Annotated in this window: 55 protein-coding genes and 2 tRNA genes (1 of these 57 cut by a window edge); 35 read left to right on the top strand and 22 right to left on the bottom strand. The window is 70.6% G+C overall.

Going from position 1 to position 55,417, the window contains the following annotated elements; all coding sequences use genetic code 11:
- Positions 1-74, bottom strand: partial view of a hypothetical protein gene (locus ITJ68_RS11900; protein WP_194661488.1) — the 5' portion only. It extends 580 nt beyond the left edge of the window; the window shows 74 of its 654 coding nt (coding positions 1-74); the start codon lies at positions 72-74; the stop codon falls past the left edge of the window.
- Between the two features lie 163 nt (positions 75-237).
- On the opposite strand from ITJ68_RS11900, the gene ITJ68_RS11895 reads away from it, so the two are divergent.
- Genes ITJ68_RS11895 through rlmB form a run of 4 tightly spaced genes read left to right on the top strand, consistent with a single transcriptional unit; the run spans position 238 to position 4,522 of the window.
- Complete coding sequence (locus tag ITJ68_RS11895; protein WP_017888066.1) at positions 238-720, top strand: CarD family transcriptional regulator; 483 nt, start codon at positions 238-240, stop codon at positions 718-720.
- A gap of 23 nt (positions 721-743) precedes the next feature.
- Positions 744-2,009, top strand: coding sequence for a 2-C-methyl-D-erythritol 4-phosphate cytidylyltransferase (gene ispD, locus ITJ68_RS11890; protein ID WP_194661487.1), 1,266 nt, complete (start codon positions 744-746; stop codon positions 2,007-2,009).
- Positions 2,010-2,041: 32 nt separating this feature from the next.
- Positions 2,042-3,451, top strand: a complete 1,410-nt coding sequence (gene cysS, locus ITJ68_RS11885) for a cysteine--tRNA ligase (protein WP_194661486.1) — start codon at positions 2,042-2,044, stop codon at positions 3,449-3,451.
- 60 nt (positions 3,452-3,511) lie between these two features.
- The gene (rlmB, locus tag ITJ68_RS11880) at positions 3,512-4,522 is read left to right on the top strand and encodes a 23S rRNA (guanosine(2251)-2'-O)-methyltransferase RlmB (protein WP_194661485.1); all 1,011 of its coding nucleotides are present in this window, start codon (positions 3,512-3,514) and stop codon (positions 4,520-4,522) included.
- 498 nt (positions 4,523-5,020) lie between these two features.
- Here rlmB and ITJ68_RS11875 read toward each other — a convergent pair whose 3' ends face one another.
- Entirely contained in the window at positions 5,021-6,331 is a 1,311-nt protein-coding gene (locus ITJ68_RS11875; protein WP_194661484.1) for a DUF4032 domain-containing protein, read from the bottom strand.
- Positions 6,332-6,466: 135 nt separating this feature from the next.
- The gene (locus ITJ68_RS11870; protein ID WP_194661483.1) at positions 6,467-7,567 is read right to left on the bottom strand and encodes an ABC transporter ATP-binding protein; all 1,101 of its coding nucleotides are present in this window, start codon (positions 7,565-7,567) and stop codon (positions 6,467-6,469) included.
- A gap of 263 nt (positions 7,568-7,830) precedes the next feature.
- Between ITJ68_RS11870 and ITJ68_RS11865 the strand changes: the two genes are divergently transcribed.
- Positions 7,831-8,778 carry a DsbA family protein gene (locus ITJ68_RS11865; RefSeq protein WP_194661482.1) on the top strand — a complete coding sequence of 316 codons (948 nt, stop codon included), beginning with the start codon at positions 7,831-7,833 and terminating at the stop codon, positions 8,776-8,778.
- Between the two features lie 413 nt (positions 8,779-9,191).
- Here the strand turns inward: ITJ68_RS11865 and ITJ68_RS11860 are convergent, their stop codons facing one another.
- Positions 9,192-10,085, bottom strand: coding sequence for a neutral zinc metallopeptidase (locus ITJ68_RS11860; protein ID WP_194661481.1), 894 nt, complete (start codon positions 10,083-10,085; stop codon positions 9,192-9,194).
- Positions 10,086-10,199: 114 nt separating this feature from the next.
- Here ITJ68_RS11860 and ITJ68_RS11855 point away from each other — a divergent pair, with 114 nt between their 5' ends.
- Positions 10,200-11,345, top strand: coding sequence for a glycerol dehydrogenase (locus tag ITJ68_RS11855; RefSeq protein ID WP_194661480.1), 1,146 nt, complete (start codon positions 10,200-10,202; stop codon positions 11,343-11,345).
- Positions 11,346-11,426: 81 nt separating this feature from the next.
- Entirely contained in the window at positions 11,427-12,368 is a 942-nt protein-coding gene (locus ITJ68_RS11850) for a 2-deoxy-5-keto-D-gluconate 6-phosphate aldolase domain-containing protein (protein WP_194661479.1), read from the top strand.
- Between the two features lie 7 nt (positions 12,369-12,375).
- Here the strand turns inward: ITJ68_RS11850 and ITJ68_RS11845 are convergent, their stop codons facing one another.
- Positions 12,376-13,146, bottom strand: coding sequence for an NAD(P)H-hydrate epimerase (locus ITJ68_RS11845; RefSeq protein WP_194661478.1), 771 nt, complete (start codon positions 13,144-13,146; stop codon positions 12,376-12,378).
- Between the two features lie 72 nt (positions 13,147-13,218).
- Here ITJ68_RS11845 and ITJ68_RS11840 point away from each other — a divergent pair, with 72 nt between their 5' ends.
- From ITJ68_RS11840 to ITJ68_RS11820, 5 genes are all read left to right on the top strand, one after another.
- A complete protein-coding gene (locus ITJ68_RS11840; protein WP_194661477.1) occupies positions 13,219-13,965 on the top strand; it encodes an alpha/beta fold hydrolase in 747 nt (248 codons plus the stop codon).
- 54 nt (positions 13,966-14,019) lie between these two features.
- Entirely contained in the window at positions 14,020-15,051 is a 1,032-nt protein-coding gene (locus tag ITJ68_RS11835) for an aldo/keto reductase (protein ID WP_194661476.1), read from the top strand.
- A 237-nt stretch (positions 15,052-15,288) separates the two neighbouring features.
- Positions 15,289-16,728, top strand: coding sequence for an ArnT family glycosyltransferase (locus ITJ68_RS11830; protein WP_194661475.1), 1,440 nt, complete (start codon positions 15,289-15,291; stop codon positions 16,726-16,728).
- A 633-nt stretch (positions 16,729-17,361) separates the two neighbouring features.
- Positions 17,362-17,547 carry a hypothetical protein gene (locus ITJ68_RS11825; protein ID WP_194661474.1) on the top strand — a complete coding sequence of 62 codons (186 nt, stop codon included), beginning with the start codon at positions 17,362-17,364 and terminating at the stop codon, positions 17,545-17,547.
- 151 nt (positions 17,548-17,698) lie between these two features.
- Entirely contained in the window at positions 17,699-18,049 is a 351-nt protein-coding gene (locus ITJ68_RS11820; RefSeq protein ID WP_194661473.1) for a GNAT family N-acetyltransferase, read from the top strand.
- Positions 18,050-18,131: 82 nt separating this feature from the next.
- Here ITJ68_RS11820 and ITJ68_RS11815 read toward each other — a convergent pair whose 3' ends face one another.
- Entirely contained in the window at positions 18,132-18,566 is a 435-nt protein-coding gene (locus tag ITJ68_RS11815; RefSeq protein WP_194661472.1) for a hypothetical protein, read from the bottom strand.
- 49 nt (positions 18,567-18,615) lie between these two features.
- On the opposite strand from ITJ68_RS11815, the gene ITJ68_RS11810 reads away from it, so the two are divergent.
- Together ITJ68_RS11810 and ITJ68_RS11805 are read left to right on the top strand one after the other, a co-directional pair.
- Positions 18,616-18,804, top strand: coding sequence for a hypothetical protein (locus ITJ68_RS11810; protein ID WP_194661471.1), 189 nt, complete (start codon positions 18,616-18,618; stop codon positions 18,802-18,804).
- A 119-nt stretch (positions 18,805-18,923) separates the two neighbouring features.
- Positions 18,924-19,766 carry a site-specific integrase gene (locus ITJ68_RS11805; protein ID WP_194661470.1) on the top strand — a complete coding sequence of 281 codons (843 nt, stop codon included), beginning with the start codon at positions 18,924-18,926 and terminating at the stop codon, positions 19,764-19,766.
- A gap of 86 nt (positions 19,767-19,852) precedes the next feature.
- Here ITJ68_RS11805 and ITJ68_RS11800 read toward each other — a convergent pair.
- Together ITJ68_RS11800 and msrB are read right to left on the bottom strand one after the other, a co-directional pair.
- Positions 19,853-19,925: transfer RNA gene (locus tag ITJ68_RS11800), tRNA-Thr, on the bottom strand.
- Positions 19,926-19,959: 34 nt separating this feature from the next.
- Positions 19,960-20,364 (bottom strand): peptide-methionine (R)-S-oxide reductase MsrB, encoded by a 405-nt coding sequence (gene msrB, locus ITJ68_RS11795; protein ID WP_194661469.1) that lies wholly within the window; start codon positions 20,362-20,364, stop codon positions 19,960-19,962.
- 55 nt (positions 20,365-20,419) lie between these two features.
- Between msrB and ITJ68_RS11790 the strand changes: the two genes are divergently transcribed.
- The 7 genes from ITJ68_RS11790 (at position 20,420) to ITJ68_RS11760 (ending at position 26,583) form a co-directional block, all read left to right on the top strand.
- Entirely contained in the window at positions 20,420-20,893 is a 474-nt protein-coding gene (locus ITJ68_RS11790) for a GNAT family N-acetyltransferase (RefSeq protein ID WP_194661468.1), read from the top strand.
- Positions 20,890-21,921 carry a DUF2332 family protein gene (locus ITJ68_RS11785; RefSeq protein WP_194661467.1) on the top strand — a complete coding sequence of 344 codons (1,032 nt, stop codon included), beginning with the start codon at positions 20,890-20,892 and terminating at the stop codon, positions 21,919-21,921. The genes ITJ68_RS11790 and ITJ68_RS11785 overlap by 4 nt, the downstream gene beginning before the upstream one ends.
- A 105-nt stretch (positions 21,922-22,026) precedes the next feature.
- Entirely contained in the window at positions 22,027-22,323 is a 297-nt protein-coding gene (locus ITJ68_RS11780) for a DUF3263 domain-containing protein (protein WP_268095552.1), read from the top strand.
- The gene (locus ITJ68_RS11775; protein WP_194661465.1) at positions 22,320-22,931 is read left to right on the top strand and encodes a LytR C-terminal domain-containing protein; all 612 of its coding nucleotides are present in this window, start codon (positions 22,320-22,322) and stop codon (positions 22,929-22,931) included. Before ITJ68_RS11780 ends, ITJ68_RS11775 begins: the two co-directional genes overlap by 4 nt.
- Positions 22,932-23,218: 287 nt before the next feature.
- Positions 23,219-23,422 carry a cold-shock protein gene (locus ITJ68_RS11770; RefSeq protein ID WP_056120541.1) on the top strand — a complete coding sequence of 68 codons (204 nt, stop codon included), beginning with the start codon at positions 23,219-23,221 and terminating at the stop codon, positions 23,420-23,422.
- 227 nt (positions 23,423-23,649) lie between these two features.
- Positions 23,650-25,272 (top strand): chaperonin GroEL, encoded by a 1,623-nt coding sequence (gene groL / locus ITJ68_RS11765; protein ID WP_071273375.1) that lies wholly within the window; start codon positions 23,650-23,652, stop codon positions 25,270-25,272.
- Positions 25,273-25,743: 471 nt separating this feature from the next.
- Positions 25,744-26,583 (top strand): hypothetical protein, encoded by an 840-nt coding sequence (locus ITJ68_RS11760; protein ID WP_194661464.1) that lies wholly within the window; start codon positions 25,744-25,746, stop codon positions 26,581-26,583.
- A gap of 261 nt (positions 26,584-26,844) precedes the next feature.
- Here ITJ68_RS11760 and ITJ68_RS11755 read toward each other — a convergent pair whose 3' ends face one another.
- The 5 genes from ITJ68_RS11755 to ITJ68_RS11735 form a co-directional block, all read right to left on the bottom strand.
- Positions 26,845-28,548, bottom strand: a complete 1,704-nt coding sequence (locus ITJ68_RS11755) for a sensor histidine kinase (protein ID WP_194661463.1) — start codon at positions 28,546-28,548, stop codon at positions 26,845-26,847.
- 64 nt (positions 28,549-28,612) lie between these two features.
- Complete coding sequence (locus tag ITJ68_RS11750; protein WP_056120555.1) at positions 28,613-29,308, bottom strand: response regulator transcription factor; 696 nt, start codon at positions 29,306-29,308, stop codon at positions 28,613-28,615.
- 22 nt (positions 29,309-29,330) lie between these two features.
- On the bottom strand, positions 29,331-31,046 hold the full coding sequence (locus ITJ68_RS11745; RefSeq protein ID WP_194661462.1) for a DNA repair helicase XPB: 1,716 nt from the start codon (positions 31,044-31,046) through the stop codon (positions 29,331-29,333).
- Positions 31,047-31,076: 30 nt separating this feature from the next.
- Positions 31,077-32,855 carry a helicase-associated domain-containing protein gene (locus tag ITJ68_RS11740; RefSeq protein ID WP_194661461.1) on the bottom strand — a complete coding sequence of 593 codons (1,779 nt, stop codon included), beginning with the start codon at positions 32,853-32,855 and terminating at the stop codon, positions 31,077-31,079.
- A gap of 29 nt (positions 32,856-32,884) precedes the next feature.
- Complete coding sequence (locus tag ITJ68_RS11735; protein WP_071273360.1) at positions 32,885-33,187, bottom strand: hypothetical protein; 303 nt, start codon at positions 33,185-33,187, stop codon at positions 32,885-32,887.
- A 51-nt stretch (positions 33,188-33,238) separates the two neighbouring features.
- Here ITJ68_RS11735 and ITJ68_RS11730 point away from each other — a divergent pair, with 51 nt between their 5' ends.
- Together ITJ68_RS11730 and ITJ68_RS11725 are read left to right on the top strand one after the other, a co-directional pair.
- Complete coding sequence (locus ITJ68_RS11730; RefSeq protein ID WP_194661460.1) at positions 33,239-33,616, top strand: cold-shock protein; 378 nt, start codon at positions 33,239-33,241, stop codon at positions 33,614-33,616.
- On the top strand, positions 33,613-34,203 hold the full coding sequence (locus ITJ68_RS11725; protein WP_194661459.1) for a DUF3027 domain-containing protein: 591 nt from the start codon (positions 33,613-33,615) through the stop codon (positions 34,201-34,203). Before ITJ68_RS11730 ends, ITJ68_RS11725 begins: the two co-directional genes overlap by 4 nt.
- A gap of 106 nt (positions 34,204-34,309) precedes the next feature.
- Here ITJ68_RS11725 and serC read toward each other — a convergent pair whose 3' ends face one another.
- Positions 34,310-35,428, bottom strand: coding sequence for a phosphoserine transaminase (serC, locus tag ITJ68_RS11720; protein WP_194661458.1), 1,119 nt, complete (start codon positions 35,426-35,428; stop codon positions 34,310-34,312).
- Between the two features lie 104 nt (positions 35,429-35,532).
- Here serC and ITJ68_RS11715 point away from each other — a divergent pair, with 104 nt between their 5' ends.
- The 6 genes from ITJ68_RS11715 (at position 35,533) to ITJ68_RS11690 (ending at position 41,251) form a co-directional block, all read left to right on the top strand.
- Positions 35,533-36,228 carry a metal-dependent transcriptional regulator gene (locus ITJ68_RS11715; protein WP_194630438.1) on the top strand — a complete coding sequence of 232 codons (696 nt, stop codon included), beginning with the start codon at positions 35,533-35,535 and terminating at the stop codon, positions 36,226-36,228.
- A 245-nt stretch (positions 36,229-36,473) separates the two neighbouring features.
- Complete coding sequence (locus tag ITJ68_RS19585; protein WP_194661457.1) at positions 36,474-37,481, top strand: C40 family peptidase; 1,008 nt, start codon at positions 36,474-36,476, stop codon at positions 37,479-37,481.
- 336 nt (positions 37,482-37,817) lie between these two features.
- Positions 37,818-38,312 (top strand): HNH endonuclease, encoded by a 495-nt coding sequence (locus ITJ68_RS11705; RefSeq protein WP_071273343.1) that lies wholly within the window; start codon positions 37,818-37,820, stop codon positions 38,310-38,312.
- A 224-nt stretch (positions 38,313-38,536) separates the two neighbouring features.
- Positions 38,537-39,979 (top strand): ferric reductase-like transmembrane domain-containing protein, encoded by a 1,443-nt coding sequence (locus ITJ68_RS11700; protein WP_194661456.1) that lies wholly within the window; start codon positions 38,537-38,539, stop codon positions 39,977-39,979.
- Entirely contained in the window at positions 39,976-40,479 is a 504-nt protein-coding gene (locus ITJ68_RS11695) for an FMN-binding protein (RefSeq protein ID WP_323743301.1), read from the top strand. Before ITJ68_RS11700 ends, ITJ68_RS11695 begins: the two co-directional genes overlap by 4 nt.
- A 4-nt stretch (positions 40,480-40,483) precedes the next feature.
- Positions 40,484-41,251, top strand: a complete 768-nt coding sequence (locus tag ITJ68_RS11690; protein WP_194661455.1) for an FAD:protein FMN transferase — start codon at positions 40,484-40,486, stop codon at positions 41,249-41,251.
- Here ITJ68_RS11690 and ITJ68_RS11685 read toward each other — a convergent pair.
- Both ITJ68_RS11685 and ITJ68_RS11680 read right to left on the bottom strand, forming a co-directional pair.
- Entirely contained in the window at positions 41,223-41,969 is a 747-nt protein-coding gene (locus ITJ68_RS11685; protein ID WP_194661454.1) for an ABC transporter permease, read from the bottom strand. The genes ITJ68_RS11690 and ITJ68_RS11685 overlap by 29 nt on opposite strands.
- A gap of 63 nt (positions 41,970-42,032) precedes the next feature.
- Positions 42,033-42,845, bottom strand: a complete 813-nt coding sequence (locus tag ITJ68_RS11680) for a phosphatase PAP2 family protein (protein WP_194661453.1) — start codon at positions 42,843-42,845, stop codon at positions 42,033-42,035.
- Between the two features lie 313 nt (positions 42,846-43,158).
- Between ITJ68_RS11680 and ITJ68_RS11675 the strand changes: the two genes are divergently transcribed.
- Both ITJ68_RS11675 and ITJ68_RS11670 read left to right on the top strand, forming a co-directional pair.
- Positions 43,159-44,283: an epoxide hydrolase family protein gene (locus tag ITJ68_RS11675; protein ID WP_194661452.1), complete on the top strand. Its 1,125-nt coding sequence runs from the start codon at positions 43,159-43,161 to the stop codon at positions 44,281-44,283.
- Positions 44,284-44,296: 13 nt separating this feature from the next.
- A tRNA-Arg gene (locus ITJ68_RS11670) sits at positions 44,297-44,371 on the top strand.
- Positions 44,372-44,432: 61 nt separating this feature from the next.
- Here ITJ68_RS11670 and ITJ68_RS11665 read toward each other — a convergent pair.
- The 3 genes from ITJ68_RS11665 to ITJ68_RS11655 are packed head-to-tail and all read right to left on the bottom strand — an operon-like array spanning position 44,433 to position 48,696.
- The gene (locus tag ITJ68_RS11665; protein WP_194661451.1) at positions 44,433-45,494 is read right to left on the bottom strand and encodes a class I mannose-6-phosphate isomerase; all 1,062 of its coding nucleotides are present in this window, start codon (positions 45,492-45,494) and stop codon (positions 44,433-44,435) included.
- Entirely contained in the window at positions 45,487-47,595 is a 2,109-nt protein-coding gene (locus tag ITJ68_RS11660; RefSeq protein WP_194661450.1) for a hypothetical protein, read from the bottom strand. The genes ITJ68_RS11665 and ITJ68_RS11660 overlap by 8 nt, the downstream gene beginning before the upstream one ends.
- Positions 47,596-47,649: 54 nt before the next feature.
- Positions 47,650-48,696 (bottom strand): LacI family DNA-binding transcriptional regulator, encoded by a 1,047-nt coding sequence (locus tag ITJ68_RS11655; RefSeq protein WP_194661449.1) that lies wholly within the window; start codon positions 48,694-48,696, stop codon positions 47,650-47,652.
- Positions 48,697-49,017: 321 nt separating this feature from the next.
- Between ITJ68_RS11655 and ITJ68_RS11650 the strand changes: the two genes are divergently transcribed.
- The 4 genes from ITJ68_RS11650 to ITJ68_RS11635 all read left to right on the top strand — a co-directional run bounded on the left by ITJ68_RS11650 (position 49,018) and on the right by ITJ68_RS11635 (position 53,303).
- On the top strand, positions 49,018-50,061 hold the full coding sequence (locus ITJ68_RS11650) for an NAD(P)-dependent alcohol dehydrogenase (protein WP_194661448.1): 1,044 nt from the start codon (positions 49,018-49,020) through the stop codon (positions 50,059-50,061).
- A gap of 104 nt (positions 50,062-50,165) precedes the next feature.
- A complete protein-coding gene (locus ITJ68_RS11645; protein WP_194661447.1) occupies positions 50,166-51,494 on the top strand; it encodes an ABC transporter substrate-binding protein in 1,329 nt (442 codons plus the stop codon).
- A 4-nt stretch (positions 51,495-51,498) separates the two neighbouring features.
- Positions 51,499-52,398, top strand: coding sequence for a carbohydrate ABC transporter permease (locus tag ITJ68_RS11640; RefSeq protein WP_194661446.1), 900 nt, complete (start codon positions 51,499-51,501; stop codon positions 52,396-52,398).
- Positions 52,398-53,303 (top strand): carbohydrate ABC transporter permease, encoded by a 906-nt coding sequence (locus ITJ68_RS11635; RefSeq protein ID WP_194661445.1) that lies wholly within the window; start codon positions 52,398-52,400, stop codon positions 53,301-53,303. The genes ITJ68_RS11640 and ITJ68_RS11635 overlap by 1 nt, the downstream gene beginning before the upstream one ends.
- A 38-nt stretch (positions 53,304-53,341) precedes the next feature.
- Here the strand turns inward: ITJ68_RS11635 and ITJ68_RS11630 are convergent, their stop codons facing one another.
- The 3 genes from ITJ68_RS11630 to ITJ68_RS11620 are packed head-to-tail and all read right to left on the bottom strand — an operon-like array spanning position 53,342 to position 54,848.
- Entirely contained in the window at positions 53,342-53,698 is a 357-nt protein-coding gene (locus ITJ68_RS11630) for a hypothetical protein (protein ID WP_194661444.1), read from the bottom strand.
- A gap of 14 nt (positions 53,699-53,712) precedes the next feature.
- Positions 53,713-54,294, bottom strand: coding sequence for a hypothetical protein (locus ITJ68_RS11625; protein ID WP_194661443.1), 582 nt, complete (start codon positions 54,292-54,294; stop codon positions 53,713-53,715).
- The gene (locus ITJ68_RS11620) at positions 54,291-54,848 is read right to left on the bottom strand and encodes an RNA polymerase sigma factor (RefSeq protein WP_194661442.1); all 558 of its coding nucleotides are present in this window, start codon (positions 54,846-54,848) and stop codon (positions 54,291-54,293) included. The genes ITJ68_RS11625 and ITJ68_RS11620 overlap by 4 nt, the downstream gene beginning before the upstream one ends.
- Positions 54,849-55,417: the final 569 nt, after the last annotated feature.

Genomic DNA, 55,417 nt, shown 5'->3' with positions numbered 1-55,417 from the left:
TTGGTGTCCTGCGGCGTGAAGAACGCGCAGCCGGTGGCCCCGATCGCGATGGTTGCCGCAACGGCGACGGACACGAGTACCCGAGCTCGCAAGAGATTCCTCCGAAGATCACGATGCGTCGGCCGATCGGCCCGACGCCCGTCCATCCTACCGGGGACCCGCAGTGCTCGCCGTTCGGGGCCTCTTACCCGAGAACCCCTTGTGGTAAACTGTGCGTTGCGGAACGGAGCTTGATACATGCAATTCGAGGTCGGCGAGACCGTCGTCTATCCCCATCACGGGGCGGCAACCATCTCTGAAGTCAAGACGCGAGTCATCAAGGGCGAGGAAAAGGTCTACCTGAAACTGCGTGTCACGCAGGGTGACCTCACGATCGAGGTGCCGGCAGACAATGTCGACCTGGTCGGCGTCCGCGATGTGATCGGCAAGGAAGGCCTCGACAAGGTCTTCGAAGTGCTGCGTGCACCGTTCACGGAAGAGCCCACCAACTGGTCTCGCCGCTACAAGGCGAACCTCGAGAAGCTCGCTTCCGGTGACGTCATCAAGGTGTCGGAGGTCGTTCGCGACCTGTGGCGCCGCGACCAGGACCGTGGTCTCTCGGCGGGTGAGAAGCGGATGCTCGCCAAGGCCCGTCAGATCCTGATCTCCGAGCTCGCGCTCGCTGAGAAGACGGACGAGGACAAGGCATCGACCGTCCTCGACGAGGTCCTCGCGTCCTGACGACGCGATGACCTGACGTCGCAGTGACACAGCACTCCACGACGACCGCCCGGACTGATCCAGTCCGGGCGGTCGTCGTCGTTGCGGCAGGGTCCGGCACACGACTCGGCCTCGGCACGGCGAAGGCGTTCGTGCCCGTCGCCGGACGGGTGATGCTGGCGCGGGCGCTCGACCCGCTGTTCACGCTCGCCGAGCCCGTGTTCGTGGTCGTCGTCGCGCCCGCCGCCCTGCTGGAGCGGTGCCGCGAGGTCGTCCATGACGTCGCCGGGGTCGCCTCCGGGTACACGGCGGTCGTCACCGGCGGGGTCGACCGGCACGCGTCCGTGCAGGCCGGGCTCGCCGCGCTGCCGTCGTCGGTGCAGTGGGTGCTCGTGCACGACGCCGCCCGTTGCCTGACGCCGGCGTCGCAGTTCGAGGCCGTCTTCGACGCGGTGGCGCAGCACGGGTGCGGGATCATCCCGGCGCTGCCGGTCACGGACACCGTCAAGCGCGTGTCGGGTGACGTCGTGGTCGAGACCGTCGACCGCTCGTCGCTCGTCGGGGTGCAGACCCCGCAGGGCTTCCCGGTGTCCGAGCTGCGGGCGGCCTACGCGGCGTCGAGGCAGTCCGAGACCGACGACGCCGGGGTGTTCCAGGCCGCCGGCGGCACCGTGCGGTTCGTGCCCGGGGATGCGGACGCGTTCAAGATCACGACGGCGTGGGACCTGCGGCGGGCCGAGGCGGTCGTCGCCGCTGGTGCTGGTGCTGGTCCTGGTCCTGGGCCTGGGCCTGGGCCTGGTCCTGGTCCCGGTTCTGGTCCTGGTGCTTCGTCCGACGGGTCTGCGTTCCGGGTCGGGCTCGGCATGGACGTGCACGCGTTCGACGCCGCTGCGCCGTGCCGGGTCGGCCTGCTCGACTTCCCCGGTGATCCCGGCCTGGCCGGTCACAGCGACGGTGACGCGGTCGCGCACGCGGTGTGTGACGCGCTGCTCTCCGCCGGCGGGCTCGGTGACATCGGCAGCCGGTTCGGCACGTCCGACCCCGCCTACGCCGGCGCCACCGGGGACGTCTTCGTCCGCGGCGCGGTCGAGGCACTGGCGTCCGTGGGCCTGCGCCCCGAGCGCGTCACCGTGCAGGTCATCGGCAACCGCCCGCGGATCGGTGCCCGGCGCGACGAGATGCAGGACGCGCTCGCCTCCGTCGTCGGTGCCCCCGTCGCGGTCTCCGGCACGACGACGGACGGCCTCGGGTTCACCGGTCGTGGCGAGGGGCTGGCCGCGATCGCGACGGCAGTCGTCCACCGGGCCTGAAACCCCAGCGCCCCGCCGATTAGGGTTGTGCCGTGACCGTTCGCCTCTACGACTCCCGTGCCGCAGACGTCGTCGACCTCGTCCCCCTGGTCGACGGACAGGTCAGCATGTACGTCTGCGGTCCGACGGTGCAGTCGTCGCCGCACGTCGGACACCTGCGTTCCGCCCTGGTGTACGACATCTGGCGCCGCTGGCTGACGCACCGTGGCTACCGCGTGACGCTCGTCCGCAACGTCACGGACATCGACGACAAGGTGCTCGACCTGGCCGCCGGCACCGACGAGCCCTGGTGGGCGCGGGCGTACCGCGTCGAGCTCGAGTTCAGCGCCGGGTACGCCGCGCTCGGCATCCTCCCGCCGACCTACGAACCCCGTGCCACCGCCAGCATCCCGGAGATGCAGGACATCATCGCGCGGCTCGTCGAACGGGGCCACGCCTACCCCGCGGCCGACGACTCCGGTGACGTCTACTTCGACACCGGCAGCTGGGCGTCGTACGGCGAGCTGACCCGGCAGCGCCGCGAGGACATGGTCGACGCCACCGACGCCGACCCCCGCGGCAAGCGCGACGCCCGCGACTTCGCCCTCTGGAAGGGCGCCAAGGCCGGCGAGCCCGCCACCGCGTCGTGGGACTCCCCGTGGGGTGCCGGTCGCCCCGGGTGGCACATCGAGTGCTCCGCGATGTCCCGGCGCTACCTGGGCCCGGCGTTCGACATCCACGGCGGCGGCCTCGACCTGCGCTTCCCGCACCACGAGAACGAACTGGCGCAGTCGACGGCAGCCGGCGACCCGTTCGCGTCGTACTGGCTGCACAACGGCCTGGTGTCGGTCGGCGGCCAGAAGATGTCGAAGTCGCTCGGCAACTCCGTGTTCGCAGCCGACCTGCTCGCATCCGCGCCCGCCGTCGTCGTGCGCTACGCCCTCGGCGCTGCCCACTACCGCTCGACGATCGACCACAGCGACGGCTCCCTGGCCGAGGCCGAGGCCGCGCTCGACCGCATCGCCGGGTTCCTCGACCGGGCAGCCACGCGACTCGAAGGCGTCTCGCTGCGGGACGCCCCCGGGGTGCCCGAGGCCTTCGCCGACGCGATGGACGACGACCTCGCGGTGCCCCAGGCCCTGGCCGTCCTGCACGAGACCGTCCGCGCCGGGAACGCCGCGCTCGACACGGACGATGCGGATGCGCTCGGGACCGCGTACCATCAGGTGGCTGCGATGGTGGAGGTGCTCGGCATCGACCCGCGAGCGTCTCACTGGTCCGGCGCCGGTCAGGACACCTCTGCCGCACCGCTCGCCGCCCTCGTCGAACGCCTCGTGCAGGAGCGTTCGGACGCCAGGGCCGCGCGGGACTTCGCCACAGCCGACCGCGTGCGCGACGACCTCGCCGCTGCGGGCATCACGATCGAGGACACCTCGTCCGGACCACGTTGGAGCATCGCCTAGCGACGCACCGCCGCCACGAGCGGCACCGAAGTCGCTCACGCGGCGCTGAAGGAGCAGACCATGAAGAACGTCTCGGGGAACAAGAAGGGCCGACCCGGTGCCGTGCGCTCCGGGCGCAAGGGCAACAAGCAGGTCGGCTCCGGCGGCCAGGGCGCCCAGGCGCTCGAAGGCCGCAAGCCCACGCCCAAGGCCGAGGACCGCCCGTACCACCCCGCCGGCAAGCGGAAGGCCGCGAAGGACCGCTTCGAGGCCGCCCGCGGTCGGCACGGCGCGTCCAGCACGCCCCAGGGTCGCACCGGTCGTCCGCCGCAGCGCAAGACCGACGACTCCGAGCTGGTCACCGGCCGCAACTCGGTGCTCGAGGCCCTCCGCACCAAGACCCCGTCGACGACGCTCTACGTCGCCACCCGCATCGAGGTCGACGACCGCGTCAAGGAGATCCTGACGCTGGCGAACCACCGCGGTGTGCCGATCATCGAGATGATGCGCCCCGAGCTCGACCGCATCACCGGGCACGACAGCGTGCACCAGGGCGTCGCGCTCAAGGTCCCCGCGTACGAGTACTCCGTGGCCGAGGACATCGTCGAGCGTGCGTTCTCCCGCGACCAGGTCCCGCTGCTGGTCGCCCTCGACGGCATCACCGACCCCCGCAACCTCGGCGCGATCATCCGCTCCACCGCGGCGTTCGGCGGTCACGGCGTCATCGTGCCGCAGCGTCGGTCGGTCGGCGTGACGGCCTCGGCGTGGAAGACCTCCGCCGGTGCCGCTGCCCGCACCCCCGTCGCGATGGCCCCGAACCTGACGCAGACGCTGAAGTCGCTGAAGTCGATGGGCCTCTTCGTGCTCGGGCTCGACGGTGACGGGGACGTGGAGCTCGACGCCCTGCAGCTCGCCGACCGCCCGATCGTGATCGTGGTCGGTTCCGAGGGCAAGGGCCTGTCCCGCCTGGTCACCGAGACCTGCGACGCGATCGTCTCCATCCCGATCTCGTCCGCCACGGAGTCCCTCAACGCCGGCATCGCCGCGAGCGTCACCCTGTGGGAGGTCGCCCGCCGCCGTCGCAACGGCTAGGCGCGGCGCGCCAGCCCCTTCAGATCGCACTTCGTGTCGTCACCCCGTCGGGTGAGGCGACACGGAGTGCGATCCCATGTTGGGGGTGGAGGGGTGGGGTCGAGTGGTCGCGACTCCCCGTCGGCGTTCCGCCGAGTGGTCGCGCGCCGTCGCTGCGCGACGCTCCGGACGACGACGTGTGACCGGTCGGCTGACCTGAGCGGGGTGTCGTGACCGGTCAGCAGCCAGCTTCCGGTGACGCGACCGCCTGGAGGCCCGGTGCCGGTCTGCGGGACCGGCGCCGGGCCTCCAGGCGGTCGCATCGCACTGCGCCGGGCCGACTGGTCAGGACTCTCCGCGGGCGCACCGCCGAGTGGTCACGAGACCCCGCGCGCGCAGCGCCGCGTGGTCAGGACTCCCCGTCGGCGTTCCGCCGAGTGGGCACGCGCCGTCGCTGCGCGACGCTCCGGACGACGACGTGTGGCCGGTCGACGGACCTGAGCGGGGTGTCGTGACCGGTCAGACGGTGGCGCGCCAGTCCTCGGCCTCGTCGTCCTCGTCCACGTCACCGTCGGCGTCGACGAGCGGGATCGGCACGGTGATGGAGGACGTCGGCGGGTTGATCAGCAGACGCTCGTCACGGCGGTGGCGGAGCACGTCGTTGATGTACGCGGTCGTGGCCTCGGGCAGGGAGACGGAGCGCTCCTCCTGCTGCGACATGAACCAGCGGTGCTCGAGCAGCTCGTGGAAGACCTCGGCGGGTTCGAGCCGACCGCGGAGGTCACGCGGGATCGCCCGGACGACGGGCTCGAAGACGCGGGAGACCCACTCGTGCGCGACCATCTCCTCGTCGAGCTCCCCGCGACCGTTCCGCGCGCGGTAGGCGTCGAGGTCGTTGAGCAGGCGTCGGGCCTGGTTCTCGCCGGCGTCGAGCCCGGTGAGGCGGAGCAGGCGTCGCTGGTGGTGCCCGGCGTCGACGACCTTCGGCTGGATGCGCACCTGGTCACCGCCGGCGGCCGTGTTGATCGAGAGCTCCTCGATGTCGAAGCCCAGCGCGTTGAGGCGTTCGACGCGGTCGTTGATGCGCCAGCGTTCCTTGGCGTCGAACTGCTCGGTGCCGGTGAGCTCCTTCCAGAGCGTCCGGTACTGGGCGACGATCCGGTTCGAGACGTCCACGGCGTCGGCGTTCTCGTCGAGCCGGCCGCCGGCTTCGAGGTCGAGGAGCTCGCCGGCGATGTTCACGCGCGCGACCTCGAGGTCGTTCTCGCGCTGCCCGTTCGACAGGCCGCCCGGGTAGAGCTTGCCGGTCTCCGCGTCGACGAGGTAGGCGGCGAACGAGCCGGCGTCGCGGCGGAACAACGTGTTCGACAGGGAGACGTCGCCCCAGTAGAAGCCGATGATGTGCAGCCGGACCAGCAGCAGCGCGAGGGCGTCGACGAGTCGCGTGGCGGTCTCCGGCCGGAGCGTCTGTGAGTACAGCGCCCGGTAGGGGAGCGAGAAGCGGAGGTGCCGGGTGACGAGCGCGGGGTGCAGGGGCTCGCCGTCCGCGCTGACGCGGTTCGTGATGACGGCGACCGGGTCCACGCACGGGACGTCCATCCGCTGCAGGGTGCGGAGCATCTCGTACTCGGAGCGGGCGATCTCCTCGCCGGTCTCCTTCACCGCGACGACGTACCCGCTGAGGTGCACGAAGCGGACCAGGTGCCGCGAGATGCCCTTCGGCAGCGCGACGATCGTGTCGTCGGGCCAGGCGTCGAGCGGCAGGTCCCACGGCAGGTCGAGCAGTCCGGGGTCGACGGTGGCTGCGGTGATGGACAACGAGTCGGGCACGGTGGTTCCTTCGGGTGCTCGGACGGGAGGCACGGTGCGCGTCATCGGGTCTGCGTGCGTCCCGGGGACGGAACGACGGGAGCCCGCCACCCGCCCTTGTGAGGCGGGCGCGGGCTCCCGGGGTGGTGCTGTGGATCAGGCGCTGATGACGGCCTTGTCGTCGAGGCGGTCGCCCGACTCGGAGTCGAACATGTGGACGTGGCCCTGCTTCGGGCTGATGACGATCGTGTCGCCGATCGACGGGTGGTTGCGGCCGTCGACGCGGGTGACGATGTCGGTGCGCGTGCCGTTGACGTCAGCGTGACCGTAGAGGTAGCCGTCGGCGCCGAGCTCTTCGATGACGTCGACCGTGACCGGGAGGCCTTCGCCACCGTGCGAGACGACGACGTCTTCGGGACGGACGCCCACGGTGATCTGCTTCGAGCGCGCGTTGCCGAGCGTGTCGCGGTCGACCGGGTGGTTGAGCGAACCGAAGCTGATGCCGCCTTCGAGCACGTTGGCGGGGAGCAGGTTCATCGCGGGCGAACCGATGAAGCCGGCGACGAAGACGTTGTTCGGCTTCTCGTAGAGGTCACGCGGGGTGCCGACCTGCTGCAGGATGCCGTCCTTGAGCACCGCGATGCGGTCGCCCATGGTCAGCGCCTCGGTCTGGTCGTGCGTGACGTAGACGGTCGTGACGCCGAGACGACGCTGCAGCGACGCGATCTGGGTGCGCGTCTGGACGCGGAGCTTGGCGTCGAGGTTCGACAGCGGCTCGTCCATGAGGAACACCTGCGGCTGACGGACGATCGCACGGCCCATCGCGACGCGCTGACGCTGACCACCGGAGAGCGCCTTCGGCTTGCGGCCGAGGTACTGCTCGAGGTCGAGGAGCTTGGCGGCTTCCTGCACGCGGGTGGCGCGCTCTTCCTTGCCGACGCCGGCGATCTTGAGCGCGAAGCCCATGTTCTCGGCGACGGTCATGTGCGGGTACAGCGCGTAGTTCTGGAAGACCATCGCGATGTCGCGGTCCTTCGGCGGGACGTCGGTGACGTCGCGGTCGCCGATGCGGATCGCGCCGGAGTTCACCTCCTCGAGCCCCGCGAGCATGCGGAGCGAGGTCGACTTGCCACAGCCCGACGGGCCGACGAGGACGAGGAACTCGCCGTCAGCGACGTCCAGGTCGAGGGAGTCCACCGCGGGGCGGTTGCCTCCGGGGTACAGACGGGTTGCCTTGTCATAGGTGACGGACGCCATGAGCGTTCGGTCCTTTCTCCACCGGCAGGTACGTGCCGGACGATCCGAGTGAAGCGGTACGCCCGTGAGGGCCCCGGATGGTCGTCGTCGACCATCGGGCTCATACAAGCACGAGTACAGACCCCCGCGCCACCCTTTCGGGGCTCATCGGCACACTCCCAGGGCTGATTGGGCGGTTCCCAGAGCGCCCCACTACGATCGACGGGTCTGTCCGCCTGCGGGGGTGAGCGCGAGCGGGCCCTGATCAGGAGGAACCCTTCGTCATGACGAACCGCCCCGAGGGTGATGCCCGCGCCGAGCGGAACCAGCGCCGAGCAGCCGCCCGGGAACGCGCCGCCAAGGCCCGTCTCCAGCAGAAGCGACGCCAGCGCGGAGTCCGCCTCGGGCTGCAGGTCGGCCTCGGCGTCGTCCTGCTCGCCGCGGCGACGGTCGTGACGCTCGTCCTCCTCGACTCCACCAAGCCGGCTGGCCCCGGTCCGTCGTCGATGCCCCAGGGCGGGATCACGATCGCCCAGGGCATGACGCCCGTGTCCGAGACCGGTTCGAGCGCGTCCTCGTCGCCGAGCGCGTCGACCAGCGCCTCGGCCGGTGCGGAGCCGGTCCGGATCACCATGTACGTCGACTACCTCTGCCCGTTCTGCGGCCAGTTCGAGAAGGCGAACAGCGACTACATCGAGGGCCTGGTCGAGTCAGGGGTGGCCACGGTGGACATCCACCCGATCGCCATCCTCGCCAACCGCTCGCAGGGCACGAAGTACTCGCTCCGCGCGGCCAACGCCGCCGCCTGCGTCGCGCAGTCCTCGCCGGACCAGTTCTTCGCCGTCAACCGGGCGCTCTTCGCCGCCCAGCCGGAGGAGAACACCCCCGGGCTCACCGACGCGCAGCTGAAGAAGGTCGTCGGCGGGGTCCGCGGCATCGAGGCGAAGTCGACGATCGCGAAGTGCATCGACGACCAGCGCTACGGCAAGTGGGTCGACGAGCGCACCACGGCGGTGTCGGGCGGGGACATCGCCGGGTCATCCCTGAAGGACTTCCCGGGAACGCCGCTCGTCCTCGTGAACGGGCAGCAGTACGAGTACTCGCAGCCGTTCACGAACGAGGAGTTCCGCACGTTCGTGATCACCGTGGCCGGGTCCGGCGAGCAGACGCCGACCCCCACGCCCACCCCGTCGGCGTCGGCGTCGGCTTCCGCCTCAGCCTCCGCTTCCTGACCGGTCACGACACCCCGCGTGGTGCATGCCGAGCGGCCACTGACCGTCGCTCCGCGTCGATGCGACCGACGATCGGTGACCCGTCGGCGGACGTGAGCGGGGAGTCCTGACCGCTCGGTGGACCGTGTGCCGCGGTGGACGCGACCGCCTGGAGGCCCGGTGCCGGTCCGGCGGCCGGGTGACGGGCCTCCAGGCGGTCCCGCCCGGTGAGCGGGGCTCGCCGAGCGGTCACGACACCCCGTCGGATGCGCGCCGAGCGGCCAGAGGCCGTCGCCGCGCGCCGCCCCGGCTGACGGTCTACGACCGGTCGGCGGATGTGAGCGGGGAGTTGCGACCGGTCGGCCCACGACGGTCTGCGACCGGTCCGGCGGCCGGGTGACGGGCCTCCAGGCGTTCCCGCCCGGTGAGCGGGGCTAGAGGGACGAGCCGGGGATGCTGAGCGTGTCGCAGGTCAGCGCGCCCTGCTCGTAGCCGCGCTCGAACCAGCGCTGCCGCTGCTCGCTCGACCCGTGCGTGAAGGAGTCCGGGTCGACGTGTCCGCTCGAGCGCTCCTGGATGCTGTCGTCGCCCACGGCGCTGGCGGCCGACAGGGCGTCCGCGATCTGCGCGCGGGTGAACGGCTCGAAGAAGGTCTGGCCGTTGGCGGACTCCGTCGACGCGGCGTTCCCCACCCACGCGCCGGCGTAGCAGTCGGCCTGCAGTTCGACGCGGACGCTGCCTGAGGACGCCCCGGTGCCGCTGCGGTCGGTGTCGGCGAAGGTGCCCTGGAGCTGCTGCACGTGGTGGCCCCACTCGTGGGCGACGACGTACATCTGCGCGAGCGGACCGCCCGAGGAGCCGTACTTCGACTGCAGGTCGTCGTAGAACGCGGTGTCGAGGTAGAGCGCGCGGTCCGGCGGGCAGTAGAACGGGCCCGTCGACGCCGAGGCCGTGCCGCACGCGGTGTCCGTCGAGCCGTCGAACAGGTAGAAGTCCGGGGTCGTGTAGGAGACGCCGAGCTGCCGGCTCTCCGCCGTCCAGTAGGCGTCGAGGGACTCGGCGGCGCCCTCCATGCGGCAGTCGACGTCGGCGTTCGCGTCGCGGCCGGTGCGGCACTCGGTCACCGGTTCGGCCGTCGCTCCGCCGCCCTGGATCTGGGTGAGTCCGCCGTCGCCACCGACGACGCCGCTGAGGTCGAAGCCGGTGAACTGCGCGATGAGGAACACCAGGACCGCGACCCCGACCCCGCCACCGGCCACAGCGGTCGTCGTCCGTCCGCGGCGCTTGACCTTGCCGCCCTGCAGTCGGGAGTCGTCGTTGAACGTCATGCTGACGAATGTACGGATCACCGGGCGTTGTGGTGCGCGGCGTACCGTCGGCCGTGTCGGGACCAGCCGACACCTGTCGCACAACGACGGGCGCCCACGACGGAAGGAACAGCCATGGCCACCCCCATCACCACCGTGATGAGCCCCGCCCGCTACGTGCAGGGACGCGGTGCGATCACCCGCGTCGGGGAGTTCGTCGCCCCGGTCGGCTCCCGTCCGCTCATCGTCGCCGACGACGTCGTGTGGGGCATCGTCGAGTCCGCCGTCACCGAGAGCTTCGAGGCCGCCGGGCTCCCCGTCGAGCGTGTCGGCTTCGGCCGGTTCGCGACGCCGGCAGCCGTGGACGCGCTGGTCGAGCGCATCCGTGCCACCGGGTCCGACGTCGTGGTGGGCCTCGGCGGCGGGTCGGCGATCGACGCCGCCAAGGCCTCCGGGCACCTGGCCGACGTCCGGTGGGCGAGCGTGCCGACCGCGGCCTCGACCGACGCCCCGACCTCGGCGCTCGCGGTGATCTACTCCGAGGAGGGCGAGTTCATCGAGTACCGCTTCTTCCCGCACAACCCGGACCTCGTGCTCATCGACACGCAGCTCGTCGCGAATGCCCCGGTCCAGTTCCTCGTCGCCGGCATCGGTGACGCCCTGGCCACCTGGGTCGAGGCCCGGGCCGCCAAGCGCGCGAACGCCGACACGATGGCGGGCGGACGTCAGACCGAGACGGGCGTCGCCCTGGCGCAGCTGTCCTGGGACCTGCTGCACGACAACGCCCTGCAGGCGATCGAGGCCGTGAAGGCGAAGGTCGTCACCCCCGCGCTGGAGAAGGTCGTCGAGGCGAACACCCTGCTGTCCGGCCTCGGGTTCGAGTCCGGTGGGCTGGCGGCCGCGCACGCGATCCACAACGGCCTGACCGCGGCCCCGCAGGCGCACGGCCTGGCGCACGGGCAGAAGGTCAACATCGGCACGCTCGCGCAGCTCGTGATGGAAGGGGCGCCCGCAGCGGAGATCGAGGACTTCGTCGTCTTCACGACCCGGGTCGGTCTGCCGAACACGCTCACCGAGATCGGGCTCACGGTCGAGGACACCGACGTGCTCCGCGCGGTCGCCGACGCCGCCACGGTGGAGAGCGAGACCATCCACAACATGCCGTTCCCCGTGACCCCGGACCTGGTCGTCGACGCGCTGATCGCGATCGAGGGCCTCAGCCGGAGCATCCGCGCCGCGCACGGGCTGCCCGAGCCCGAGCGGTACGTCGCGAAGCACTGACGGAACGAGTCAGTACTGACGGAACGAGTCAGCACGGACGGACCGAGGCGGCGCTGACGGAACGGGGAGTAGGACGGGACCATGCCGAAGCTCGATGAACGTCACCCCCTGTTCCTGCTCGCGATGGACCAGCGCTCGTCGCTGCTCGAGCACACCTACGACGAGTCCGGCGGTGAACCGGCCGACGAGGCCGAGTCCGCACGGGTGCGCGCCGGCAAGCAGCTCGTCTACCGCGGGGTCCTGACGGCGCTCGCCGCCGGTGCGTCCCGCGAGCGGACGGGCGTGCTCGTCGACGAGCTCTACGGTGCCGACGTCGCCCGTCTGGTCAAGGAGGCCGGCCTGCAGCTCGCGATGCCGATCGAGCGGTCGGGGCGCGAGTGGTTCGAGCTCGAGTACGGCGACGACTGGATGGCGCACGTCGACTCCTTCGACCCGGACTGGGTGAAGGTGCTCGTCCGCGACAACCCCGCGTACGACGCCGAGCCCCGGGCGCAGCAGGCGTCGGACCTCGCCGAGGTCGCCACGGCCCTGCGCGACGCCGGCCGCCCGTTCCTCGTCGAACTGCTCGTCCCCGGCACCGACGAGCAGAAGGCATCGGTCGAGGACTACGACCTCGACCTCCGCCCGGACCTCGTCGTGCAGGTGCTCGAGTACCTGCAGGACCACGGGGTCGAGGCCGACGTCTGGAAGCTCGAGGGCCTCGACCGCTCCGAGGACGCCGAGCGCGTCGTCGCGACCGCCCGCCGTGACGGCCGCGACTCGGTGCAGTGCATCGTCCTCGGCCGCGACGCCCCCGAGGAGCAGCTCGACCACTGGCTGCGCACCGCGGCACCGGTCGACGGCTTCGTCGGGTTCGCGATCGGCCGGAGCAACTGGGAGGAGCCGCTCGAGGACGTGGTGCACGAGGGCCTCGACACCGAGGCGGCAGAAGGCCTCATCGCGGCGAACTACCGCCACTTCGTCGACACCTGGCTCGAGGCCCGCGGTGACGTCGAGGACGGTGTGGACGCCGGCGGCATCTGACCCGCGGTCAGGTCCGGATGAGCGGCTCCATCGCCGCGAGGTCGGCCGCGATCCCGACGTCGACGAGCTCGATCCGTCCGGCGAGGGTCGCGGCCGGACCGCGCAGCAGCCCGGCCTTCACCCCACCGAACGTCACGGTGACGTCGGCGTGCAGGACGTGGTCGTCCGCGATCCCGCCGGTGTCGACGTCGATGCCGCTCGGCACGTCCACCGCGACGACGAAGGGCGCCCGCTGGTCGCGCGCGAGCTCGCGGATCGCGTGGACGCACTCCCGCGCGGGGGAGCGGAGCGCGGACGCCCCGGACACCCCGATGCCGAGGATCCCGTCGAGAACCAGGTCGGCGCGGAGCGCCGCCTCGGTCGTCAGCTCCGCCAGACGGTCGGCGTCCGACGGCACCGCAGCCCGCAGGACGTCCGCGGCGCCGGCAGTGGACGCGCCCGTCCCGGAGTCGGACGGTCCACCCAGGAGGCTGCACCCGGCCTCCAGGGCGGCGGCCATCCCCGACTCGTGGACCCGACTGCCGACCCGGACCACCTCGACGGTCCGGCCGGCGGCTGCGAGCCGCGCGCCGGCGAAGAGGGCGTCGCCGCCGTTGTCGCCGCTGCCGACGAGGAGCAGGACCGTGCCGGGGCCGTCGCCCGGCCGTTCGGCCGGGTCGTCGAGCAGTGCGCCGACGATGGCGGCCAGGCCGTCGGCCGCCCGCTGCATGAGGGGTTCGCCCGCGTCGAGGTGGGGCCGCTCAGCCGCCCGGATCTGATCGCCGCCGTAGCCGTCCATGCGGTCCACAGTGCCCCGATACCCTGAGAGGCCATCTCACTCGTCCCCGCCGCTCCCCGACCCCGCGCCGTGATGTCGCCCGACGGCCGCTCCATCGCCACGTACGACTTCGGCGACCAGGACGCCCCCGTCGTCGTCGCCGTCCACGGGTTCGCCTCCGGGGCCGTGCTGAACTGGCATGCGTCCGGGTGGACCCGCGACCTCGTCCGGGCCGGGTACCGCGTCGTCGCCCTCGACCAGCGTGGACACGGGGCGTCGTCGAAGCCGCACGAACCGAGTGCGTACTCGATGGACCTGCTCGTCGCGGACGTCATCGCGGTGATCGACACGTACCTGCTCGACGACGTCGCGTTCCTCGGGTACTCCCTCGGCGCGCGTGTCGGGTGGCACACCGCCGAACGTCTGCCGGACCGGATCAGCCGGGCCGTCTTCGGTGGGATCCCGGACGCCGACCCGATGCGGCGCGTGCGGGTCGACCAGGCGCGGGCGTTCATCACCGACGGCACCCCGGTCGAGGACCGCGTGACGAACGGCTACCTGACGATGGCGGCCGGTGTCGACGGGAACGACCTCGGGGCACTCGTGGCGATGGTCGAGGGCATGCGGAACAGCATCGAACCGACGCCGGCGAACGCCCCCGCGCAGCCGATCCTGATGGCGGCCGGCAGCGAGGACGGCATCCGGGACAGCGCCGTGCGGCTGGCCGAGGCCGCGCCGAACGCGTCGTTCTTCGAGATCCCGGGGCGGAACCACTTCAATGCTCCGACGTCGCGGCCGTTCCGCGAGGCGGCGATCGCGTTCCTCGGACAGGGGCTGTGACGGGTACTGCCAGGCCCTCTCGACTGCGGGGCACGCGGGCGTAGCGTCCGCGCCATGGAACACAGAACCCTCGGGAACAGCGGGACAGCGGTGTCCACCCTGACCCTCGGCACCATGACCTTCGGCAGCGAAGCCGACGAACCCACCTCCCACGCCATCCTCGACGCGTTCGTCGCGGCCGGCGGCACCCTGGTCGACACGGCCGACGTGTACTCCGGCAACGAGTCGGAGCGCATCATCGGGCGCTGGCTCTCGTCCCACCCGACCGAGGCCGCCCAGGTGGTCCTCGCCACGAAGGGCCGCTTCCCGCAGGGCGACGGCCCGAACGACCTCGGGCTCTCGCGCCGGCACCTCCGCGTGGCGCTCGACGCCTCGCTGGACCGCCTCGGGGTCGAGCACATCGACCTGTACCAGATGCACGCGTGGGACGCCCTGACCCCGATCGAGGAGACCCTGCGCTTCCTCGACGACGCCGTCTCCGCGGGCAAGATCGGCTCCTACGGGTTCTCCAACTACCTCGGTTACCAGGTCACCAAGGCCGTGTACGAGGCGAAGGCCCACCACTTCGCACCGCCCGTGACCCTGCAGCCGCAGTACAACCTGCTCGTCCGCGACATCGAACACGAGGTCGTGCCCGCCTGCCTCGACGCCGGCATCGGCCTGCTGCCCTGGTCCCCGCTCGCCGGCGGCTGGCTGTCCGGCAAGTACCAGCGCGACGAGGCCCCGACCGGTGCGACCCGCCTCGGCGAGAACCCGGAGCGCGGCATGGAAGCCTGGCGCGCTCGGAACGACGACGAGCGCACGTGGGAGGTGCTCGACGTCCTCTCCGGAGTGGCGGACGCGCACGACGCCTCGCGCTCGCAGGTCGCCCTCGCCTGGCTGCTCGCGCGTCCCGCCGTCACGAGCGTCATCCTCGGCGTGCGCACGCTCGACCAGCTCGCCGACAACCTCGGCGCGGCCGACCTGGTGCTCGACGAGGCCGAGCTCCAGGCGCTCACGGACGCCAGCGCACCGCGCATCGACGACTACCCGTACGGCACCGCCGGTGTCGCGCAGCGCGAGCGGAAGATCGCCGGCGGCCGCTGACCCGCCACCACCGATCCCGCAGCCGTCGCTGGACGCCGGCTGCGGGATCAGTGCGGGAAGCCGCGAGGTCGGCTGGGACCTCTTCACAAGCGCCTCGGCGCAGTGTCATCATCCTGGTACGGCCGGCTGGTTACCGCGCCGAGCGCCGGAACGCCCCCTGATCCGTGTTCCACCTGCGCCGAAGGCCCGAGCGACATCGTCGCCCGGGCCTTCGCTTCGCTCCCGTAGGATCTCGGGGTGCAGACCCGCGACCTCCAGGGCCCCTCCCAGCGGGCCGGGGTCCGCGTCGTCGCACTCGTGCTCCTCGCCGTCGCCACCGCGTACCAGTGCTTCTGGCGGATCGGTGCGGAGAACGTCGGTGGGGACGAGGCGACGTACGTCAAGGCCGGCCTGGCCTACGTGCACGGGGCGTTCGACCAGAACCGCGAGCACCCGCCCACGGCGAAGTACCTGTTCGGCCTGGCCCAGCTCGTGTTCGGCGACGGGGCCACCGCGCCCCGGGTGCTCGTCGGTGTGCTGGTCGTGCTCGGTGCCGGCGTGCTGTTCCTCTGGCTGCGCGTCGAGATCGGCTTCTGGGCCGGCTACGGCGCCGCGGCCCTCTGGACGCTGACACCGCGCGGGGGCGCCGGCGCGCGGATCGACCGCGTCGCGCTGCTCGACCCGGTGATGGTGTTCTTCGCCCTCACCGCGCTGTTCGCGATCTGGATGTGGATGCGGACCGACCGAGGGTGGTGGTTGCCCCTGTCCGCGGTGCTGATGGCCGCGTCGGTCACCTCGAAGGCGTCGACGCTCGTGCTCCTGCCAGCGTTCCTGCTCGCCCCGGTGCTGTTCCGCCGCTGGCGCGCGCTCGTGGTCGGCGGGGCGGTGTGGCTCGCGGTGTTCGTGGTGACCGTCGTCGCGCTGTACGCCCCGATGGGCATCCGCTCTGCCGTCACCTACATGCTCGAGTTCCAGGAGGGGCAGAACCGCAACGGACACCTCGCACAGATCGACGGGCGGACGTACCAGTTCGCCCCCTGGTGGGCCAATGCCTGGTACCTCGTGCACGGCGTCGGCACCCCGGTGTTGGTCGTGCTCGGGATCGGGGTGCTGCTGGCGCTCGTGGTCCGTCCGGGGCGCCTCGTCGTGTTCGTGGCCGTGCCGCTCGTCCTGCTCGGGGTGTTCTACGCGGTGGCGGCGAAGATCGCCCTGCCCACGTACTACTCGGCGTGGATGCCGTTCATCGTGCTGCTCGCCGCCATCGGCTTCGCGCGACTGGCCGCCCTCCCGCCGCGGCGGCTCACGGCGGCCGCGGCGTCGCTCCTCGTCGTCGCGGCCGTGGTCGGCAGCGCACCGCTGGCGAAGACCGTCTGGGAGACCCGCTCCACCGGCGTCGCACGACTGCTGCCGCTGCTCCGGCACGAAGGGGTGGGCGGCGGGCGGATCTTCTTCGGGGCGATCACGCCGAGCGACTACGACCAGTACGTCGGGTCGCGCGGCGTGCGGGACGTGGTCGACGCACCGTTCGTGGCGATCGTCGTGGGGACGGACCGGCGCTTCCCACTGCCGCCCGAGGTGCAGTCGCTGCTGGAGACGCAGCGGTCCTCGTTCGACCGGGTACGGCTCGACCGGGTCGTCGTGTGGATCCCGGACGGCGAGGTCGTGCGCGACGGAGCAGGACTCACCATCCGGAGGTGAGGCCGGAGCTGCCGACGGACTTGGGGCCAGCAGCGGGACTTGAACCCGCAACCCCCGTATTACCCCTACGCGTCTTCCGGTAGATACCCGCGGCTAGCGGAACCTGCTCTGACCGGGGCGTTGTCCTGTCACGGAGTTCCGGTAGATGTCTCTGGATGCGTCCCATTCTGCGGGGTGAGTGCGGGCCAGATTCCCCAGACTCGCGCGCACCGCGAGGGGCAGCACGCTAGCGGTCAGCGTGAGTGCACCGGGGGGAGGGTCGCCCCGGTGATTGACGGTGGTTCCGGTCACGATCTGCGCATAGGTAGCCGTCGTCGCGATCGTTGGTCGCCAGAGGAACCGTTCAGCGTACCCAAAGACGCACGTGGAGTCGATGAGCGGCCGTTGAATCCGCCGATGCCCGTGCGTTCGTTGGTGCAGTTCCCGAGCCGCCTGGACCGCGTTGAGGGCCACACGCTGGCGATGACACCGGACGCGGTCCTCGTGGAGTGGGGTGAGCGAACGACCCGGCGGTCGGCTTGGGTGTGGCGGCGAGCCGTTCGGCATCGAGCTGAAGCCGTAGCGTCCCTTATATTGCGCGACCCCCCGGTCAGGGTGAGTGCCAACCCACGGGCGGTGAGTTAACATCAACCCATGCTCCCTCCCCTGACGCTGGTTCGCCCCGAAGCACGCAGCCAGGACGTCGGCAGTGACGGCCTGACAGATGACGAGCGCTCGGAATACGCCGCGGATTATCACGCCACGGTCGCGCGGAAGACGCTGAAGGCGGTCGAAAAAGATGTGATCGAGCGTTGGCTCGCGTCGCGTGCCGCTAACTGACCTCGACTGGCAGGACGCTAGGCAAGAGCATCTGAAGGATTTCAACGGGTTCACTTGCGCAGAGCCTGCTCAAGCCGAGTGGGATCGGATCAGGCGGGAAAAGCTCCACCCTCAGCCATGGCAGCTTTCAGTTCAGTCTGCCGTCCGGAGCATGAGCCTGCCTTTGCCGTCTGATGAGATGGCTTTGCTGCTCTACTCAGCGGGCACCCTGGCTGGCGTCTCGCGCTTTGGGTGGACAGACGGTGGCGAACAGTTGCTCGTCATGACCATCGCAAGGGACGTCCGTTTCAAGGGCCAAGGGGTGGGAGCGGAACTCCTACGGCAGACCCTGGAATATCTTCGCGCCGCCCGCGATGCAGCTGATTCGGGGTGCGGGGCTTTTGCACGCATTGATCATCGCAATCTGCAAAGCAAGAGGGCATTCGAAGGTGCAGGGTTTGCGTATCTCGAGGATGATTATGAGGATCCAAACCTCGAATATTGGATGCATGACCTGCTGTAGCGCTGGTGGGCTATGTTTGATCGGGCTTCAACATTGAATGTAACTGGCTTTCTCGCGTCGTTCGTGGGCGCGCCGCGTCGCGTCATGCCCGCTGCTTGATCCACTCCGCTGCTTCGTACGGGAGCCGGAAGTCGTAGTCCCCTTGTCCTTCCCACTGGGTACCGGGCACGATGCCACCGACCGCAACGATGCGGTGCAGGGTCTCGGTCGGGACCTGCTCGTCGGCGTGCTCGAGCAGCCAGGCCCGGGTGTCGTCGTCGAGCTTCGGCCACCAGTTCTGCACGTCGAAGATGCCGCGGTCGTGCCAGACGCCGTCGACGAGCTCGGAGACGAGGTTGCCGGCGAAGATGCTCACGGTGTCGCCGCGGTCTCGAATGACGACGCCGGTCAGTCCCTCATGCTTCGCGGTGCGCTCACCGGCCGCCTTTGCCTCGGCGATCGTCTTGTACACGCCTGTCCGGTAGGGTCCGTCCGCCTCGTGGGGCCGCTCGTTCTCGTGCTCGATGGCGTACGTCATGGTCGGACTGTACCTTCGGAGGATCGAGCACGTCGAGAAAGGCGTAAAAGTGAAGTACACGTACAAGATCAACGATGGCGTCAGTGGCATGTCTTTTCACGGAAGCGTGAACGCCGCTGACTACGAGCACAACGACGGCTACTACGACTTCTACGACGGATTCGGGAACAATCGCGAGAAGGTCGAATCGATCTCCGACAGGCTCATCGCGCGGATCGCCCGCGTCGAGAAGTCCTGAAACGAAAGACCCCCTCGGGTTCCCGAAGGAACCCGAGGGGGTCTTGTCGTGCAGGGCTACAGCGCGTGGAGAGCAGCCGACACCCAGCGCGCCGCATCAGCGCGCCCACGGGCGTTCGGGTGGAGCGCGTCGGCGAACGGACTCTCGACAGGATCATCCTCCCGGCGCTCGGTGAGTTGGCGGTCCTCGAAGCCACTCCTGAGCGGCTGCAGCGGTTCATGGACCAGGTGATCATGAACCACGGCCCCGCCTCGGCGAGGATGTGTCGCGCCGTCCTGAGCGGGATGCTCGGGTTCGCCGTCCGCAACGACGCCGCGCGCACGAACGCCGTCCGGGAGCTTGAGCGCGTCTCTCAGCGGCGGGACGGAGCCACTGCCCTAAGTGCTGAGCAGCTACAGGATCTCTTTGTCCGTGCGGACCTGGATGCACGCCTGCGTCAGTTGGACCTGCCCGACCTGCTTCGTTTCATGGCGGGTACGGGGTGCCGGGTAGGGGAGGCGTGCGCGATGGTCTGGGATGACGTGCACCCGGGGGCCGTACATATCCACTCGACGGTAGTACGCATCCCCGGGGCCGGCTTACTGCGCCAGGACCATGGCAAGACTCAGGGGTCGGACAGGCGGATCGCGATTCCCGAACACGTCGACGCGATGCTCCGACGACGAGCGGCATCGCGAGGCGACGGAGAGCTGGTCTTCCCGTCGCCCCTCGGAAACCTGCGTGACCCGAACAACACGCAGGCCGACTCGCGGGATGCTCGAGACCGTATCGGGTTCGCCGGGGTGAAGCTGCACGCGTTCCGAAAGACAGTCGCGACGCTGCTCGACGGTTCAGGGCTGTCCGCCAGGGACGTCGCCGAGTACCTGGGGCACAAGAACCCCTCGATGACGCAGGACAGGTACATGGGCCGGAACACCGGCAGCGAGCGAGCCGCGCAAGCTCTGTCGAAGCTGACTGACTGAACGTCAATCCGCGGGGTAAGTGCGGGGTGCAACGGGAAAGCCCCGATCCGGAACTCCTAGAAACGGTTCCTGATCGGGGCTTTTCGGGCCAGCAGCGGGACTTGAACCCGCAACCCCCGTATTACAAGTACGGTGCGCTACCAATTGCGCCATGCTGGCTGACGCCCTCATCGTACCAACGAGGGCGTCCGGGTCACTCGCCCTGCGCGGAGAAGTTCAGCGACAGCGAGTTCATGCAGTACCGGTCACCGGTCGGGGTGCCGAAGCCGTCCGGGAACACGTGCCCGAGGTGCGAGCCGCAGTTCGCGCAACGGACCTCGGTGCGGGCCATGCCGAGCGAACGGTCCTCGATGAGCGTGACGGCCTGGGGGTCGACCGACTCGTAGAACGACGGCCAGCCGCAGCCGGAGTCGAACTTCGTGCCGCTCTTGAACAGCTCCGCGTTGCACGCCGCACAGGTGTAGATGCCGGCGCGCTCCTCGTCCAGGAGCTCACCGGTCCAGGGACGCTCCGTGCCGGCCTGCCGCAGCACGGCGTACTGCTCGGGGGAGAGCTCCTCGCGCCACTCGGCGTCTGACTTCTCGACGTTGTGTGCCATGGGTTCCTCCTGCTTTCCAGCCGTGGGTGTCGGCCACTTCAGTAAACTCGCCGCGATGTCCAGACATTCCGTGCACCGCACCCGCTGGGACCGCCTGACGACGGACGAACTGTACGGCATCGTGCGGTTGCGGAACCGGGTGTTCGCGCTCGAACAACACGTCTCGGCCGAGGACTTCGACGGCCGTGACCGCGAGCCCGACACCGAGCACTGGTGGTTCGGAACCGAGGCCGATGCGGTGGGGTACCTCCGCCTGATCCGACCCGCCCCGGACGAGCAGCACCCGGCGGACGCGGCAGCCCCGGCGTGGGTCGTCGGCCGTGTCGCCACCCACCCCGACCACCGAGGCACCGGCATCGCGAGCCGGCTCGTCGGCGCCGTCCTCGCCGAGCACGGGCACGAGCCGGTCGTCCTGCACGCCCAGGAGTACGTCGCCGCGCTCTACGAACGGCACGGCTTCGTCCGCTTCGGGGCACCGTACGCCGAGGCCGGCATCACCCACGTCGGCATGTACCGCCCCGGCGCGTGACCACTCCACCGCCGTCGACGCGGGAGCGCTACGCCGCCTACGCGGACCGGATCGCGGACGTCTCGCCGTCCTACGCCGCCTGGGCGCGGTCGCTCGACGACGACCTGGTCGCGCTCCTCGACACGGTGCCGCCGACCCAGCGGCAGCCCGAGCTGGTCTTCGCGGTCGCCCGCGGCCTGGGTGCCGACCCGTCGGACCCGGCCGCGCTCCGCGCACTCGGACAGGAGGCCCGCCCCGCGTTGGTCGCGGCCCTCGCCACCGCGACGGTGCAGGCCAACGACCCGCGACGGCTCGGTCCGCTGGTGCCGGTGGTCGCGGCGCTCGCCGCGGCCGTCGCACGGCCGCTCGGCCTGGTCGACGTCGGTGCCGCGGCGAGCCTGTGCTCGTTCCCGGACCGGGTGACGCTCGACCTCCGGGTGCACGATGGGCACAGTGGGGCGCGATCCGAGCTCGTGCGGATGCACACCGCGCCCGCGGGGCCGTCGCTCCGGCTGACCGCGGACGCGTGGGGAACCGTGCCGTCGCCGTCGGCCGCCGCGATCCGGGTCGCCGGGCGCGTGGCGCTCGACCCGCACCCCGTCGACCTGCGGATCCCCGGGGCCTTCGAACGGCTGGTGCAGGCCGTCCCGCCCGAGGCGACGGACCGGACCGCCCTGATGCGCGAGGCAGCGCGCGTGACGCTGGCCGAGCCTCCCGTCCGGATCACCGGCCGTGTACCGGACGACCTGGACCGCGCCCTCGACGCGCTGCCCGCGGACTGCGAGCCCGTCGTGCTGACGGCCGGCACCCTCGTCTACGTGCCGGGCGCCGACCGGCAGCGGTTCGTCGACCGCGTCACCGAGCGCGGCGTGCACTGGGTCGCGCTCGAACGCACCGGGATCCTCGCCGGGGTGGCCTCCACGCTGCCCGACGGGATCGACCCGGCGGACCCGGCGTGCTTCGCGACGGTGTCCCTCGACGGCGTGGCCCTGGCCGTCTGCGACGCGTTCGGCACCGCCACCCGGTGGTTCCGCGACCCGTCGCTGTGACGGTCCTGAGGGTGAATCCACGACAGTCCAGCGCCATGCCAGGGTGACCATCCGCCGCACCCCTACGATGTGCGAGACCCGTTGCCCGAATGTGATCGGACCGTCGTGACCACCATCCCCGCGGACGAGCTCAGTGAGCTCGCGAAGCACGTGCTCGCCTTCGAGCACGACCGCGCGCGGCACGACCGGACGAAGGAAGCGGAGATCCGGGTGGAGTTCGACATGTCCCCGGCCCGCTACTACCAGGTGCTCAACCGGGTGATCGACACACCGGCGGCGCTCGCGTACGACCCGCAGCTCGTCGGTCGACTCCAGCGTCTGCGGCGAACGCGGACGAGTGCACGCGCTGCTCGCAGCTTCGTCGCACCCGCCGACGCCCACCGAACCGAAGAGGAACGATGACGAGATTCTCCCATGACCGCTTCGACGACGTGACCGACGGGCCACGAGTCGGAGCGCACCGTGGTGTGCACCGTCGTGGCCGCGGCTGGATCGCGTTCGCCTGGGCTGCGCTCGCGACCGGGGTGCTCGTCGGCATCGGGGTGCTCGTGCTCGCGCTGCTGAACGGCAGCTACTCGTTCACCGGAGGCGGCAGCAGCTCGTCGCCGTCGTCGTCCGCGTCGTCGTCGGCGACCTCGTCCGCCTCGCCGTCCGCAGGCGGATCGAGCGGTCCGGACGCCGGCGCTGGTGCCGGTGACGCCTCGTCGCCCGCGGCGGCCGCACCGACGGACCAGGGCGCCACGACCGTGGTCGTGCTGAACGGGACGACCACGAGCGGGCTCGCCGCGAACGCGTCCACGAAGCTGACGACCGCCGGGTGGAAGGTCACGTCGACCGGGGACGCCGGCACGACGGGGGCGACCGCGACGATCGTGTACTACCAGCAGGCGTCGCAGGCGGCGGTCGCGCAGGGCATCGCGGCGTCGCTCGGGGTGACGGCCGTGCAGCAGTCGGCGGCGTTCCCGAACGCCGACGTCAGCGTGGTGCTCGGGGCGGACTACCGCGGCTGACCGGGTGCTTTCGCGGTGATTGATCCGCATTCCGCGGGGTCAATGTGACGACGGTGTTTCCGGCACGTTGAGTTCATGAGGAATCAGCGCGGAATGTGCGTGACAGCCCTTGTCCGGACGCCGTTCCTGATTAGAGTCACAAGTGGTCACCGGAGTGCTCGGAATGACGTCCCGCTTCGGGACGGACGCCAGGAACACCCGGGTGAGGCGTGCACGCACTCGGACCCGCGGCATCACCCGAACGATGCCGTTGATCGCTACAGCTGTACCGCAGGGAGCAACAGATCATGGCCAACGGAACCGTCAAGTGGTTCAACGCTGAAAAGGGCTTCGGCTTCATCACCGTCGATGGAGGGGGCCAGGACGTGTTCGTCCACTACTCGGCCATCGACATGAACGGCTACAAGGTCCTCGAGGAGGGCCAGGCAGTGACGTTCGACGTCGGCACGGGGTCCAAGGGCCCGCAGGCCGAGTCGGTGCGTCCGGCATAGTCAGCGAACCACCGCGAACGCGCCGTCCCCGTCGGGGCGGCGCGTTCGTCGTGTGCGGGGCGTGCTGCGTGCGCTCCCGGCCGGCGTCCGCGGGTTGGTGGGTCCGTGGTTCCGGAAGGTGTGGCGCGTGTTGCACTCTCAGGGGTCGAGTGCCAGAATCGGCTCTGGCACTCGGTGACGCTGAGTGCCAGAAGACCCCACGACGTCCGGGAGGGACGAGAACTCACATGGCTAAGATCATTGCTTTCGACGAGGAGGCCCGCCGTGGCCTCGAGCGCGGCCTGAACCAGCTGGCCGACGCCGTGAAGGTGACGCTCGGCCCGCGCGGCCGCAACGTCGTCCTCGAGAAGAAGTGGGGCGCCCCCACGATCACGAACGACGGTGTCTCCATCGCCAAGGAGATCGAGCTCGACGACCCGTACGAGAAGATCGGTGCCGAGCTCGTCAAGGAGGTCGCCAAGAAGACCGACGACGTCGCCGGTGACGGTACGACCACCGCGACCGTGCTCGCCCAGGCCCTCGTCCGCGAAGGCCTCCGCAACGTCGCCGCCGGTGCCGACCCCGTCTCGCTGAAGCGCGGCATCGAGAAGGCCGTCGCGGCCGTCTCGGACCAGCTGCTCGCGAACGCCAAGGAGATCGAGACCAAGGACCAGATCGCCGCAACCGCGTCGATCTCGGCTGCGGACCCGACCATCGGCGCGCTCATCGCCGAGGCCATCGACAAGGTCGGCAAGGAAGGTGTCGTCACCGTCGAGGAGTCGAACACCTTCGGCACCGAGCTCGAGCTGACCGAGGGCATGCGCTTCGACAAGGGCTACCTGTCGCAGTACTTCGTGACCGACCCCGAGCGCCAGGAAGCCGTCTTCGAGGACGCCTACATCCTGATCGTCAACTCGAAGATCTCGAACATCAAGGACCTCCTGCCGGTCGTCGACAAGGTCATCCAGGCCGGCAAGCAGCTCCTCATCATCGCCGAGGACGTCGACGGCGAGGCCCTGGCCACGCTCGTCGTGAACAAGATCCGCGGCATCTTCAAGTCCGTCGCCGTCAAGGCCCCGGGCTTCGGTGACCGTCGCAAGGCCATGCTCCAGGACATCGCGATCCTGACCGGTGGCCAGGTCATCTCCGAAGAGGTCGGCCTCAAGCTCGAGAACGCGACGCTCGACCTCCTCGGTCGTGCCCGCAAGGTCGTCATCACCAAGGACGAGACCACGATCGTCGAGGGCGCTGGCGACACCGAGCAGATCGCCGGCCGCGTGCGCCAGATCCGCTCCGAGATCGAGGCCACCGACTCCGACTACGACCGCGAGAAGCTCCAGGAGCGCCTCGCCAAGCTCGCCGGTGGCGTCGCCGTCATCAAGGCGGGTGCCGCGACCGAGGTCGAGCTCAAGGAGCGCAAGCACCGTATCGAGGACGCCGTCCGCAACGCGAAGGCTGCCGTCGAAGAGGGCATCGTCGCCGGTGGTGGCGTCGCCCTCATCCAGGCCGGCAAGGTCGCGCTCGACTCCCTCGAGCTCGAGGGCGACGAGGCGACCGGCGCGAACATCGTCCGCGTCGCCATCGACGCACCGCTCAAGCAGATCGCGCTCAACGCCGGTCTCGAGCCTGGTGTCGTGGCCGCCAAGGTCCGCGAGCTCGAAGCTGGTTGGGGCCTCAACGCCGCGACCGGCGAGTACGTCGACCTCATCGCCGCGGGCATCATCGACCCGGCCAAGGTCACGCGCTCGGCGCTGCAGAACGCTGCGTCGATCGCCGGTCTGTTCCTGACGACCGAGGTCGTCGTCGCCGAGAAGCCCGAGCGCGCCGCGGCCGCTCCGGCCGGCGACCCGACCGGTGGCATGGACTTCTAGTCCCAGCGCCACGGAAGGCCCCCGCACGCTCAGCGTGCGGGGGCCTTCCTGCGTCCGGGGGCGGGCGTCCGGGGGCGGGCGGTGCGTGCGTGCGCGGGTGCGCCCGTGCGTCCCGGGGCGTGCGGTGCGTGCGCGTCGCACGCGCGTGTGTGAGTCCAGTCCGACCGGTCACAACACCCCGCTCACGTCCGCCGAGCGGCCGCAGAACGTCGCTTGGGCTCGCTTCAAACGACCAGTTCGGACCAGTGGGCAGGTCACCGCCGGTGTGTCGTGACCTGTGGAAGCGCCGCCAGGGCGGGATCCGGGACGACGCGGTTCCGCACAGGAGGCTCGGGCCAGCACGTTCTCCACAGTCCGGTCCGGCGTGGGTCGCGTTCGGCCCCGCCCGCCGGAGGATGTGGGATGCCTCGCCTGCAACCGCTTCCCGATGCCCTCTCGCACCGACCCTTCCGGGTCGCTGACGCTGTCGGGATGGGCGTGAACGCCGAGCGCCTCCGTCGCTCCGACCTGGCCGCACCGGTCCACGGAGTCCGAGTGGCGGCGGGCGGTGACGACTTCGAGTCCTTCGTCGAAGCGCTGTCGCTCGTGATGCGTCCGGATCAGTTCTTCAGCCACACGACCGCTGCCCGGCTCTGGGGAGCACCTCTGCCGCTGGCAGTGCAGCGCGAGCAGACCGTGCACGTCTCGACGAGCGGGACGGGCCCTCGGATGCGGCGGGCACGGGTCCATGGCCACCGTCTCTCGGCGTCTGGAGTCATCGAGGTGGCGGGGCGATGGCTGTCCACACCCGAGGACACGTGGGCGCAGTGCGTTCCGCTGCTGGGGACCCGTGCCCTCGTCGCGGTCGGAGACCACTTCGTGGGGCGGAGCGACCTGACGACGACAATGGCAGACCTGTTCGGCGCGATCGTTCCGGGGTCCCGATCTGCGGTGGCCGCGCGGACGGCGGTCGACCTGGTCCGAGTGGGATCGGAGTCGGCGATGGAGACCTGGTTCCGGTTGGCGATCGTGGACGCCGGGTTCCCGGAGCCGGAGCTGAACGTCGAAGTTCGTGACCCGGACGGCCGGTTGCTCGGTCGCGTGGACATGGCGTGGCCGGATCACCGCATCGCGTTCGAGTACGACGGGGACCACCACCGGGAGCGCGACGCGTTCCACCACGACCAGCGGCGCGACAACGGCTTCACCGTCAACGACTGGATCGCCATCCACGCGACGTCGGCGGATGCGCACCGGCCGGCTGTCGTGTTCGAGCGACTCCGTCAGGCGTTCGAGCAGCGACTGGCCACGGTTCGTCGATTCGCGGCGTGAGGAGGACGCGCTGTCGGTGAAGCCGCGGCCTCGAGTGGTCGAGACTCCCCGACGGACATCCGTCGACTGGTCAGAGCACGTCGGATGAGCGCCCGTCGAACGACGTTCTTCGCCCACTCGGCGGAACTGAGCGGGGTGTTGCGACCGGTCGCGGGGCCTGGACCCGGGGGTCAGGACTCGCGGGGCCTGGACCCGGGGGTCAGGACTCGCGGGGGCGGGGCACCGGCGCCCCGGGGGCGCGGCCGTGGCGGCGGGCCCGGGTCAGGACTCGGGGGTGGGGAGCGGGGCGGGGGTGTAGTCGCGGGGGAGCAGGGGGAGCCAGATGCGGAAGGTGGCGCCACCGCCCACGGTGTCGATGACCTCGACCGATCCCTGGTGCGCGGCGACGATGCCCGACACGATGGCGAGCCCGAGGCCCGAGCCGCCGGTGTCGCGCGCGCGGGAGGTGTCGGCACGCCAGAACCGCTGGAAGATCTTGTCGCGGAGCTGCGGCGGGATGCCCTCGCCGTGGTCGATGACGTCGATGTGCGCCATGCCCCGGTCGTCGTCCACGCCGATGCCGATCTCGATGGGGTCGTCGTGCGCGGTGAAGCGCATCGCGTTGCCCATCAGGTTCGTCACGACCTGGCGGATCTTGTTCTCCTCGGCCAGGACGATCGGCGGGCGCTTCGGCAGCACCACGGTGGGCATCGGGGTGGTCTCGGTGCCGGGCTGCGACTCCGACTCGACGTCCATCGCGCGGCCACGACGAGCACGGAGGCGCGCGATGGTCTGGCGGGAGAAGGCGATCGGGCCGGTGGTGTTGGTCGCAGCTGACGGCGATGTCGGGACGGCATCGGGGGCAGGCGTGGCTGCGGGGCCGAAGGCCGAGGGAGCCCGGACAGCCTGGGGCACGTCCTCGACGAGCACCTGGATCTCGCGGTCGGGGTTCGACGCCATCGTGTCGAGCGCCGAGTCACGCGCGATGGCGACGAGGTCGACCGGCCCGAGCTCGAGCGGCTTGGACTCGTCGATGCGGGCGAGCTGGAGGAGGTCCTGCACGAGGAGTCCCATGCGCTTGGCCTCCTTCTCGATGCGCTCCATCGCCTGGGCGACGTCTTCCTCCTTGCGGAGGGCGCCCATGCGGTACAGCTCGGCGTACCCGCGGAGGGACACCAGCGGCGTGCGGAGCTCGTGGGAGGCGTCACCGACGAAGCGGCGCATCTGCGCGATGGTGCGTTCGCGGTCCTCGAAGGCGCTGTCGATCCGCTCGAGCATGGCGTTCAGGGAGCGGTTCAGCCGGCCGACCTCGGTGTTCGGGGTGTCGGCGTCGAGGCGCTGGTTGAAGTCCCCCGCGGCGAAGCGGGCGGCGGTGTCCTCGACGTCGCGGAGCGGGTCGAAGGTCGCGGTGACGAGCAGCCGGGTGAGCATGGCCCCGAGCAGGATGACCGAGGCGCCGAACCCCAGGAAGATGAACGTGAAGCGGGCGATGGTCTGGTCGGTGTCGGCGCTCGACACGGCGACGAGCACGTAGCCGGTCTCGGTGGCGCCGGTCGACAGGTTCTGCAGGTTCGCCGGGATGACCTGCGCTCGCCACTCGTGGTTGTGCTGCTTGTCGTAGAGGCTGAACGGCTTGCCCGCTGCTGCGGCACCGGAGAACCGCATCCGGGAGATGTCCGGCTGCGACGTCGACTGGGTGTCGCAGATCTGCTTGCCGTCGCTGTCGTACGCGGCGACGTACGAGCTCTTCTCGAGGACGACCGACAGCTTGCAGTACTGCTCCCCGTCGCTGACGTTCTGGCCCTCGAGCTGCGAGCTCGTCGTGCTGACCTGGGTGTCCAGGCGGGAGACCAGGTAGTTCGACAGCACGGTCATCGTGCCGAGGCCGGCGACGAGCAGCCCGAGCGCCACCAGGAGCACCGTGATGCCGGTGATCTTGGTTCGCAGGGAGATGCCGTCCCACCAGCGGTTCATTCTGGAGTGCATGCTGCCCTCACGATAGACGGCGGCCACCGGGCGAAACCCGGTGACCGCCGTGAACAGCCTGGAACTAGGAGGCCTTCGAGGCCTTGAGCATGTAGCCGAACCCGCGCTTGGTCTGGATGATCGGCTCGGTGGAGTACTGGTCGAGCTTGCGACGCAGGTACGAGATGTAGGACTCGACGATGCCGGCGTCGCCGTTGAAGTCGTACTCCCACACGTGGTCGAGGATCTGCGCCTTCGACAGCACGCGGTTCGGGTTGAGCATCAGGTAGCGCAGCAGCTTGAACTCGGTGGGGGAGAGCTCGATCTGCGCGTCGCCGATCGTGACCTCGTGGGTGTCCTGGTCCATCGTGAGCTCGCCGGCCCGGATGATGGCGTCCTCTTCGTCGTTCATCGTGCGACGCAGGATCGCCTTGATGCGGGCGACGATCTCGTCGAGCGAGAACGGCTTGGTGACGTAGTCGTCGCCGCCGACGGTGAGGCCGGTGATCTTGTCCTCGGTGTCGTCCTTCGCCGTCAGGAACAGGATCGGCGAGGTGTAGCCGGAGGACCGGAGGCGCTTGGTGACGCCGAAGCCGTTCATGTCCGGCAGCATGACGTCGAGGATGATCAGGTCGGGCTCTTCCTCCAGCACGGCGGAGATCGCCTGTGCCCCGTTGCCGACCGCTCGGACGGCGAACCCGGCGAAGCGCAGCGAGGTCGTGAGGAGGTCGCGGATGTTCGGCTCGTCGTCGACGATCAGGATCTTGGGGCCATCGGTCATGCCCCTATCATCTGACTGTTGTCTAAGCGTTTCCTGAGAGCGCATGGGGCGCCCCCTGGACCTGGTCCGCGTCGAGGATCGTGTACGAGTACCCCTGCTCGGCCAGGAACCGCTGCCGGTTCTGGGCGAAGTCCTGGTCGACGGTGTCCCGCGTCACGAGCGTGTAGAACGACGCGGGCAGGCCGTCCTTGTTCGGACGGAGGAGTCGGCCGAGACGCTGCGCTTCTTCCTGCCGGGACCCGAACGAGCCGGAGACCTGGATCGCCACGGTCGCGTCGGGCAGGTCCACGGAGAAGTTCGCGACCTTCGACACGACGAGCACGTCGATGTCGCCGTCGCGGAACGACTGGTACAGCCGCTCGCGCTCGTCGACGGGCGTCGCACCGGTGATCTCGGCGGCGTCCAGGGACTGTGCCAGGGCGTCGAGCTGGTCGATGTACTGCCCGATGACCAGGATCTGCTCGCCACGGTGCTTCTCGATGAGCTCGCGGACGACGGGGGTCTTGGCGGGGGACGTCGCGGCGAGGCGGTAGCGCTCGTCGTCGCTCGACGCCGCGTACTCCAGGCGGTCCTCGTGCGGCAGGTCCACGCGGACCTCGTAGCACTCGGCGGGGGAGATGTAGCCCTGGGCCTCGATCTCCTTCCACGGGGCGTCGTACCGCTTCGGGCCGATGAGGGAGAAGACGTCGCCTTCACGCCCGTCCTCGCGCACGAGCGTGGCCGTGAGGCCCAGGCGGCGACGGGCCTGCAGGTCCGCGGTCAGCTTGAAGACCGGCGCCGGCAGCAGGTGGACCTCGTCGTAGACCACGAGGCCCCAGTCGAGGGCGTCGAGCAGCGACAGGTGCGTGTACTCGCCCTTCCGGCGGGCGGTGAGGATCTGGTACGTCGCGATCGTGACCGGACGGATCTCCTTGACGCTGCCGGAGTACTCGCCGATCTCCTCCTCGGTCAGGGAGGTCCGGCGGAGCAGCTCGGACCGCCACTGCCGCGCGGAGACGGTGTTCGTGACGAGGATGAGCGTGGTCGCCTTCACCGTGGCCATCGCCCCGGCACCGACGAGCGTCTTGCCGGCGCCACAGGGCAGCACGACGACGCCGGAGCCCTGCGCGAAGAAGCTCTGGACGGCGTCCTGCTGGTACGGGCGCAGGTCCCACTCGGAGTTGTCGAGGTCGATCGCGTGGGGCTGCCCGGGCGTGTAGCCGGCGAGGTCCTCGGCCGGCCAGCCGATCTTCACGAGCTCCTGCTTGACCTGCCCACGAGCCCACTGCTGCAGCTCGATCGCGGTGTCGGAGCGCTTGTCGCCGAGCAGCGGCTTGATGCGCTTGGACCGGACGACCTCGGCGAGCACCGACGGGTCGGTCGCCGTGAGCAGCAGCCGGGGCTGGCGTTCGAGCTCCTCGGTCGGGGAGATCGCGATGACGGGGGCGTCCGCCGGGTCTTCACGCCGGATGACGAGCCGCCCGTAGCGGGCGACGGTGTCACGGATGTCGACGGTGACGCTCTGCGGGACGGGGAACTTCGCGAAGCGCTCGAGGGTGCCGATCATGCTCTCGGCGTCGTGTCCTGCTGCGCGCGCGTTCCACAGGCCGAGCCTGGTGACCCGGTAGGTGTGCACGTGCTCGGGGGCGCGTTCGAGCTCGGCGAAGGCGGCGAGCTCGTGGCGCGCGTCCTCGGCATCGGGGTGCGCGACCTCGAGCAGGACGGTGCGGTCGCTCTGGACGATCAGCGGTCCGTTCATGGCCTTCCAGCCTAGCCGTGCACGGCCGGGTCAGGCTTCGCTGTCGACGGACACGACGAGCGACAGCGGCAGCGTGCGTTCCACGTCGGCCGTGGTGTCCTTCCCGCGGATGCGGCCGGCGGCGACGGAGGTCGGGACGATCGAGAACGGCCGCTCACTGCCGTCCGGCATGCGGACCGTCACGCGGATCGGCGTGCGACCGCGGACGGCCAGGTCGATCTGCCGTCCGAGCCACTCCTGCTCCGGTTCGGCAGCGCCGCGTTCGGTCGTGACACGGAGGCGTTCCACGACGGCGTGCGCTGCGGCTTCCGGGCTGCGGCCCGGTGCACGGCGACGGCCGGGAGGCCCGTGGTGCGTCTCCGGGCGGGCCCCGGGTTGCAGCACGGCCGGGTACCGCTGGTCCTCCAGCGCCGCGTGCACCACGTGCGCCGGGTAGCGGGTCACCAGGGTGGTCAGCTCGGGGCGCTCCCACGCCAGCTGTCGCAGCTCGGCGTCCACCCCGATCAGGTCGAGCTGGTCGGCGGTCCCGCGGACCACGGCACCGATGCCGCCCTCACCGCGGTCCACCACGATGCTGCCGTCACGGGCGGCGACCTGGTCGACGAGGTACGCCAGCGGCTGGGGCACGCCGGTGACGCCGATGCGCTCGAACAGGTCCATCACGTCCTGCTGGGAGTTGCCGGCGCGCAGGGCCCGCCGGAGTGTCTCCTCGGACACGCGGTAGCGCGCGGCGAGCCCGGGGGCCTCGAGATCGGCGACGGTGCGGAGTTCGGCGTCCGCCGCGGGGGCGAGCGGGCCCGGCGCGATGATCGTCAGGTCGTGCTGCAGGTAGACGCCCTCGACGGTCTGCGGCAGGTCGGCCTCGGCGGCGCGGACGGCTGCGGGCTCGTCGTCACCGAGGAGCGTGCGGCCGGTCTCGGTGACGCGGCCCTCGACGGTCAGGCCGAGGGCGTCCGCGGTGCCGGCGACGTCGAGCAGGGTCGCGTCGAGCCAGCGGGCCCCGGCCGGGTACGCCCAGCGGCCGAGGACGACGAGGTCCCGCCAGTCGTCCCCGGCGACGTCGAGGACCTCGCGGACGGCCGGGTCGAGGCCGTCGTGCCAGCGGGTCACCAGGTCGGTCCACCGGGACGGCCACGGGGTGGTCAGCCACGCACGACCGGCGTCGGTCAGCGTCCAGGTGCCGTCGTCGGTCGTGGTGAAGTGGATCCGTTCGAGCAGTCCCAGGCGCCCGGGCACCACCTCGGCGTCGGCGCTGGAACGTTCCGCGAGCGCCCGGGCGAGCGGGGAGCCGATGCCGCCCTTGACGAGCTCGCGGACGGCGCCGTCGTCGACCGCGCGCAGCAGTTCGGCGAGGACGGTCATCGTCGCGAACGCGTGCTCCGCGCCGGTGGTGCGCTGCGTGGCGGGGTCGGCCGTGTCGGGGACCGCAGCGGCGGGGCGGGCCTCACCCGGGCCTCCCGTCTGCTCTGACTGGTCCACCAGGTCGGGGTGGGCGGCCACGCGCAGGGCGACTGCGTCGTCGACGCGGCCGTCCTCGTCGGCGAGGCCCAGCGCGACCGCGGGGTCGAGGTCCGGGCCGGTCGTGCCGTCACGGAGCGCGAGGAGGGTGCGTCGGGGGAGTCGTTCGACGGCGGCGTCGACCGCGGCGTCGGCACGGAAGGCCTCGGCGAGGTCGAAGAAGTCCGTGATGCTCTGGGGGCCCGTCTCGCCGAGCACGGCGGTGGGGAGGCCTCGGGCGACGATCAGTCGCTCGAGGTCGTGGTCCGGCATCGTCCGCAGGCGTGCGGCGAGGTCGGCGGTGGTCGTCATCGTCCTCCGCGTGGCGTCCGGAGCGGACGTCAGCGGACCTCGTTCTTGTGGGAGCGGGCCTTGCGGGTCCAGGTGACCGCCAGGAGCGCGAAGATCAGGACCATCGCGATGGGCGGTCCGAAGTAGAGCACGCCCAGGGCGACCGGCCAGATGCCGTCGCCGGGGATCTCCTTGAGCGTCAGCCAGCCGATGATCATCACCGCGAAGCAGACGATCGTGAAGAGGACGATGCCGCCGATCATGAACGCGAGCGTGCGTTCGGTACGATTGAACGTCGCCGGGGGTTCCGCGATGTTCCGCGTGTCCCCGGGTGATCGGGTCGGCTTGGCCATCCACCCAGGATATCCGCACCACGGCCGCCCACCTATCGAGGAGTTCCGCGCATGCCCACCGGCAAGGTCAAGTTCTACGACGACCAGAAGGGGTTCGGGTTCATCACCGGCGACGATGGTGACAACGTCTTCCTGCATGCCTCGTCCCTGCCCGACGGCACGACCACCGTCAAGGCCGGTGCACGACTCGAGTACGGCGTCGTGCAGGGCAACAAGGGGTCCCAGGCCCTCTCCGTGCGGCTGCTCGACCCGAAGCCGTCGCTGGCGAAGATGTCCCGCCGCTCGGCGGACGACATGGCCGTCATCGTCGAGGACCTCGTGAAGGAGCTCGACCGGATCAGCGGTGACCTGCACCACGGTCGCTACCCGAAGAACGGCACACGCATCGCCGCGATCCTGCGGCACGTCGCAGACCAATTGGACGCATGACCATGACGACCGACCACACCGACCTGACCGCTCTCGCGCGCACGGCCCTGCTCGAGGTCACCGAGGAGTCGACCGTCGGGTCCTTCGCGGGCACCACCGACGAGGGCGACGGGGTCGTCTCCGTGCTGTTCGCCAACCGCATGGCGGGCTACCCGGGCTGGCGCTGGACCGTCAGCGTCGCGCACGTCGAGGGCGAGGACCCCTCCGTGCTCGAGGTCGAGCTGATGCCGGGCGACGGCTCGCTGCTCGCGCCCGAGTGGGTGCCGTGGTCGGAGCGGCTCGCCGACTACCGCGCGGCGCAGGAGGGCGTCGACGAGGCCGACGTCGATGACGAGGACTCCGATGACGACGACTCCGATGACGACGACGAGTCGGACGAGGACTTCGACGACGCTGACGAGTCGGACGACGACGAGTCGGATGACGACGAGTCGGACGACGACGAGTCGGACGACGACGAGTCGGATGACGACGAGTCGGACGACGATGACGACGACGACTTCGACGACGACGAGGACGACCTCGCCGAGTCGGACGACGACGAGATCGAGCTCGTCGACGTCGACGAGCTCGACGAACAGCGCTGAGACGCCGGCGCACCGCACGCACTGCACGCACTGCGCCGGGAAACGGACACGGCACCACGGATCTCCGTGGTGCCGTGTCCGTTTCCCGGTGCAGGGGTGTCTCGGGTCAGTCCGCCAGGGCGCCGACCACGTAGGTGATCGCCCGGACGAGCTGCTGCACGTCGTCGGGGTCGATCGCCGTGAAGGTCGCGACGCGGAGTTGGTTGCGCCCGAGCTTCCGGTACGGCTCGGTGTCGACGATGCCGTTCTGGCGGAGCACCGCGGCCACGGCGGCGGCGTCGATGCTGTCGTCGAGGTCGATCGTGGCGACGACCTGCGAGCGGTGCGACGGGTCGGACACGAACGGCGACGCCCAGTCGACCGACTCGGCCCAGTCGTACAGCGTCGAGGACGAGGTCTTCGTCCGGGTGTCCGCCCACGCTAGACCGCCGGAGCCGTTGATCCACGAGATCTGGTCCTCGAGGAGCAGCAGCGTGGTCAACGCCGGGGTGTTGAGCGTCTGGTTCAGCCGGGAGTTGTCGACCGCGTTCTGCAGCGAGAGGAACTCCGGGATGTACCGGTCGGACGCGGCGATGCGGGCGACGCGCTCGATGGCCGCGGGGGAGAACAGCGCGAGCCAGAGCCCGCCGTCGGACGCGAAGTTCTTCTGCGGCGCGAAGTAGTAGACGTCCGTGGCGCTGGCGTCGAAGGACACCCCGCCCGCGGCGCTCGTGGCGTCGACGACGGTCAGCGCGCCCGGGTCGCCCTGGGCGCGGACGACGGGCGCCATGACACCGGTCGAGGTCTCGTTGTGCGGGTAGGCGTAGACGTCGACGCCCTCGACGATCTCGAGCTCGGAACGCGAACCGCCCGGGGCCTCGACGACGTGCGGGGCCTGGAGCCACGGGGCCGCTGCGGCCTTGGCGAACTTCGACCCGAACTCACCGAAGGACAGGTTCTCGGCGCGCTGCTCGATCAGGCCGAACGCGGCGGCGTCCCAGAACGCGGTCGACCCGCCGTTGCCGAGGACGACCTCGTAGCCGTCGGGCAGGTCGAACATGGTGGCGAGGCCCTCGCGCACGGAGCCGACGAGGTCCTTCACGGGCTTCTGGCGGTGGGACGTCCCGAGGATCGTCGCGCCGCGTGTCACGAGGGACTCGAGCTGGGCACCGCGGATCTTCGACGGGCCGCAGCCGAAGCGTCCGTCGGTCGGGAGGAATTCGGCCGGGATGACGATGTCTGCCATGGGCCGATCCTACCGACGGGTCGTCCGCCGCCCGCCCCGTCGTTGCTTGTCAGCCCGAGGAAGTAGTGTGGGTCCCGCTCAGTTCTGACAGGAGAGGCGGATCCGTGACCGATCTCGTCGACACCACGGAGATGTACCTCCGGACGATCCTCGACCTCGAAGAAGAGGGGATCGTGCCGCTGCGTGCGCGCATCTCCGAACGGCTCGGGCACTCCGGTCCCACGGTCTCGCAGACCATCGCCCGGATGGAGCGCGACGGACTCGTCGTGGTCTCCGGCGACCGACACCTCGAACTCACTGACGAGGGCCGCTCCCGCGCCACCCACGTCATGCGCAAGCACCGTCTCGCGGAGCGCCTGCTCGCTGACGTCATCGGACTCGACTGGGCATTCGTCCACGACGAGGCCTGCCGGTGGGAGCACGTGATGAGCGAGCAGGTCGAGGTCCGCCTGCTCGAGATGCTCGGCAACCCGACCGAGTCGCCGTACGGCAACCCGATCCCCGGCCTGGCCGAGATCGGCGGGCCGGACGCCGGCGGGTTCCTCGACGGCGTCCGCAACATCGTCGCCGCAACAGAGGGCACCGACGCCGTGGCCACCGGGGTCATCCGTCGACTCGGCGAGCCCGTCCAGTTCGAGCCCGAGCTCCTGCACCAGCTGCGCTCCGCCGGGGTCATGCCCGGTCGGCTCGCCAGCGTGCAGCGCGCCGGAGCGTACGTGTCCGTGCGCGTCGAGGGCGAGGACGCCGGCATCGAGCTGCCGTCCGAGGTCGCCCAGCACGTCTACATCGACGCTGCGTGACGTTCTGCCCTCTGACCAGGGCTTCGTCACCGATCTGTTACCAAAGGGCGTTTTCGTCTCGACAAGGTAACGGCGTCCCCGTACACTCGACGAGTCCCCGGGCTGATGCCGATCTGGGGACCCGTGGCAGGACGTCTCTCGAACCCGTCTCCTGCCTCGATCGGAGACGATGACGAACGGATGGGGTTGCGCACGTACGAGCCCGAACCCGTGCGGGTGATGACGAGACGCCGGAGACCACACCCTTGACGCAGACCGGTTCCGCCGCGGACGACATGTCCACGAACCCGACGAACGCAGTCCCCACCAACGCAGGCCTCCCGAACACCGGCCACCTCGACGCGGCCGACGCACCGCTGACCCGGCGTGCAGCCCGTGCCGCCGAGACCCCCACCCGCCGTCGCGCCGTGACCCCGGTCCGCAGTGCGCCGCTCGTGCGTCCGACCGCCGTCGCCTCGACCCAGGCGAAGCCGACGGCGAGCTCGCGCAAGCGCAAGTTCATGGCCCCGGTCGTGCTCGCCGTCGCCGCCGGCATGTTCGGCACGATGGCCGTCCCCGCCGCCTTCGCCGCCACGCAGCAGACCGGAGCGTCGGACGCCGCGGCCGCACAGCAGGCGGTCCGCACCACCGAGAGCCAGCAGCTGACGGTCTCCGACGCCGCGGTCCTGGCCGACACCAGCCGCGACGGCTTCTCCGCCACGTCGACCGCGACGCTCGACGCCCGCAAGCACGCCGCCGACGTCGAAGCCGCCCGCGCCGCCGCCGCGAAGCAGTACGCGTCGTACACCGGTCCGACGGCGACCGACTACCTCGCGTCGTCGAAGACCAGCACCACTGCGGGCACGACCGCGGGCACGGCCGCCGCAGCTGTCCCCGCCGCCGCTGCCGCCCCGGCCGCGAACACCCCGTTCTCGCTGCCCGCCGTGGTCGCCACCGCGAAGCAGTACATCGGCACCCCGTACGTCTTCGGCGGCGCCACCCCGGCCGGCTTCGACTGCTCGGGCTACGTCATGTTCGTGTACGCCCAGTACGGCATCAACCTGGCGCACTCGGTGCCGCTGCAGGACGCTGCCGGCACGACGATCCCCACGTCCGAGGCCCAGCCCGGTGACGTGGTCATCTTCAACAGCGAGGCCCACGACGGCTTCTACATGGGCAACGGCATGATCATGGACGCCCCCAAGCCCGGCGGTGCCGTGTCGATCCGACCGATCTGGACGAGCGAGTACCACATCGTCCGCTTCGGGGTCTGACCCGCGCTCGCCCTGAACGTTCCGTGAACCGGTCCAGCACTCCTCGTGCTGGGCCGGTTTCTGGTTTAGCCTGAGCGCATCGGCCCGACACGGCCTGGACTGGAGACCTCATGTCAACGGCACGCACGACCCGCACCATGGGTCGGCGCGCGCTCGTGGACATACGGTCGACCACGACCCGCGTGCACCTGCACGCCCTGGGATGACCGAGAGCACTGCCCCTGCGGGCGGTGCTCTTCTTCGTTCCGGGCCCCGGTCGTGGCCACTCGTCCGACGCCGTTCGATCCGTAGCCCCGCATCGCCTGGAAGCCGTCCAGGCACGTCGGAAGGGAACCCATGCGCACTCTCGTCCTCAACGCCGGTTACGAGCCCCTCGCGGTCATCTCGTTCCGGCGGGCCCTCGTGCTGGTCATGAACCAGAAGGCCGCCATCGTCGCCGCCGACGTCGAGCACCCGGTCACCGGGTCGACCTCGAGCTACGACCGTCCGTCCGTCATCATCCTCACCCGGTACGTGCGCATCCCGCACGCCAGGCTCGTGCCGGTGTCGCGGCGCGGGGTCCTGCGGCGTGACGCGAACCGCTGCGCCTACTGCGACCGGCACGCAACCACGATCGACCACGTCCAGCCGAAGTCGCGCGGCGGTGCGGACTCGTGGGAGAACCTCGTCGCCTGCTGCCTGGCGTGCAACAACGCCAAGGGCGACCGCACCCCGCGGGAGATGGGCTGGAACCTGCGGTTCCGCCCGAAGGCCCCGCACGGGTCGAGCTGGGTGGTCCGCGGGATGGAGCGCACGGAGCCGGACTGGGACGAGTACCTGGTGGCCGCGTAGCCACGCTGCGGACGGGAGGCCCGGTGTCAGGCCGCCACGAGCCTCCCGTCCGGAACGCGGTCCCCCTGGACGCCGTGCCGGGTCGATCTACCGGATCGGCGGGCGGTCAGCGGACCCATTGCCGGACCACAGTGCGTCCACAGATGCCTGACCGTCAATGGGGTCACCACCCGACCAAGAGTGGTCCGACGGCCGGTCCAGCCGCCCAGCGTCAGGACTGACGGATGAGCACGACGACGAACCGACGGTCGGTGGTGACGCCACCGACCGGTCCCGAGAGCAGCTACCGGCAGCGCATGCTGTCCGAGCCGGAACTGCGTGGCCGGGCTCGACGCCGACAGGCCGCCGTCGACGTGCTCGGCGTCGCGGTCTGGGGCTCGGCAGCGATGGCGGTCACGCTCTGGTTGAGCGCTGGACCGGTCGACCTCTCCGGTGTCGGACAGGTCCTCGTGGCTGCGGGCATCGTGGCCGGCATGGTCGGGACCGACCTGGTCCTCGTGATGCTCGTCCTCGCCGCTCGCGTCCCGTTCATCGACCGTCTCGTCGGGCACGACGCGGCGATGGTGCAGCACGGCAAGCTCGGCAGGCCTGCGCTGTACCTGCTCCTCACCCACGCCGGACTGCTCGTCGTCGGCTACGCGGTCGAGTCGCACGAGAACGTCGTCGCAGAGGCCGTCGCGTTGTGGAGCACGTCCGACGTCCTGCTGGCGGTCCTCGCCCTGGCCGGGTTCGTCGCGGTCGTCTGGACGTCCGTCGTCGCTGTCCGGAAGGTGCTCCCGTACGAGGTGTGGCACGGCGTCCACCTGCTCTCCTACGTCGCGGTCGGCCTCGCGATCCCGCACCAGCTCTCCCAGGGACAGGTGCTGGCGCAGGGCAGCTGGGAGCGCGTGTACTGGGTGGTGCTGTACGTCGTCGCCTTCGCCTCCGTCGCCGTGTTCCGGTTCGGGCTGCCGATGGTCAGGTCCCTGCGGCACCGCGTCGTCGTCGTCGGGGTCGAGCGGATCGGTGCGGACGTGGTCTCCCTGTACCTGCGCGGTCGAGCCCTGACGGAGTTGCAGGCGCGCGGCGGCCAGTTCTTCATGTGGCGGTTCTGGACCGGTGCGACCTGGTGGCACGCGCACCCGATCTCCCTGTCCGCCGCGCCGACCGCCGACGGCATGCGGGTCACCGTCCGGGCGCTCGGTCGCGGCAGCGCCCAGCTCGGGAGTCTCCAGCCGGGGACCCGGGTCTCGTTCGCTGGCCCGTACGGGGTGTTCACGGACCGGGTGCGCACGTCGACGCGGGTGGCCGTCGCCGCGTCCGGGATCGGAGTCACGCCCGTCCGGGCGTTCCTGGAGCACCTCGACGCTCCCGCCGGAGCCGTCACCGTCCTGCTGCGCGGGCGATCGCCACGCGAGACGTCCCTGTGGCAGGAGGTGATCGACCTGGCGCAGGCGCGTGGGTACCGCGTGTTCACGAGCATCGGGCCGCGGGGGAGCGGCACGGGTGGGTGGCTCTCGAGCTCGGACACCGCGCGCGGCGTCTCGGCGGCGTCGGTGTTCCCGGACCTGCGCCAGTCAGACCTGTACGTCTGCGGGCCCGGACGGTGGAGCGACCTGGTCGAGCAGGACGCCCTCCGTGCCGGACTCCCGGCGACGCACCTGCACCGAGAGCGGTTCGACTGGTGAGGGCACGCATCGTCATCGGCGGGGTCCTGGTCTCGATCGGCATCCTCAGTGTGGGCGTGGAGTCCGCGGTCGTGCACCGCGACGCCGTCTCCGCCGCGGGCGGGACGGGCACGTCGGACGCCGGGGGAACGGCGGGCGGGACCGAGAGCGGAACCGGGAGCGGGACCGGTACAGGGACCGGGACCGGGACCGGGACCGGGTCGAGTTCGACCAGCGGTGCCCTGAAGGACGGCACGTACACCGGGACCGCCGCGGCCACCCAGTTCGGGAACGTGCAGGTGCAGGTCACCGTCGCCGGCGGGAAGATCACCGACGTGACTCCGCTGCAGCTCACGGACCGTGACGGCCGGTCCGTGCAGATCAGCGCGCAGGCGGCACCGGTGCTCCGACAGGAGGCCCTGTCCGCGCAGTCCGCCGAGATCGACACCGTCTCCGGCGCGACGTACACGTCCGAGGGCTACCTCCAGTCGCTCCAGTCGGCGCTCGACCAGGCACGTTGACGCGGTGGACCACGTGTTCAGGACGATGGGGACCGTGGTGTCGCTGCGGATCGATGGCGCCGATCCCGGCAGCGACGTGCTCGCCGACGTCGAGGCCCGGTTCACGGCGTTCGACACCGAGTTCAGCCGGTACCGTCCGGACTCGCCGGCGTCCCGCATCGCCGACGGGCGCCTCCCGCTGACCCGCGCGTCCGCCGAGCACAAGCACTGGTACGCCGAGGCGGTCCGGTGGCGGAACGCCACTGCTGGCGCCTTCGACCCGCACCGGCGGGACGGCACCGTGGACCTCGCGGGGATCGTGAAGGCAGCGGCGATCGAAGCCGCCGGCGCCGTGCTCGTCGGTGCCGACATCGAACGGTGGTGCTGCAACGCCGGTGGCGACGTGCTGACCGCGGGCGGTTCACCGGCGACGCCCTGGAGAGTCGGCATCAGCCACCCGGACGATCCAGCACGACTGCTCACCACCGTCGCACTCGACGGCAGCGCACGAGCGGTCGCGACGTCGGGGACCAGCCACCGTGGTGAGCACGTCTGGCGGACCGACGCGACGAGCGAGTACCGGCAGGTCACCGTCATCGGCAGCGACCTCGTCGAGGTCGACGTCCTCGCGACCGCCGTCCTGGCCGGCGGTCGGAGCGTCCTGCTCGAGGCGGTCGAGCGGTGGGACGTCCGCGTGGTCGCCGTCACCACCAGCGGTGACCTCGTCGAAGCACGACGGACCCCACCGCTCGTGTCGGGTCGACTCAACGGGCGGGCACCGGCCGGGTCGTGACGGGAGCGAGCCACCGGGTCAACAGGACGGCGGTGATGCTGCCAGTGGTCATGATCGCGGCGAGGACGACGATCTGGAACCGGCCTGCCTCGAGCGGTGAGACCCCGCCGAAGACCGCGCCGACGAAAGCGCCGGGCAACGTGACGAGGCCCGTGGTCTTCGTCTGGTCGACGGTGGGGACGAGCGCGGCCGTCACGGCTCGGCGGACCAGCTGTTCGGTCGCACGGCGGGGCGCGGCGCCGAGGGCGAACCAGCCCTCGACCTCCTCCCAGCGGTCGTCGACGAGTTCGTGGAAGCGGCGTCCAGCCACGCTCGCGATCGTCATCGCGTTGCCGATCACGATCCCGCCGATCGCGAGCGCGTACCGCGGGGACAGGGTCAGCGCTCCGGTGCCGAACACCACGGCGCAGCTGACCAGGATCCCGGCGGCCATGGTCACCGCGACCGGCACGATCGCCGCCCTGACAGGTCCGAGCCGTCTGGCGGCCGTGATGGCCGCGACGCTGAACATCACGGTCAGCGCGAGGGCGATGAGCAGGGGCGACCGGATGACCCCGCTGAGCACCAGGCTGATCGCGGCGAGCTGCAGCGCGCCGCGGAGGATCGCCAGGGCCGGAGCCCAGGGGTCCGCTGCCCGGGCGAGGACCAGCGTGAGCGAGGCGATCGCGACGAGTGCCAGGACTCCGGCGACGGTGTGCAGGAGCTCCTCGACGGTCACGTCCTGGAGCCTACGGGCGGGCGCACCGGCCGGTGTCGCGAACCACCCCGGGGACGTGCCGGGTCACTCGGCGACGGTGTCGTCGTCCTGCGTGCTGAGGTACAGGCGGTGGCTGGTGATGATCATCGACAGCCAGCCGGCGCCGGTCACCCAGCCGACGGCGACGTCCGTGAACCAGTGCGCGCCGAGCAGCACCCGGGACAGCCCGACCGTCACGGTCGTGCCGACCGCTGCGCCGACGAGGGCGACCTGCGGGCCGTTCCGTTCCTGCCGGAGCGCCAGCAGGTAGGCGAGCACGCCGAGGATCGTCGTCGTGTTGAGAGTGTGCCCGGACGGGAACGACGGCGACTTCTCGAACGGCGGGATCGCGTCGCGGCGGTGCGGTCGGTTGCGCTTGATGAGGTCCTTGCCGAGCAGGGTCATCGCGAGCGACCCGGCACCCGCGGCGACGAGCAGGGTCACCGGGCTCGCGCGGCGGTCCCGGACGGCGAACGCCACCGCCGACCCGATGGTCAGCACCGGCATCGCGACCGGGCCCAACACGTGGGCGATCGCGGCCGCGGCACCGTTGACGGCGGGGGAGCGGAGCGTCTTCGCCCGCGCCAGGGCCGGCCCGTCGAGGCTCTCGATCCCGTCGCGGCCGGTCACGCCGTCGTAGATGTACGCGGCGCCGGCAGTGGCTGCGACGGCGATGCCACCGCCGACGGCGAGGGTCGCGACGAGCGCTCGGCGCGCACCGATCCGCTGCGCGAGCCCCTGGTGCCGGGACGCCAGCCGCTGACCGGCGTGGGAGCGCCACTCGGTGAGGTCCCGCCGGCCGATCTGCCGGTCGTGGGGCGTCGTGCCGGTCGGGGGCGTGGCGCCTGCGTCGGTCATGGCGTCAGTCTGCCGGACGGGAGGCTCGGGGCGGGCCGGTGGGGAGCCTCCCGTCTGGTGGGTGGTCGTGCCCGGCGGTCGCTGGCTGTGTCGGCGGCCGCTGCCGTGTCGTCGACCATGGACGGGGACGACCGTGTTGCGCGGGTACGGCTGTTCTCGTTCTCCGCGATGACGGATCCGGACGTCTCCGCCCGTGTTTCCCGAACCGGATCCGTCACGGCGCGGGAGGAAGTCGGGCTCGCCCGATCCCGACGACGGGTGGGCGGTCGCGACCGGCGGGAGTGGTGTCGGCGGATGTGCGTAGCGTGCGGGCATGACCCGGATGTGGATCGACGACGCGACCATCGACGACCTGCGGGCGCGGCTGCGCGCCACCCGCTGGCCGGACGCACCGCAGGGCACCGGGTGGTCGCTCGGCGTCGACGTGGACGAGGTCCGTGACCTGGCGACGTACTGGGCGGACGGCTTCGACTTCGGCGCGCACCGGGACGCGCTCGCCGCGCTGCCGAGCCGTGTGGTGCAGGTCGACGGGCTGGGCATCAACGTGCTGCACCAGCGAGCGGACGCGGGCGACGGGCTGCCGTTGCTGCTCGCGCACGGCTGGCCGGACTCGTCGTGGCGCTACCGGACCGTCCTGCCGCTGCTGACCGCTGCCGGGTTCGACGTCATCGTGCCGGACATGCCCGGGTACGGGTTCTCGGACGTGCCGGCGACGCCACTCGATGCCCGCCAGGTCGCCGCGCTCTGGGCGCCGCTCATGACGGAGCTCGGGTACGAGCGCTTCGCGGTCGCCGGCGGGGACATCGGCACGCACGTCGTCCGGTACCTGGCACTCGACCACCCGGACCGGGTCGTGGCCGTCCACCGCATCGACGGCGGGCTGCCCTGGCCCGGCATCGACGTTGCGTCGCTGTCACCCGCCGAGCAGGACTTCGTGCAGGCCACCACGCGGTGGCGCGACACCGAGGGCGCCTACGCGATGCTGCACCGGACCAAGCCGCAGACCGTCGCGGTGGGCCTGAACGACTCGCCCTCGGGGCTGCTGGCGTGGATCGTCGAGAAGCTCCGGTCGTGGAGCGACTGCGACGGGGACCTGTGGTCGGTGTACACGCGGGACCAGGTCCTGGCGCTCGTCACCGAGTACTGGGCCACCGGCACGATCGGCTCGGCGATGCGGATGTACCACGCGAACGCCGCTGTCCCGCCCGAGCAGATGGCCCGCCGGGTCGAGACGCCGTCGGGGTTCTCGCTGTACCCGGGCGACCTCGTGACGGCACCGCGGGAGTGGCTCGAGCGGACGACGAACCTCGTGTACCGCTCCGAACCCGGGCGGGGAGGGCACTTCGCGCCGGTCGAGCAGCCGGAGTCGTACGTGGCGGAGCTGACCGCGTTCCTGGAGCCGTACCGGGGGCTCGGGTCCCAGGTCGGGTCCCGCTAGAGTGGAGGGGCCGGCCTCTGTAGCTCAATGGAAGAGCAGTTCCGTCCTAAGGAAATGGTTGGGGGTTCGAGTCCCTCCAGGGGCACCAGATGCTCCCCGCCGTCGAGCGGGCCCCTGCCGGTCGTGCAGCAGGGCCCGCTCGTCCGCGGTCAGGGTGCTGGCGGCATCGCGCGGATGATCGTGCCCGAGCCGTCGAGCTCGACCGGGCCGATGCCGAACGGCACCAGGACCGTGTCGCCCGCAGTGACGTCCAGGGCCCCCTCGCGGTGGCTGATCCGGAGCGCCCCGTCGAGCACGATGACGATGCCGTACGCGGCGTCGAGCGGGACGACCCCGGTGACGGTGATCCGCTCGGCACGGAAGAACCGGTCGGCAGCGGACGGGAACAGCTGCACGGTCGACGGTCGGACGGGGCGGGGTCCGACCGCGAGCGCCTCGACGTCCCGGGGGTCCCAGCGCCGACGGTCGAGCGCCCCGAGCGCCGTCGACAGGTCGAGCCCGAGCGTGGCGTCCTCGACCGTCAGGTCGCCGTAGCCCTGGTGCTCGAGCAGGATCGACAGGTCGGTCGGTTGCTGCAGCTCGACCAGGGTGATGCCCGGGCCGATGGCGTGCGGGACCCCCGCCGGGACGAGCAGGGTGCTCCCCACCGTGAGCGGGACCCGGTGCATGGCCGCGAGCATCCCGTCGACGTCCTGCCCGTCGAACCAGGCGGTCGCCTCCTCGGTCGAGACCTCGCGGGTGAAGCCGACCGCGGCGTACGCGTCGACGCCCTCGGCGACCGCGACGATCGCCCACGCCTCGGTCTTGCCGCGGCGCTCGTCGAGGTGCGCCACGGCGAAGTCGTCCGACGGGTGCAGGTGCACGAACAGGCGCTCGCCGGTGTCGAGGAGCTTGACGAGCAGCATCGGGTCCGCGCCGTACGTCGCCACGTGGTCCGGGCCGAGGAACCCCTCGGGGTCGGCGGCGACGGCCTCCTTGAGCGTCAGGCCGGGCTCCAGGACGGTCAGGCCGACCGTCGCGGAGCCGTGGACCGACGTGGTGGAGCCGACGAAGTCCTCCGGGGTGTGCGGGTCGGCACCCGTCCACGGCGTCCCGCGGAACGCCGCGATGCCGGCACCGCCGAGGTACGGCCGGTGCGCGGGTTGGTTCGGGCCCAGGAGGATCGGCGCGGCTGCCCAGGGGTGTCGGGGGTCCGCAGTGTGGTCAGGCAAGGTGCACCGCCGCGTAGAGGTCGATGGTCGGGATGGTCACCCACGGCACGCCGTCGGCGTCGAGGGTGACGGGGAGCTGCTCGGGCGCGGTGCCGGGGCGGTGCAGGGTGGCGTTGGTCGGGGCGGTCCCCGCCGTCCCGTCGTCGCCCGGCAGCCCGAGGGCGAAGTCGGTGAGCGGCGTGACGCGGTCGGCGTCGGCGTCGTGGTCGAAGTTCACCACGTGCACGGCGCGGGACCCGTCCTCGAGCCGGTGCACGCTCACGGCCGTGTGCTCCGTGAAGGCACCGAGGACGTCGCGCGGGGTGTGCTCGAGGACGGCGTCGGTCGTCTCGACGTGGGTGGTGCCGGCATGGGCGAGGAGCTCCTGTGCGGCACCGTCGGCGAGCTCCGTGCCGTAGGCACCGACGACGACGACCCGGCCGCCGCGGTCGAGGTGGTCGACGAGGGCTCGGTGCTGGCGCTGGCTGATGTCCCACGCGTCGGGCACGATCACCGTGGCGTACGCGGCGAAGGTGTCGGCGTCCGTGGTGTCGGCACGCAGCCCCTCGTCGGGCAGGACGATCGCGTCGAAGGTCCGGCCCGAGCGGCTCAGCAGCTCGATGGTGTCCCAGTACGACTCCGGACGGGCGTCCGGGGCCTCCGCCGGCTCGAACCAGCGGCCGTCGTCGCTGAACATGTCCGAATCCATCATCGCGCGCATCACGCTCGGGACGGAGTAGACCACCGCGACGGAGTGCGCCGACACGTTGGTGGTGACGGGGTCGAGGGCGACGAGGGTCTGCCCGGTCGCGACGGCGAGCTCCTTCGGGACCCAGTACGAGTCCTTCACCTCGGTCCCGAGCCACGAGCCGTAGGGCAGCGACATGTTCGCCCCCATCGCGTTCGCCTCGAGGATCGACAGTCGGAACAGGTCGTGGGCGCGGCCGCGCTTGACCTCGGCGAGGAGCTCGGCGGTGACGCCGCCGTACGGGTTCTCCACGGCGACCAGCGGTCGGCCCTTGGCCATGCCCACGCCGTGGCGGTAGTACCAGGGCTGCTGGTACTTGGTCTCGCGCATCTCCGTGACGAGCACGTCCACGTCGTCGACCATCGCCTCGTAGAACGGGGCGACGTCGTAGAAGTTGCCCGCGACGCGCACCGTCCTGTCCTGCTCCGCCGCGTACTCCTTCACGTAGGACGCGACCTCGTGGAACGTCTCGGTGATCGCGATCTGCAGGAACCGGCAGTACTCGGCGTAGAGCGGGTAGGTCTGCGGTGCCGTCCCCGTGCGGTGGCCCTGGTCGAGGAGCCACTGCCGGTAGTCGAAGCTGCCGAGGTCGACGCCGACGAGTTCGTCCGGGACGGTGTCGAGCGTCTGCAGGTACGAGCGGAACCCCTTGACGCAGTCCTTGCAGTAGCAGCCCCCGTAGCGGAGCGCGAGGAGCGGGACGTCGGTCTCGTCGAGCTGCACGCCGGGCGCCCCGGCGTCGATCTGGATGCGGATGATCGCCTTGAGGTACTCGCGCCACACCGGGTTGTTCCGGTCGGCGAGGTAGCAGGACTGGCCCTTGCCGTCGACCTCGACCCAGTGGGCGTGGAGCGGTCGGCCCTCGAGGTCGCGGGAGACGACCTCTTCCCACAGGTCGGTCACCTGGTCGCCGTCGCTGTTCACGAGGCCGTCCGGGAAGTAGTGCCGGAAGGGCTTCCAGTCGGCCGGGCCGGTGTCGGTGGAGAACTCGCGGAGGCCGACCGTGGTGACCTCGCCGACGCCGCGGAGCTGGTTCTGCGCGAGGACGACCCCGTCCTCGACCTCGGCCGGGAACTCCCACGCCTGTGCCTCGAAGACGATGCCGAAGAGGTCGATGCCGTGCTGCTTCGCATAGGCGATGAACTCGGACTCGTTCACGTAGCCGTGCTGGCGGAAGCGCTGCGGCACGACGCCGAAGGCCTCGTCCTCGAGGTACGGCAGGCTGATGACGCCGCCACCGAGTCCGGCCCACACGAGGACGGTCCCGCCCATCTCGACGAAGTCGTCCGCCATCGTCAGTCGACGTGGCGGCATGCTCGGGTGGTAGTTGTGCTCGTTCGGGTACCAACCGTCGAAGTAGATGCCGCGTTCCATTGCTCACTCTTCCTCCCACTGCATCGTGGGATGTCCTGCGGGATCGCCCGCTGATCAGCTCCCGGGTACGGGAGAGTCGATGTGCCTCGGTGCAGCGCTGCGGCGGATGACGACCTCGACGGGGACGGTCTGCGACGACGCGCCAGCGCCCTCGGTCAGGACCATCCGTGCGGCCGAGACCCCCATCGCGTACGCGGGCTGCGCGGCGACGGTGATCGGCGGGTCGACCAGGCGTGCCCACGGCACGTCGTCGAACATCACCATCGACATGTCGTCCGGCACGCGGAGGCCCCGGTCGCGGATCGCGCCCAGTGCTGCTTCTCCGAGGATGTTGTTGGCGGCGAGGAGCGCCGTCGGCGGCACCGCGGAGTTGAGCAGCCGGGTGGCGCTCGCGTAGGCGGTGTCGCGGGTGAACCGGGTGCGGACCACGAGCTCGTCGTGGACCGGGACGCCGGCCTGCTCGTGCGCGAGTCGGTAGCCGGCCTCGCGCTGGCTGCCGGTGGTCAACTCGGACGGGCCACCGAGGTACCCGATGCGCTCGTGGCCGAGCGCGAGGAGGTACTCCGTCAGCCGTCGGGCGCCACCGAGGTTGTCGACGAGGATGGACGGCACATCGACCCCGGCGACGGCGCGGTCGGCGAACAGGACGTTGATGCCGATCCGGCGGGCCGTGTCCCAGGCGTCGAGGTTGGCCCCGGTCGGGAAGGCGATGATGCCGTCGACGCGTTGTTCGACGAGCAGGTCGACGTACTCGCGCTCGGTCGCGGGGTCCTCCCCGGAGGCGCAGAGGATGACGTGACGTCCGAGTTCCTTGGCGCTGGCGAGCACCCCCTGCGCGAACTCGCCGTAGAAGTTGTTCGAGATGTCGGTCACGATCAGCCCGACGTTGTTCGTGGACTGTCGCTTCAGGCCCCGGGCGAGCGCGCTCGGGCGGTAGTGCAACCGCGCGGCCGCGGCCTCCACCTTCGCCCGGGTCGTCGCGGAGACCGCGCCCTCGTTGGAGAAGACCCGGGACACGGTGCCCATGCCCACGCCGGCGGCCTCGGCGACCTCGCGCATTGTCGCGTTCACGGGTTTGCGCCGCGGGTTCGAGTCGGTCATGGGCTCCTCCTCCCGGTCTCCGTGTGGAGGCCATCCGTCGAGGATGGCCGATCTGTCGTGGGGATGTCTCCGATGGGCGCCCCGTCACCGGGCGGACGACGGTTCCGCGGAATACAATTGGAAACGGTTCCAGGTTCTGGACCATAGACGTGCGCTGCATCCGTGTCAATTCTGCGCCGCCCCTGGCCGAAAACGGAGCGTTCTACTGCGGACAGACTTGACATCACGCTGGAGCAGTGCGCAGAGTTGGAACCGTTACCACTTTCGGACGCTCGATCCGCAAGCAGCGACGGCCACGACGACGCGGCCAGGGAGAACGCCATGAACGCAACAACCGGAGCAACGATGCAGGCCAGCGTGCTGCACGGGGTGGGCGACGTCCGTCTCGAGCAGGTCCAGGTGCCGACCCTCGAAGCCGACCAGGTGCTCGTGCGCATCGAGGCCGTCGGCGTCTGCGGATCGGACGTGCACTACTTCCACGAGGGACGCATCGGCTCCTTCGTGGTGGAGCAGCCGCTCGTCCTCGGGCACGAGTCCGCGGGGACGGTCGTCGCCGTCGGCGCGGACGTCCCTGACGACCGGATCGGTGAGCGGGTCTCGATCGAACCGCAGCGTGCCTGCCGACACTGCGACCAGTGCAAGCACGGGCGCTACAACCTGTGCACGTCCATGGAGTTCTACGCGACCCCGCCGGTCGACGGCGCCTTCGCGGAGTACGCCGCCATCCAGGCCGACTACGCCCACCCGATCCCGGACTCGATGTCGATCGAGGCGGCTGCGCTGTGCGAACCGCTGAGTGTCGGCATCTGGGCGAACCAGAAGGCCGGCACCGCCCCGGGCTCCACCGTGCTCATCGCCGGCGCCGGTCCCATCGGCATCGTCGCCGCGCAGGTCGCCCGTGCCTTCGGCGCCACCCGCATCATCGTCAGCGACCCGGTGGCCGAGCGCCGAGCGGTCGCCCTGCGGTTCGGAGCGACGGACGTCGTCGACCCGATGGCCACCGACATCGCTGAAGCCGGCTACGAGGTCGACGCCTTCATCGACGCCTCCGGCGCCGAACCCGCCGTCCGCGCCGGCATCCACGCGGTCGCACCCGCGGGGACCGTCGTCCTCGTCGGCATGGGGGCGGACGACCTGCGTCTGCCCGTGTCCCGCATCCAGAACCGCGAGCTCGTCGTGACCGGGGTCTTCCGCTACGCGAACACCTGGCCCACCGCGATCCGGCTCATCGAGTCGGGGCGGGTCGACGTCGACGCGCTCGTCACGGGTCGGTTCGGCCTCGACGAGGTCGAAGCCGCGCTCGCCGCAGCGACGCAGCCGGCGACCCTGAAGGCCGTCGTCCTCCCGGGGCAGCGCACTGCGTGAGCCCGACCCGCGTGGCCGAGCCATGCGGCGTCCCCTGACGTGACCAGGCTCCGAGCCGTCACCGACCCTGCACCACCAACCCGAGCCTCCAGAAGGAGCACACCATGAAGATCCCCGCATCGTCGCGGAAGATCGCCCGCGGTCGCGTGAAGACGCGTGCTGCCGCCGCGGTGGTCGCCGTCGGCGTGACCATCGCCCTCGCCGCCTGCAGCGCCGGTGGCGGCGCCGCGTCGAACGGCGCGATCAGCGCCTGGTCGACCACGGCGGACAAGCCGAACATCCAGCCGTCGATCGCGGAGTGGAACAAGTCCCACCCCGAGCAGGAGATCACGGCCGACTACTTCGGGACGAACGACTTCAAGGACAAGATCCGGACTGCGGTGAACTCACCCCAGGCCCCGACGCTCGTCTACAACTGGGGCGGCGGCACGCTGAAGTCGTACGTCAAGGCCGGGCTGGTCAAGGACATCAGCAAGGACCTCGCCGGTGAGAAGGACTTCACCGACAAGATCGTCCCCTCGATCGCGGACACCGGGAAGATCGACGGCAAGACCTACGCGATCCCGGCCTCGTCCACGGCGCCGGTCGTGCTGTACATGAACAAGGACGTGCTCGCGAAGGCCGGCATCAGCGAAGCGCCGGCGACCTGGGACGACCTGCTCACCGACGTGAAGAAGCTCAAGGCAGCCGGGCAGGCACCGATCTCCCTCGGTGGACAGAGCAAGTGGCCGTACCTGATGTGGATCGAGTACCTCGTCGACCGGATCGGTGGACCGCAGCCGTTCCAGGCCATCCTCGACGGCAAGCCGGACGCCTGGTCCGACCCCGCGGTCATCAAGGCCACGACGATGATCCAGCAGCTCATCAAGGCCGGCGGGTACGCCAACGGCTACGCCTCGGTGTCCGCCGACACGAACGCGGACCTGGCGCTCATGGTGACGGGTCGTGCGGGCTTCCTCCTGCAGGGCACGTGGGCGTACTCGGGCATCAGCGGCATCGACAAGGACTTCGTCAAGGACGGCAAGCTCGAGATCGCTCCGTTCCCCGCCGTCGAGGGCGGCAAGGGCGACCCGAAGTCCATCGCCGGCAACCCGTCCGTCTACTGGTCGGTGTCCTCGAAGGCGTCGCCGAAGCAGACCAAGGCCGCGCTGGACTACGTCACGTCGAACGTCTGGAACGACTCCTACGTGAAGACGATGATCGACCAGGGGCAGATCCCGCCGGTGCAGGGCGTCGCGCCCAAGCTCAAGGGCGACTTCTCCAAGCAGGTCGAACAGATGATCACGGACGCGCCGTCGTTCCAGCAGTCGTGGGACCTCGCGCTGAGCCCCGCCGCGTCCACCGAGTTCTGGACGCAGCTCGACCTGCTCTTCAACGGCTCCTCGACACCGAAGCAGTTCTCGGACGCCATGAACAAGACCATCGGCAAGTGATCGCATGAAGACACGGAACGGTGGGGTCGTCATGGACGCCTCCGCACCCAGCAGCTGGTTCGTCGTCCCCGCACTCGTGTTGTTCCTCGCCTTCGCGATCATCCCCCTGGTGATCGCGCTCGGCCTGAGCTTCACGTCGTGGAACGGCCTCACCGATCCGGTGTTCAACGGGGTCAGCAACTGGGTGCGTGAGCTCGGCGACCCCCTCACGTACCACGCCCTCTGGCTCACGCTGCAGGTCATCGTCGTGTCCTGGGTGATCCAGACGCCGATGAGCATCCTGGTCGGCGTGTTCGTCTCCGGGAAGCAGCGCTACCGCGCACTCCTCGCCGCGCTCTACTTCCTGCCGCTGATCCTGTCGTCGGCAGCGATCGCGATCGCCTACAAGGCGCTGCTCGACCCGAACTACGGCGTCGGTCACGCGTTCGACATCCCGGCACTCGCCCGGGACTGGCTCGGCAACCCGGCGACGGCGCTCTACGTGGTGATCTTCGTCATCGCCTGGCAGTTCATCCCGTTCCACTCGCTGCTCTACCAGGCCGGCGCCCGCCAGATCCCGGCGTCGCTCTACGAGGCCTCGGAGATCGACGGTGCCGGACGCGTGCGCCAGTTCTTCAGCATCACGCTGCCGCAGCTGAAGAACACCGTGATCACGTCGTCGACGCTGATGATCGTCGGCTCGCTGACGTACTTCGACATCGTCTACGTGCTGACCCAGGGCGGCCCCGGGTACGCGACGCGGATCCTCCCGCTCGACATGTACCTGACCGGGTTCTCGGCCAGCGACCTCGGTGGTGCGAGTGTCCTCGCGGTGGTCCTCGTCGTCATCGGCCTGGTGATCGCCCTCGCGTTGACCCGCTTCAGCGGCTTCAACCGCATGTCCAGTGAGCAGGAAGGCGCCTGATGTCAACGGCAACCCTCGACGAGCGGTCGACCGACCCGAACGGCCCTCGGCCGGACACCGAACGACGGCGACCGCGCCGGCGTCGCCAGGGGCAGCGGCCCAACGTCGTCGGCGGTGTCGCCGCGTGGATCTGGCTCGCCGTGGTCCTGCTGCCGATCTACTACGTGCTCGTCACGAGCCTGACGGCGCAGGGCTCGTACTACACGCGGAACCCGCTCGCGCCGCCGACCGACGCCACGTTCGACAGCTACCTGCTGGTGCTGCAGAGCGGCTTCGGCACGTACTTCCTCAACAGCGTCGTGGTCACGCTGTCCACGGTCGTCGTCACGACCATGGTGTGCCTGCTGGCGGCGTACGCGATCGTCCGCTCGCGCCGGTGGGTGGTCCGGAGCACGTACTCGCTCTTCCTGCTCGGACTGGCGATCCCGCTGCAGGCCACGATCATCCCGCTGTTCTTCATCCTCGGTCGGGTCGGGCTGTACGACACGCTCCCGGCGATCATCCTGCCGTCCATCGCCTTCGCGATCCCGATCACCGTGCTGATCCTGGTCAACTTCATCCGGGACATCCCGGGCGAGCTGTTCGAGGCGATGCGTGTGGACGGTGCCGGCCAGTGGCAGGTCTTCTGGCGCCTCGTCCTGCCGCTGTCGCGGTCCTCGATCGCGACCGTGGCGATCTACGACGCGCTCCAGGTGTGGAACGGGTTCCTCCTGCCGCTGGTGCTCACCCAGAGCGACGACCGCCGGGTGCTCCCGCTCGCACTGTGGAACTTCCAGGGACAGTTCAGCGTCAACGTGCCGGCGACGCTCGCCGCCGTCGTCCTGTCGGCACTGCCGCTCCTGGTGCTCTACCTGCTCGCCCGCCGTCAGCTCGTCGCCGGCCTCACCGCCGGGGCCGGCAAGTGACCCCACCGAGAACGGACGGGTCGACGCGCGTCTGACCGTCAGCTGGCGTCGAGGCCCTCGACCAACCGGATCGTGACCGTGATCAGGTCCGGTTCGCGGGCCTCGGCGCCGTCGGCGTGCCGCTGGGCCAAGGCGTCGCGGATGCGCTCGCCGACCGCGCGGACGGTGTCCGGCGCCGGGCGGGTGTCGTTCGCCGCGATGCCGGCGGTGACGGTCATCGAGCCGTGGTCGCGGTCGATGTCCACCAGCACGTCCGGCTGCCGGAGCGCGAGCTTCACGGCGACCGCATCGGCGGCGGCCTCGAGGATCGGCTGCGCCGGGTAGACCTCGTCGACGCCGGGGGTCGAGCGGATCAGCGCGGTGAGGCGTCGGGAGAGTTCCTGGTCGTCGTGCACCCTCGGCTCCTCGGTCACGGGACGTGGACGTCGTCGAACACGACGTCGATACGGTCGATGACGATCTCGGTGTGCCGACCGAGCACCTCGGCGATGCGGGCCCGCAGTCGGTCAGCCGTGACGTCGGCGGCCAGGCCGTACGCGATGCTCGCCGTCACCTCGACCCGGATCGGCGTGCCGGGCTCGGTGACGTCGCCGTGGAGGGTGCAGCGACCCATCACGACACCGCCCATGGTGTCGCCGGCGCGACGGACGAGCCCGCGGACCGAGGCCTCGGTCATGGTCAGGCGGAGCCGGGGGTCCGGGTGCTCCACGGGGACGTCCCGACCGGAGCGGACCTCGTTGCGGATGGTGTCGAGCAGGCCGCTGATCCAGGCGGAGTCCCGGTCGGGGTCGTCCTCCGCGCGGTGCTGCATCGCGTCCCACGAGAGCTCACGGAGGCGCTGCATGCCGGAGAGCGCCAGGCGGCAGGCGGGGGAGCCCTCGATGCTCGGGTCGCGGGGGGTCCGGTCGCGGTCGAGGTAGGCGCCGAGCTCCTCCATCGTGTGGCCGTCGACGAGGTCGTCCTCGGGCATGGCAGCGTCGTCGTTCGTCATCGCCACGCCTCCATCTCCTGGAGCAAGAACCGTCGTGCGCGGGCGAGGAGCCCGCGGACCGTCGAGACCGGCAGCTCGAGTGCCTCGGCGATCTCCTGGTAGCTGTAGCCGGATGCCTCTCGCAGCAACCAGCACCGGCGCTGGTCATCGGGGAGCGTGTCCAGCGCCTGCCACACGGCATCGAGCTGCAGCCGCGCCTCGACGATACGCTCCGGCGAGTGGACGGCGTGGGCGGGCGGGTCGACCGTGTCGACGTCGTCGTGGTGTCGCCGTGACCGGATGCGGTCGAGGGCCTTCCGCGTGACGATCTGCATCATCCACGGGCGGAAGCGCGCGGGGGTCTCGAGGTCGCTCAGCTGCCGCCACCCGATCAGGAACGACTCCTGCACGACGTCGTCGGACTCGTCGTTCGAGCGGAGCATCTTCGCGGCGAAGACCCGCAGCAGGGGACCGTGGCGGCGGGCGAGGACCTCGAACGCGCGGACGTCGCCGTCGGCAGCCCGGACGACGAGGGTGGCGTCCTCGGCGTCGACGAGCGAGACGTCGTCGTTCATCGGCACCTCCGGTCGCGGGTCTCGTTCCCGGCTGCTCGGGCGATGTTCCTCGACATGAGCATGCACCTCAGCGCTGGTGACTGGTCGTCGGGAAGGGTCGTGGCATGCGATCCGTGACGAAACCCGTGGTCCGTACGTCTGTATGGAGGGGGACGACCGAAGGGCACCATGCAGGACCGAGCACCATCAGCCGAGACGCGCGCGTCAGCGACCCGGGCGTGTCCGTCGACGTTCGACCGCTGGCACTGCGACCTGCCGACGGGGCACGACGGCCAGCACCACTCGGCGCGCGGGACCGAGCGCACCGAGTGGAACGACCGGGCGTCCGGGCGGCGGCTCCGCGACCTCTGACGCGCGACGCAGCACCGCGCAGCGCAGCGCCGAGCAACGCGCGTCACGGGGACAGCACCGGGCGGTGGCGGGACGACCACCACCGCCCGGAGTCGGGGGCCTCGGGATGAGCGGGGTCAGCTGGTCATCGAGGGAATGATGGAGACCTTGACGGAGGCGCCGGCGGAGTCGCCGACGAGGTCGAGGGCTTCTTGGAAGGCTTCGAGGGGGAACTGGTG

Origin of the sequence: Curtobacterium sp. VKM Ac-1395 (assembly GCF_015350975.1) — a bacterium.
Taxonomy (GTDB): Bacteria; Actinomycetota; Actinomycetes; order Actinomycetales; family Microbacteriaceae; genus Curtobacterium.
The sequence above is the reverse complement of the archived record's forward strand: the minus strand, read 5'-3'. Positions and strand labels throughout refer to the sequence as shown.

Excerpts from the sequence above, each read along its gene's own strand:
- ITJ68_RS11650 (WP_194661448.1), top strand. The coding sequence starts at position 49,018 with ATGAACGCAACAACCGGAGCAACGATGCAGGCCAGCGTGCTGCACGGG.
- ITJ68_RS11835 (WP_194661476.1), top strand. The coding sequence starts at position 14,020 with ATGGAACACAGAACCCTCGGGAACAGCGGGACAGCGGTGTCCACCCTG.
- ITJ68_RS11660 (WP_194661450.1), bottom strand. The coding sequence starts at position 47,595 with ATGGAACGCGGCATCTACTTCGACGGTTGGTACCCGAACGAGCACAAC.
- ITJ68_RS11620 (WP_194661442.1), bottom strand. The coding sequence starts at position 54,848 with ATGAACGACGACGTCTCGCTCGTCGACGCCGAGGACGCCACCCTCGTC.
- ITJ68_RS11845 (WP_194661478.1), bottom strand. The coding sequence starts at position 13,146 with ATGGACGGCTACGGCGGCGATCAGATCCGGGCGGCTGAGCGGCCCCAC.
- ITJ68_RS11755 (WP_194661463.1), bottom strand. The coding sequence starts at position 28,548 with ATGCACTCCAGAATGAACCGCTGGTGGGACGGCATCTCCCTGCGAACC.
- ITJ68_RS11635 (WP_194661445.1), top strand. The coding sequence starts at position 52,398 with ATGTCAACGGCAACCCTCGACGAGCGGTCGACCGACCCGAACGGCCCT.
- ITJ68_RS11655 (WP_194661449.1), bottom strand. The coding sequence starts at position 48,696 with ATGACCGACTCGAACCCGCGGCGCAAACCCGTGAACGCGACAATGCGC.
- ITJ68_RS11680 (WP_194661453.1), bottom strand. The coding sequence starts at position 42,845 with ATGACCGACGCAGGCGCCACGCCCCCGACCGGCACGACGCCCCACGAC.
- ITJ68_RS11625 (WP_194661443.1), bottom strand. The coding sequence starts at position 54,294 with ATGACGAACGACGACGCTGCCATGCCCGAGGACGACCTCGTCGACGGC.
- ITJ68_RS11740 (WP_194661461.1), bottom strand. The coding sequence starts at position 32,855 with ATGACGACCACCGCCGACCTCGCCGCACGCCTGCGGACGATGCCGGAC.
- ITJ68_RS11815 (WP_194661472.1), bottom strand. The coding sequence starts at position 18,566 with ATGACGTACGCCATCGAGCACGAGAACGAGCGGCCCCACGAGGCGGAC.
- ITJ68_RS11775 (WP_194661465.1), top strand. The coding sequence starts at position 22,320 with ATGACGAGATTCTCCCATGACCGCTTCGACGACGTGACCGACGGGCCA.
- ITJ68_RS11855 (WP_194661480.1), top strand. The coding sequence starts at position 10,200 with ATGGCCACCCCCATCACCACCGTGATGAGCCCCGCCCGCTACGTGCAG.
- ITJ68_RS11745 (WP_194661462.1), bottom strand. The coding sequence starts at position 31,046 with ATGAACGGACCGCTGATCGTCCAGAGCGACCGCACCGTCCTGCTCGAG.
- ITJ68_RS11725 (WP_194661459.1), top strand. The coding sequence starts at position 33,613 with ATGACCATGACGACCGACCACACCGACCTGACCGCTCTCGCGCGCACG.
- rlmB (WP_194661485.1), top strand. The coding sequence starts at position 3,512 with ATGAAGAACGTCTCGGGGAACAAGAAGGGCCGACCCGGTGCCGTGCGC.
- ITJ68_RS11870 (WP_194661483.1), bottom strand. The coding sequence starts at position 7,567 with ATGGCGTCCGTCACCTATGACAAGGCAACCCGTCTGTACCCCGGAGGC.
- ITJ68_RS11895 (WP_017888066.1), top strand. The coding sequence starts at position 238 with ATGCAATTCGAGGTCGGCGAGACCGTCGTCTATCCCCATCACGGGGCG.
- ITJ68_RS11850 (WP_194661479.1), top strand. The coding sequence starts at position 11,427 with ATGCCGAAGCTCGATGAACGTCACCCCCTGTTCCTGCTCGCGATGGAC.
- ITJ68_RS11760 (WP_194661464.1), top strand. The coding sequence starts at position 25,744 with ATGGGCGTGAACGCCGAGCGCCTCCGTCGCTCCGACCTGGCCGCACCG.
- ITJ68_RS11820 (WP_194661473.1), top strand. The coding sequence starts at position 17,699 with ATGAGCCTGCCTTTGCCGTCTGATGAGATGGCTTTGCTGCTCTACTCA.
- ITJ68_RS11645 (WP_194661447.1), top strand. The coding sequence starts at position 50,166 with ATGAAGATCCCCGCATCGTCGCGGAAGATCGCCCGCGGTCGCGTGAAG.
- msrB (WP_194661469.1), bottom strand. The coding sequence starts at position 20,364 with ATGGCACACAACGTCGAGAAGTCAGACGCCGAGTGGCGCGAGGAGCTC.
- ITJ68_RS11865 (WP_194661482.1), top strand. The coding sequence starts at position 7,831 with ATGACGAACCGCCCCGAGGGTGATGCCCGCGCCGAGCGGAACCAGCGC.
- groL (WP_071273375.1), top strand. The coding sequence starts at position 23,650 with ATGGCTAAGATCATTGCTTTCGACGAGGAGGCCCGCCGTGGCCTCGAG.
- ITJ68_RS11675 (WP_194661452.1), top strand. The coding sequence starts at position 43,159 with ATGACCCGGATGTGGATCGACGACGCGACCATCGACGACCTGCGGGCG.
- ITJ68_RS11840 (WP_194661477.1), top strand. The coding sequence starts at position 13,219 with ATGTCGCCCGACGGCCGCTCCATCGCCACGTACGACTTCGGCGACCAG.
- ITJ68_RS11750 (WP_056120555.1), bottom strand. The coding sequence starts at position 29,308 with ATGACCGATGGCCCCAAGATCCTGATCGTCGACGACGAGCCGAACATC.
- ITJ68_RS11735 (WP_071273360.1), bottom strand. The coding sequence starts at position 33,187 with ATGGCCAAGCCGACCCGATCACCCGGGGACACGCGGAACATCGCGGAA.
- ITJ68_RS11730 (WP_194661460.1), top strand. The coding sequence starts at position 33,239 with ATGCCCACCGGCAAGGTCAAGTTCTACGACGACCAGAAGGGGTTCGGG.
- serC (WP_194661458.1), bottom strand. The coding sequence starts at position 35,428 with ATGGCAGACATCGTCATCCCGGCCGAATTCCTCCCGACCGACGGACGC.
- ITJ68_RS11860 (WP_194661481.1), bottom strand. The coding sequence starts at position 10,085 with ATGACGTTCAACGACGACTCCCGACTGCAGGGCGGCAAGGTCAAGCGC.
- ITJ68_RS11700 (WP_194661456.1), top strand. The coding sequence starts at position 38,537 with ATGAGCACGACGACGAACCGACGGTCGGTGGTGACGCCACCGACCGGT.
- ITJ68_RS11705 (WP_071273343.1), top strand. The coding sequence starts at position 37,818 with ATGCGCACTCTCGTCCTCAACGCCGGTTACGAGCCCCTCGCGGTCATC.
- ITJ68_RS11825 (WP_194661474.1), top strand. The coding sequence starts at position 17,362 with ATGCTCCCTCCCCTGACGCTGGTTCGCCCCGAAGCACGCAGCCAGGAC.
- ITJ68_RS11770 (WP_056120541.1), top strand. The coding sequence starts at position 23,219 with ATGGCCAACGGAACCGTCAAGTGGTTCAACGCTGAAAAGGGCTTCGGC.
- ITJ68_RS11790 (WP_194661468.1), top strand. The coding sequence starts at position 20,420 with ATGTCCAGACATTCCGTGCACCGCACCCGCTGGGACCGCCTGACGACG.
- ITJ68_RS11640 (WP_194661446.1), top strand. The coding sequence starts at position 51,499 with ATGAAGACACGGAACGGTGGGGTCGTCATGGACGCCTCCGCACCCAGC.